Source organism: Pseudomonas sp. NBRC 111132, from assembly GCF_001320565.1.
GTDB lineage: Bacteria > Pseudomonadota > Gammaproteobacteria > Pseudomonadales > Pseudomonadaceae > Aquipseudomonas > Aquipseudomonas putida_P.
Genome location: NZ_BCBI01000039.1, coordinates 1 through 56,392, shown reverse-complemented (window position 1 = coordinate 56,392; position 56,392 = coordinate 1). Strand labels below are relative to the sequence as shown.

Here is a 56,392-nt window from a genome sequence, read left to right as displayed (position 1 = left end):
CGCCATGACGCCGCCCGAGTACGCCAGCATGGTGCGCAGCGAAGTCAACAAGCTGATGGCCGCGGCCAGCGCCAACCGCTGAGCACACCCCACCGGGCGTTTACCAGTAAGCGCCCTTGGGCAGGTCCAGCTTGCCCTCGTCGGTAAAGCGCACGGTGCCCAGCGGCCCGCCGGCCAGCTTGCCGCGCAGCGTGTAGGGCAAACCCTGCAGCGACTCTACCTTGCCCAGCCCATAGGCCTGGCGCAGGAAGGAAAACGCCGTGATGCTGACGGGCACCACGATTACCGCTTCGTCATATCGGCCAATATGGCCCTGCTGGTCGCTGACCCCGGCCGCTAGCGGCTGGCCGTTGACTTCCAGGTTGATGGCGACACCGTTGTAATCGATCGGCGCCTCGTTGGGGTTCTGTACCCGCATTTTCACCGCCATGCGCAGCTCCAGCTCCTGGCCGGGCAGTGGCTCGATGCCGATCACGCTGATGTTGACCGGGTCGCGTGGCTGGAACAGGGCGCAGGCTCCTAGGCCATACGCCATCAGCAGGACGAGAAACAGGCGGATACAGTGGTGCAGGCGGGCAGTCATTGAGGGCGACCTTGCCAAAGTGAGCGAACGGTTAGTGTGGCAAATGCGCGTCGGCGTTGAAAGTATCCTCGCAGATGAAAGATACTGTTTCTCATTAACGTCCGATAACTCATCTTACTGGCAGTTTCCAAACCCATGCTGACGTCACCCGTGTCGGGCCTGCTGGCGACTTTCCAGGAGCACTACGACGACCTGTTGCAGTTCTTGACCCGGCGCATGAGCGACCGCCAGCGCGCCGCCGACGTGGCGCAGGAAACCTATCTGAAACTGGTGAACATCGACGAGCAGGCGGTGCCGGTGTTGCATGCGCGCAGTTTCATCTTTCGCGTGGCCGGCAACCTGGCAATCGATGCCTTGCGCCGCGAGAAGCGCATCGCCGCCAGCCACGACGACAGTGACGGCGCCTGTGAGGTGGCCTGCCCGGCACCGGCGCCCGAGGCGGCATTGCTGGCCCGCGAGCGCCTGCGGATTCTTGACCAGGCGCTGTTGCAACTGCCCGACAACGCCCGCCGGGCGCTGTTGCTCAACCGCGTCGAAGGCCTGACCCAGAAGCAGATCGCTCAACGCCTGGGCGTTTCCGAGAGCATGGTGGCGAAGTACATCGGCCAGGCGCTGCGCCATTGCCGCGGTTGGCTTAAGCAGGCGGGTGTGGCGGCGTCCGTGGTGGTGCTGGTCGCCGCCGTGGCGGGTTGGCGGCAGGCGCCGATGCTGCTGGCGGATTACCACACTGCTGTCGGCGAGCGGCAGATCATTACGTTGGCTGATGGCACGCGGGTGACGCTGAACAGCGCCAGTGCCATGAGCGTCGTTTTCAGTGAGCATGAGCGGCGTGTGGTGCTTGATGCCGGTGAAGCATTGTTCGAGACCGCTGCTGATTCACGGCCGTTTGTGGTCGATACCGCCGGTGAGCGGGTGCAGGGCACTGCCGCGACCTTCAGCGTGCGCCGCGATGGCCACGTGGTGTTGGCGCACGGTGAGGCCAAGGTAGGTCAACGCGAACTGGCGGTAGCGGCCGATGCCGGCATGCAAATGGCCTGGCAGCGCGGCAAGCTGATCTTCAACGGCAAGCCGCTGGGGCAGGTACTGGAGGAGCTTGAGCGATACCGCCATGGGCGCATTGTGCTGTCCGACAGCAAGCTGGCGGCGATGGAGGTGAGCGGGGTATTTGATCTGGATGAGCCTGAGGCCCTGTTGCGGACGCTGGAGCAGCGATATGGCCTGAAGGTTACCTACCTGCCGTGGTTGGCCGTGGTGTATTGATCGGCCTGCAGCGACCTCGTCGCAGTACAGAAATAAAAATATTTTCCATTTGGCACTGCAAGTTCGTGCAAGCCAGATCGTCGTAGTGGGACTGATCAGCAACCCATTCTCATTTACGACTTGTCAGGAAGCTCATACGTGCCTCTGATGCTCAAGCCCTTGCACCGCCGTCGCGGTTCTCTTCACCACGCCCTGATGTCCTGCAGTGCCCTGGCCATGCTGGTCGGTCCGCTGCATGTGTGGGCCGCGACGACCACCGAACAGACCCAGATGCAGGCTCGCCAGGTTCAGCTCGACGTGCCAGCCCAACCGTTGGGCCAGGCCCTGACCACTTTCGCCGATCAGGCTGGCCTGCACCTGTTGTTCACCACGGGTGATGTCGCAGATCAGGCCAGCCCGGCGTTGCAGGGCAGCTACAGTGTCGAGCAGGCCCTGCAGCAGCTGCTGGCCGGCAGCGGCATGAGTTGGCAGTTCAGCGATGCCCGTACGGTCACCCTGCGTAAAACCGAGGCCGCGCCGCAGGCGGTCAACCTCAAGCCGATCGAAGTCAGCGTGGCCTCGCGCACCAGCACCGCAATCAGCGAAATCCCCGGCACCGTCTGGGTGGTCGAGCAGCAGCAGTTGCGCGAGCAGATCGACAGCGGTGTCAGCCTGAAGGAAGCCATCGGCAAGCTGGTGCCGGGCCTCGACCTGGCGCCGGAAGGGCGCACCAACTACGGCCAGAACATGCGCGGGCGCAACGTGCTGGTGATGATCGACGGGGTCAGCCAGAACAGCTCGCGCGGCCTGTCGCGCCAGTTCGACAGCATTTCGCCGTTCAACGTCGAGCGCGTCGAAGTGTTGTCGGGTGCCAGCGCCATCTACGGCGGTGGCGCCACCGGCGGCATCATCAACATCGTGACCAAGAAGGGCGAGCCCGGCCCGGCGCGGTTCGAGACCCAGCTGGGCGCCAGCAGCGGCTTCAACAACAGCGACGACCTGGCCACTCGCTTCGCCCAGTCGATCAGCGGCGGCAACGAGCGGGTCAATGCCCGGCTGGGTATCTCCGGTGAGCAGAACGAAGCCTTTTACGATGGTGCAGGCGACCAGATCTTCATCGACAACACCCAGACCGACCTGCAGTACAACCGCACCATCGATGTGCTCGGTACCTTGGGCCTGCAGTTGAACGACCAGCAGAGCCTCGACCTGTTGGCCCAGTACTACGACTCGGGCAACCACGGCAGCACGGGTATCTACTTCCCCAACCTCAACTACAACGCGCCGTCAGACCTGGAAGACGCCGAGCTGCGCAGCGGTTATTCGTCGGACCTGGAGCCGCGTACCCGACGCTTGTTGCTGAACGCCAATTACCACCACAACGACGTGCTGGGCCAGGATTTCTACCTGCAAGCCTCGTACCGCAAGGAAGACGACAACTTCTACCCGTTCCCGTACTACAACCGTGCCACGCCCACCGGTTCGCGCGGGGTGTACTTTGCTGCCTCGCAGCAGAACTTCGAGGTCACCAGCCTCAAGGGGCTGTTCGCCAAGCAATGGGACACGCTGAAGCTGACCTACGGCGTCGACCTGGACCGCGAGCGGTTCAACGCCGAGCAGACCACCTTCAATGCCCTGACTTCGTCCGAGTCGGGCGGCCTGGAGATGGAAAAGGACAGCAAGGCGGCGCGTTACCCCAGCTATCGGGTCGATGGTGTGTCGGTGTATGCCCAGCTGGACTGGCACGCCACCGACAACCTGACGTTCTCGGGCGGCGCTCGTCGCCAGCAGATGGACGTGGATGTCAGCGACTTCAAGGGCGTACCGGGCGGCAGCAACGACTACCAGGTGAACCTGTTCAACGTCGGTGCCATCTACGATTTCAAGAACGGCCACCAGGTGTGGACCAACTACGGCGAAGGCTTCGACCTGCCGGACCCAGCCAAGTACTACGGCAAGCCGGGCCTGAGCGTGGCCGACAACCCGCTGGCTGGCATCAAGAGCCGCCAGGTGGAGCTGGGCTGGCGCTATGCCGACCTGGACTGGGATGCCCAGGCAGCGCTGTACTACATCTGGTCGGACAAGATCATCAACGTCGATTCGCAAACGCTGACCATCAACGTGGAAGAGCAGAAGAGCCGCGACTTTGGCTTTGAAGGTGCGCTGACCCGGCACTTCCAGGCCGGTTGGGAAACCGGCGGCACCTTGCACCTGACCCGCTCCGAAGAAGAGGCTGCAGACGGTGGCTGGATCAAGCGTGATGCCCGCTATGCTTCGCTGTCCAAGGCCACCGCGTTCGTCGGCTGGAAGGGCGATGGCCGCAGCGCGCGGTTGCAGGCCAACCATGCTTTCAGCCTGAAGGACGATGCCGACCATGAGATCGACGGCTACACCACCTTCGACTTGCTTGGCAGCCAGGACACCGGTTTCGGTACCTTCAGTGCCGGCATCCAGAACCTGCTGGACAAGCAGTACAGCACGGTCTGGGGGCAGCGTGCGACGCTGTTCTATTCACCGACCTACGGGCCAGCGTACCTGTATGACTACCAAGGGCGTGGGCGCACCTACACGCTGACCTGGAGCATGGCTTACTGAGTGTTGCAGCCTGAACTGGCCTCTGTGGGCGCGGGCCGGTTCAGGCAAATGCTGCCAGCAAGTCCTGCGCAAACGCCTGCTGTGCTTCACCAACCCCCTGTGCCCGGTGCCGGGCCAGGGTAAACGGCACCACGAAATCCAGCCCCGGGTCCAGCGCCCACAACAACCCCTCGGCCTCCCAGTCCTGCGCGCAGTGGCATGGCAGGTAGCCGATATGCCGCCCCGACAGAATGAACGTCAGCACGCTCTCGATCTGCTCCGCCACCGCCATGCTGCGCTGGCTCTGGAACGGCTCACCGCCTTTGAGAAAACGGTACGGATGGCGCACCTGGTCCATGTCCAGCAGCCGCTCAAGCCCAACCCCCGACTCGCCGAACAGCACATGCCCTTTGCCGCAATACAGCCGTTGCCGCTCCTCGAACAATGGCTGGTAATCAAAGGCCGCCTGGTTGCCGGAAAAGTAGCTGATGGCACAGTCCAGCCGCTGCTCCAGCAACAACCGCTCAAGCTCCGCTGGCGGTGCACTGATCAGCTCCAATTGCACCGATTCCTCTCGCTTGCGAAACGCCGCAATGGCCGCCGCCAGCTTCAGGCTGACTGCCTTGTCCTGGTTTTCCGCCAGACCGATGCGCACGTTGCCCAGCAACCGCCCAGCAACGCCGTTGGCCTGCTGGCGGAACTGCTCGATGTTCAGCAGCAGGCCACGCGCCGCCTCCAATAACAATTCACCTTTGTCCGTCAGGCGAAAACCACCCTTGCCACGGCTGCACAGGCGGTAACCCAGGCGAGCCTCCAGCTGTGCCATGCGCTGGCTGATGGTGGGCTGGCTCAGGCCCAGCACGCCTTGCGCGGCGCTGAAGCCACCGGCCTGGACTACAGTGACGAACAGCCGCAGCAGGTGCAGATCGGGGTCGTGCAATTGTCCGAGCATTACATTGGTCCTGGTGAATGTCAGCTTTGCAAACTTGCCATTTCTGCAATGTAACCCGGCTGGCATGCTCGCGGCATCCACCCATTAGCCGAGGTGTCCGCCATGCGTCGATCGTTGTGCTTGTTGTCCCTGGTCCTGGCCTTGCCGTTACAGGCGCAAGAAAAGGTCGTGAACCTCTATAGCTGGGCCGACTACGTTGCCCCGCAAACCCTTCAGCGCTTCGAGCGAGAAACCGGCTACAAGGTGCGCTACGACACCTTCGACACCACTGAAGTGCTGGAAACCAAGCTGCTGACCGGTGGTAGCGGTTACGACGTGGTGGTGCCGTCAGCTACCGTGCTGGCCAGGGCGCTCAAGGCCAATGCCCTGCAACCGCTCGATCCCCAGGCCATGCCCGGCTACAGCAATCTCGACAAGGACCTGCTGGCCAAGCTCGCCGAGGCCGACCCCGGCAACCGCCATGCCGTGCCGTACACCTGGGGAACGCTGGGCCTTGGGGTGAATGTGGAGGCCGTGCGCCAGCGCCTGGGCGATGTGCCGCTCGACAGCCTCGACCTGCTGTTCAAGCCCGAGTACGCCAGCCGTCTGAAGGACTGCGGCATTGCCATGCCCGATTCGCCACAGGAAGTGATAGGGGTTGCCCTGAACTACCTGGGCAAAGACCCTTACAGCCAGAACAAGGATGACCTGGCTGCCGCGCAGGACCTGCTCAGCCAGTTGCAGCCGTCGATCAGCTATGTCGCCAATGGCCGGCAGATCAGCGACCTGGCCAATGGCAGCGTGTGCCTGGCGCTGACCTATAACGGTGATGCGGCAATGGCCGCCGACCAGGCCCGCCGTGCCGGCAAGCCGTTCGAGCTGATCTACCGCATCCCCCGCGAAGGCACGCTGGTGTGGCAGGACAACCTGGTCATTCCAAAAGACGCCCCGCACCCCGAGGCCGCGCGAGCGTTCATTGCCTTCATGCTCAAGCCCGAGTCGGTGGCGGCGCTGACCAACACGCTGTTCTTCGCCAATGCCAACCAAGCCGCCACACCACTGGTGGACGAAGTGGTGCGCAACGACCCGGACATCTACCCACCCGCCGAGGTACGCCAGCGCCTGTTCGCCGACCGCAGCATGGCCTTGGCCGATTTGCGCCAGCGTAACCGCCTTTGGACGGCTTTCCGCAGCCGCCAATGAGACATGACAACCAAGGAGCCCGACCGTGGAGCAAGCCGCAAGCAACGACCAGGCGATGACCCGCGACAGCCTGTATGGCACTGCCGCCGAAAGTACCTACGCCGGTATTACCAGTTTCTCTCGCCGCCGCTACAGCCGCGATTTGCGGGGTGTGGATGTGGTGGTCAGCGGTGTGCCGTTCGATACTGCCACCAGCAACCGCCCCGGCGCGCGTTTCGGCCCACGGGCGATCCGCGCCGCTTCGGTGCAGCAGGCCTGGGCCCGGCACTGGCCGTGGGCGTTCGACCCCTTCGACCACCTGGCGGTAATCGACTTTGGCGACTGCCCCTTCGACAGCGGCACGCCGCAGTCGGTGCCGGACAGCATCGAGGCCCATGCAGAGCATATCCTGCAGGCGGGTTGCGCCATGCTCACCCTCGGTGGCGACCACTTCATCAGCTACCCGCTGCTAAAGGCTCACGCCCGCCGCCATGGCCCGCTGGCGCTGATCCACTTCGATGCCCACAGTGATACCTGGCCGGACGAGGAGGGCAAGCGCATCGACCACGGCACCATGTTCTGGCATGCCGCCCGCGAAGGCCTGGTGGACCCGGCTCACTCGGTGCAGATCGGCCTGCGCACCACTAATGACGACAGCCAGGGCTTTGCCATTCTCGACGCCCGACAGGTGCACCGCCAAGGCACCGAGGCGGTGATTGCAGCGATTCGTCAGCGGGTGGGCGAGCGCCCGGTGTACCTGACCTTCGACATCGACTGCCTCGACCCGGCCTATGCGCCTGGCACCGGTACGCCGGTGTGTGGCGGGCTGAGCACGGTGCAGGCGCTGGAGATCCTGGGTGGGCTGCGCGGTATCAACCTGGTGGGCATGGACCTGGTGGAAGTGGCGCCGGCTTATGACCATGCCGATATCACGGCGCTGGCGGGGGCGACGCTGGCGATGGAGATGCTGTGTCTGTATGCCGCCCGGCATAAAGTGGATAAGGGCCAGTAACTTGGAGCCGCGTTGCGGCCCATCGCGATGCTAGGCCGCTGCTAGAAGCGAGCGCGTGCCCCCTGTAGGAGCGTCCTTGCGTCGCGATGGGCTGCAATGCAGCCCCATGGGCGCATACTGAAACATCAGGAATCATCTCCATCCATATTCACACTTTTGCCGCGAACCCTTCGCGCCTTAGGCTATCAAACCGACCAGGCGCGGCATTTTCGTACAGGAGGTGAAGCATGACCCCGACATTGCCCATCCTGGCCCTCGGCCTGGCTTTGTGCCTGCCCGCGCACGCAGCCCTGCAGCAGCCTTTGCAGCTCGCCGCCGGCAACAACAACCCCTACAACAGCCCGATCCAGCGCGCCAACCCCAACAGCCGCCAGGGCAGCATGCCGGCCACGCCACCGGTGCGCGGCCCGTCCACCGACCCGTACCAGCGTACCCCCACGCTGGACAACCGCGGCATCGGCAACGGCGACAACCTGCGCCGCCAGCAGCAAACCCCGAACCTGGAACCCACCCGGCCACCGCGCGACAATCCGCGTGCGCCATAAGCCCGATTGAAAGGAATCCTGCATGCTTCGAGCACCCTGGCTTGCCACCCTGACTGCCGCCGCGTTGCTGCCCTTGTTGGCGCAGGCAGCGGCGGAACAGCAGTTTCGCAGTGAAGAAGGCACCTTGACCGTCAGCACCGTTGCCGATGGCCTGCGCAACCCTTGGGCACTGGCGTTTCTGCCGGGCGGCAAGGACATGCTGGTGACCGAACGCACCGGCAACCTGCGGCTGGTCAATGCCGAGGGCAAGGTTGGCCCGCCGATCAGTGGCGTACCCAAGGTCTGGGCCGAAGGCCAGGGCGGCTTGCTGGACGTAGTGCTGTCGCCGGAGTTCGGCAAGGACCGCACCGTGTACCTGTCGTACGCCGAGGAGGGCAGTGATGGCAAGGCCGGTACCGCCGTGGGCCGTGGCCAGCTGTCTGAAGACCGTGCCCGGTTGGAGAACTTCACGGTGGTTTTCCGCCAGCAGCCCAAGCTGTCGGTGGGTAACCACTTCGGCTCGCGCCTGGTATTCGACCGCAACGGCTACCTGTTCATTGCCTTGGGCGAGAACAACCAGCGCCCCACTGCCCAAGACCTGGACAAGCTGCAAGGCAAGATCGTGCGCATCTTGCCGGACGGCGAAGTGCCCAAGGACAACCCCTTTGTCGGCAAGAGCAATGTGCGGCCGGAGATCTGGTCGTACGGCCACCGCAACCAGCAAGGCGCCGCGCTCAACCCTTGGACCGGCAAGCTGTGGACCCACGAGCACGGCCCGCGTGGCGGCGACGAAATCAACATACCCGAACCCGGCAAGAACTACGGCTGGCCGATTGCGACCCATGGCATCAACTACTCGCTGCTGCCGATCCCCGAGGCCAAGGGCAAGCACGTCGACGGCATGGTCGACCCGCACCATGTGTGGGAAAAGTCACCCGGTATCAGCGGCATGGCGTTCTACGACAGCCCGACGTTCAAGGCCTGGGACCACAACCTGTTCATTGGTGCGTTGGCCACTCAGGAACTCATCCGCTTGCAGCTGAAGGGGGACAAGGTGGTGCATGAGGAGCGTTTGCTGGGTGACTTGAAGGCGCGTATTCGCGATGTGCGGGTGGGGCCGGATGGGTACCTGTATGTACTGACCGATGACAAGGATGGGGCGTTGCTGAAGGTGGGCTTGGACGGCGACGCCTGACGCGCTCTCTTTGTGGGGGCGGTCAGTGCCAGCTCTGGAGTTTCATACACAACAGTTGCACCCACAATGTGTGCTCTGCACCCGCAGTGTAGAATGCGGCATGGCTACCGACCCCCAATCCTGCTACCAGCAAGCCCTGAACACCCAGGGCTTTGTCGCCGACCCCGCCCAGGCCCGCGCCGTCGAGGCCCTGCAAGCTTGCTTCCAGGCCGTCGAGCAAGGCCGCCCCACCCAGGGTATCTACCTCTGGGGGCCGGTGGGCCGGGGCAAGACCTGGCTGATGGATCAGTTCCACCGCTGTCTGCGCCTACCCAGCCGGCGCCAGCACTTCCACCACTTCATGGCCTGGGTCCATCAGCGCCTGTTTCAGCTTAACGGCACTGCCGACCCGCTTCTGGCCCTGGCTCGGGACTTGGCCGGGCAGATCCGTGTGCTGTGCTTCGATGAACTGTTCGTCAACGACATTGGTGATGCGATCATCCTCGGCCGCCTGTTTCAGGTTCTGTTCGACCAGGGTGTGGTGATTGTCGCCACTTCCAACCAGCCACCCGAGCAGCTCTACCGCGATGGCTTCAACCGCGAGCGGTTCCTGCCGGCTATTGCCGCCATCCAGCGGCACATGCAGGTACTGCCGGTGACGGGCGAGCAGGACCACCGTCTGCACCCCGGTGCAGAGCGGCAGCGCTACTGGGTAGCGGAGGCGGGGCAGGCCAGCCAGTTGGGCGGGGTGTTCTGCCAGCTTAGCCCGGAAGACAGCGGCACTGATCGGCCATTGGTGATCGGCTCCAGGCAGGTTCAAGTGGTGCGGCGCAGTGAGCAGGCTATTTGGTGCCGCTTCGCCGATCTGTGCGAACAACCTTTGGCGGCCATGGAGTTCATGGCCTTGTGCGATCAATTTCCCGCGATTTTGCTATCCGGCATACCGGCGCTGGGTGGTGAGCAGCGGGCGGGGCGTATTGCCCGCGGCACCGAGGATGGCGCGGCGCGGGTGGTGGCAGGCGACCGTGAACTGCCGGCACTGTCACCCAAGGATGACGCGGTACGCCGCTTCATTGCCCTGGTCGACGAATGCTACGACCGCCGTGTGGCCTTGTACCTGGAAGCACAGGTGCCGCTCGATGCCCTCTACACCCAAGGGTACTTGGCCTTTCCGTACCAACGAACCCTGAGCCGGCTTCGGGAGATGCAACTGCAACGCTTTGCCTGAAAAGGCGCCCAAGCATGCACCCGACTACGGGCTTACTTGTTCAGCCACTCGACCAAGGTACGGTTGAACCGCACCGGCTCCTCGATCTGCGGTGCATGCCCCATGCCTTCGAAGGTGATCAGTTCACCTTTGGGGATCAGCTTGGCCACCTGTGGCCCCAGCTCTGCATACTTGCCCAGCTTCGCCTTTACTTCCGGCGGCGCGATATCGCTGCCGATGGCCGTGGTGTCCTTGTCGCCTATCAGTAGCAAGGTCGGCATCTGCAGGTCGCTGAACTCGTGGTACACCGGCTGGGTGAAGATCATGTCGTAGATCAGCGCCGAATTCCACGCCACGGCTTCATGCCCCGGCCCTTTGTTCAGGCCCACCAGCATTTGTACCCAACGCTCGTATTCCGGCTTCCAGCGGCCGGCGTAGTAGGTCTTGCGCTCATATTCGCGCACCCCCTCGGCATCCAGCTTGAGCTCGCGGGCATACCACTGGTCCACGGTGCGGTAGGGCACGCCCAGGGCTTTCCAGTCTTCCAGGCCGATCGGGTTGACCATGGCAAGGCGTTCAACTTGCTGTGGGTACATCAGCGCGTAGCGGGTGGCGAGCATCCCGCCGGTGGAGTGGCCGAGCACGGTGGTTCGCTTCACGCCGAGCTGCTTGAGCAGGGCATGGGTATTGTCCGCCAGTTGCTGGAAGCTGTACTGGTAATGCGCCGGTTTGCTCGATGTACAGAAGCCGACCTGATCGGGGGCGATGACCCGGTAGCCGGCCTTGCTCAGGGCGTCGATGGTGGTTTCCCAGGTGGCGGCGCAAAAGTTCTTGCCGTGCATCAGCACCACGCTGTGGCCGTTGGCCTGGCCCTGGGCGGGCACGTCCATGTAGCCCATCTGCAGGGCCTGGCCCTGAGACTTGAAGTCGAAATGCTTGAGGGGGTGTGGGTAGTTGAACCCTTGCAGTTGTGGGCCGTAGGTGGGCGACTCGGCGGCGATGGCCGAACTGCCGGCCAGGCAGGCCAGAGCCAGGGCGGTTGCGCGCAGCATGTGGGCACTCCGTGTAGGGCCATGTAGGAATGGGCGACTTTAGCAGCCAGGCGCGGGCCGGAAACGTGAAAGGTGTTACCAGCCGTGAAACCAGCCCAGGGTAATCATGGCCAGCACCGCATAGCGGCCGGCCTTGGCCAGGGTCACCAGCAACAAAAAGCGCCAGAACGGCTCACGCATGATCCCGGCGATCAGCGTCAGCGGGTCGCCGATCACCGGCATCCAGCTGAGCAGCAATGACCATTGCCCCCAGCGCTGGTAGCGCTGCTGAGCACGCTCCAACTGGGTAGCACTGAACGGGAACCAACGCTTGTCACGCAGGTGCTCAATGGCCCGCCCCAGCAGCCAGTTGACTACCGAACCCAACACATTGCCCAGGGTGGCGACCAGCAGCAGCGTCGCCCAGGCCTCGGGCTGGCGCAGCAACAGGCCGACCAGTACGGCCTCCGATTGCAGCGGTAGCAGGGTGGCGGCGCCAAAGGCGCTGAGGAACAGCGCCCACAGGCTGAGCATCAGTAGTTGGCTACAACGGTGTCCTGGCCCTCCTGGGTCACACCGATAACCTGGTAGGCATCCTTGTGGTCACCCATTTCCATGCCCGGCGAGCCCATGGGCATGCCCGGCACGGCCAGGCCCTTGAGGTCGCTGCGCTTGGTCAGCAGGCGTACCTGCTCGGCCGGTACGTGGCCTTCGACGAACTTGCCGTCGATCACCCCGGTATGGCACGACGCCAGCCGTGGCGCCACGCCCAGACGTTGCTTGACCGCGCTCATGTTCGGCTCGACGTGGTCGTTGACGGTGAAGCCGTTGTCCCGCAGGTGGCTGATCCAGGCCTTGCAGCAGCCGCAGTTGGGGTCGCGGTAGACGTCGATGGTCTCGGCGGCCTGGGCCAGGCCGGTGACGGCCAGCAGGCCCAGGGTCAGCAGGTGTTTGCGCAGCATGGTGAAGCACTCCTTTAGAAACGCAGGCGGATACCGGCGACCAGGCGGGTCTGGCCTTGGTCTTCGCCGTCTTCGCGGGCCTGGTCGGCACGCGTGCCGTGCAGGCGGTTGAAACTGACCCCGACGTAGGGGGCGAAGCCGCGCGTGATTTCGTAGCGCAGGCGCAGGCCCACTTCGCTGTCGGCCAGCCCCGCGCCTTGCTCGCGCCCGGCGTCATTGCGGCCGTAGAGGTTGGCTTCCAGGGTCGGTTCCAGTATCCAGCGGTTGGTCAGCAGCATAGCGTAAGCGGCTTCCAGGCGCAGCGCGGTCTGTTGCCGCTCGCCGGCATAAGCGGTGGCTTGCAGCTCCAGGCCGTACAATGGCGTGCCCTGGATACCGAAGGCGGCCCAAGCCTGGCCGCTGGCTGGCTTGAAGTCCTGGCGCACGCCGGCCACCAGCTCCCACCACGGGCTCACCGCATGGCCCCACAGTGCCTGCAGCTCGGCCTTGTGGGTCTTGCCCTGTTCGCGCTCGCCTTCACTGCGTAGCCACAGGCGGTCGATATCGCCGCCGACCCAGGCGGTGGCATTCCAGTTCAGGGCACTGCTGCTCTCGAAGTTCTGGTATTCGAGTTTGTCCACGACCACCGCCCAGTTCAGCGCCCTGTCATGCACCTGGTGCCCGGGCAAAGGTGGGAAGGCGGCGCGGCGGTCGGCGTCGGTGATGGCTGGCAGCGGCGTGCGAGGCTGGCTGGGGGTTGCCTGGCCATGGCCCATGCTTTCATGGTTCATGGTGCCGTGCTCCATGCTGGCGTGGTTCATGTGTGCCATGCCAGCGGCCATCGCCCGTTCGCTGGCGAGCAAGGTCAGCAGCGTCACGCCAGCCATGATGCTTTTGCGGGTGTCATTCATCGACGCGTACCTCGCGGAACATGCCGGTCTCCATGTGGTAGAGCAGGTGGCAGTGATAGGCCCAGCGGCCCAACGCATCGGCGGTCACCCGGTAGGAACGGCGGCTGCCGGGCGGGATGTCGAGGGTGTGCTTGCGCACCAGGAACTGGCCGTGCTCGTCTTCCAGGTCGCTCCACATGCCGTGCAAGTGGATGGGGTGGGTCATCATGGTGTCGTTGACCAGGGTGATGCGGACCCGCTCGCCGTAGGTCAGGCGCAACGGCTCGGCATCACTGAACTTGATGCCGTCGAACGACCAGGCGAAGCGCTCCATGTGGCCGGTCAGGTGCAGCTCGATGTCTCTTGATGGCGTGCGGCCGTCGGGGTCGGGGTAGGGGCTGCGCAGGTCGGCATAGGTGAGTACGCGGCGGCCATTGTTGCGCAGGCCGATACCAGGGTCGGCCAGGTTGGCGCGTGGGGCCATGGTCTGCATGTCCACGAGCGGGTTGTCGGTTTCGCTGGCCGGGTGTTGCTGCATGGCCGACATGGCGGCGTGGTCCATGCCGGCCATGTTGCTGTGGTCCATGCTGGCCATGGCGCCCATGCCACCGTGGCCCATGTCATCCATGCTCAAGACCGGGCGCGGGTCGGGTGCAGGCATTGGCGCCTGTAGCCCGGCGGCGCGAGCCAGGGTGCCGCGGGCGAAGCCGGTGCGGTCCATGCTCTGGGCGAACAGGGTGTAGGCAGGTTGGTCGCCCACGGTCACCAGCACGTCGTAGGTCTCGGCCACGGCAATGCGCAGTTCGTCCACGCTCACCGGCGTCACCGGCAAGCCGTCGGCGGCGATCACCGTCAGCTTAAGCCCAGGGATGCGGAAGTCGAAATAGGTCATGGCCGAAGCGTTGATCAGCCGTAGACGCACGGTCTCGCCCGGCTGGAACAGGCAGGTGAAGTTGCCCTCCGGCGGCTGGCCGTTGAGCAGGTAGGTGTAGGTGGCGGCGCTGATATCCGCCAGGTCGGTGGGGCTCATGCGCATGCGTGCCCAGGCCGTGCGCTCGGCGACGGTCGGGCTCCAGCCCTTATCGGCAACGTCGTCGATGAAGTCGCCGACGGTGCGCTTGTGGTAGTTGTACGCGTCGGACTGTTTCTTCAGCGTGGCCATCAATTGCTCCGGCGCCTGGTCGGACCAGTCGCTGAACAGCAGCACATGGTCGCGCTGGTAGCGATGCGCTTCGGGCTCGCGTGGTTCGATCACGATCGCCCCGTATACCCCGGCCTGTTCCTGCAGCCCCGAATGGCTGTGGTACCAGTAGGTGCCGCTTTGGCGCAGGGTGAACTGGTACCGGTAGTCGCCGCCGGGCTCGATGCCGGCGAAGCTCAGGCCAGGTACGCCGTCCATGTTGGCCGGCAGGATGATGCCGTGCCAATGGATCGAGGTGTCCTGTGCCAGGCGGTTGCGCACGCGCAGGGTCACGGTGTCGCCTTCGCGCCAGCGCAGCAGAGGGCCGGGCAGGCTGTTGTTGATGGTCAATGCGGTGCGCGGGCGGCCAGTGATGTTCACCGGCGTCTGGCCGATGAACAGCTCGAAGTGCTGGCCGGCCAGGTCACGGCCTTCGGCGGCCTGGGCCAGCGGGCGCCACAGCCCCAGGCCCGCCAGTGTGCTGGCGGCGCCCAGGCCTTTGACGAAGGTACGGCGGGAGGGGTTGCGCAACATGGCGTGGCCTCATGCGGGAGAGCCACGATGTTCGCTGCCGCCGCCTGTCAGGCAGCTGAGGTGCACATTACAGCGCTGTCAGCTTGCGGCCTCGTCAGCGCCGAGGTCGCGCATCAGCAGGCCGTAGTCGAGGGTTACCTGCTCCGGGATCGGCAGATACACCACATGGCCATCGCCCGGCGCCACCTCGATGGCCTGCTGCTGGCGGTCGCACAGGCGGTGCAGGTCGAAGTGGTAATTGCCGCGCGGGGTCATCAACTCCAGGTGGTCGCCCACGGCGAAGCGGTTTTTCACCTTGACCTCGGCCAGGCCGTCGACGCGCACGCCGGTCAACTCGCCAACGAACTGCTGACGCTCGGACACGGAATTGCCGCGCTGGTAGTTTTGGTACTCGTCGTGCACGTGGCGGCGCAGGAAGCCTTCGGTGTAGCCGCGTTGTGCGAGCGATTCGAGGTTGCCCATCAGGGCGCGGTCGAATGGCCGCCCGGCCACCGCGTCGTCGATCGCCTGGCGATACGACTGCACTGCGCGGGCACAGTAGAAGTGCGATTTGGTGCGGCCCTCGATTTTCAACGAATGCACGCCCATCCCGGCCAGGCGCTCGACGTGCTGGATGGCGCGCAGGTCCTTGGCATTCATGATGTAGGTGCCGTGTTCATCTTCGAACGCCGGCATTTCAGTGCCAGGGCGGTTGCTTTCCTGCAGCAGGAATACCTGCTCGGTAGGGGCGCCCAGGCCCAGGGTGGGCTGCACTTCGCGCACGATATCGCCGGTGGCGTTCTCGGTGGCGGGCGTGGCGTCGTACTTCCAGCGGCAGGCGTTGGTGCAGGTGCCCTGGTTGGCGTCACGCTTGTTGAGGTAGCCCGACAGCAGGCAGCGGCCGGAGTAGGCCATGCACAGGGCGCCGTGGACGAACACCTCCAGCTCCATGTCCGGCACCTGCTGGCGAATTTCTTCGATCTCTTCCAGCGACAGCTCCCGCGACAGGATCACCCGGCTCAGGCCCAGCTGCTGCCAGAATTGCACACTGGCCCAGTTGACTGTGTTGGCCTGCACCGACAGGTGTACCGGCATCTGCGGGAAGTGCTGGCGCACCAGCATGATCAGGCCGGGGTCGGACATGATCAGCGCGTCTGGCGCCATCTCGATCACGGGCGCCAGGTCCTTGAGGAATGTCTTGAGCTTGGCATTGTGCGGGGCGATGTTGACCACCACGTAGAAGCGCTTGCCCAGGGCGTGTGCCTCCTGGATGCCCAGCGCCAGGTTGGCGTGGTCGAATTCGTTGTTACGCACTCGCAAGCTGTAGCGCGGCTGGCCGGCGTAGACCGCGTCGGCGCCGTAGGCAAAGGCGTAGCGCATGGTCTTGAGGGTGCCGGCGGGGGCCAGCAATTCGGGCTTGGCGGTAGGGTTCATGTGCGCACCGGGGCAAAAGGCGCGGATGCTAGGGCCAGTGGCAAACACGCGTATTGATTTGCATCAAGGGAGTAACGGCACTTTTAGCCAGCCGGTGAGCACTAATATCCCAGAAGCCACGCGAGAACCTGCGATGAACGAAACCGCGCTACAGAACAAAGCCCTGGCCGTACTCCTGGCGCTGGTGACCATCGCCTTCTTCTGGATCCTGCTGCCGTACTACGGCGCCATCTTCTGGGCGGTGATCCTTGGCATCCTGTTCGCCCCGCTGCAGCGCCACCTGCTGATACGTTTCGGACGGCGGCGCAACCTGGCCGCCGCCGCGACCACACTGGTGTGCCTGCTGGTGGCGATCCTGCCGGTGATCATCACCAGTGCGCTGCTGGTACAAGAGGGCGCCACGCTGTACCAGCGCATCGAAAGCGGGCAACTGGACATCGCCGGATACGTCGAGCACGGCAAGGACATGCTCCCGGCATTCGCCCAGCATGGCCTGGACAACATGGGCATGGGCAACCTCGACGGGTTGCGCGACAAGATCACCAAGTGGGCAACCCAGGGTAGCCAGGCACTGGCTAGCCAGGCGTTCAGTTTTGGCCAGGGCACATTCGAGTTCGTGATCAGTTTTGGCATCATGATGTACCTGCTGTTCTTCTTCCTGCGTGAAGGGCCCGAGGTGGCCCGTCGGGTGCGGCTGGCCGTGCCACTGCCTGAGCACCAGAAGCGCCGTTTGCAGCTGAAGTTCAACCGTGTGGTGCGGGCGACCGTGAAAGGCAACGTGCTGGTGGCCATTACCCAGGGCGCGCTGGGCGGTTTAATCTTCTGGGTGCTGGATATTCCGAGTGCATTGGTGTGGGCGGTGCTGATGGCGTTCTTGTCGCTGCTGCCGGCGGTAGGCGCTGGGATCGTCTGGGCGCCGGTGGCCGCGTATTTCCTGCTGACTGGGGCGATACTGCCTGGGGTGATCCTGACCGCGTTCGGTGTGCTGGTGATCGGCCTGGTGGACAACCTGCTGCGGCCGATCCTGGTGGGCAAGGACACACGCATGCCAGACTATCTGATCCTGGTGTCGACCCTGGGCGGGCTGGCGGTGTTCGGCCTCAACGGCTTCGTGATCGGGCCATTGATCGCGGCGCTGTTCATGTCCAGCTGGGGGATCTTCGCGGCAACCAAACCCCAGGTGCAATTACCCCAGTAGGGGTTTACCGACGTGCCCAAGGTTGGGTTCAATGCCGTCCCTGGCGCCGTTATGGAAAACAGCCAAATCGACAAGCCCAACTTTACCTACCAGGCGGTCTACCGCTACTTGCTCGACAGGATCGAGGCCGCACCTGCCGATGTGGAGCAGCGTCTGCCGTCGCTGCGCCAGCTTGCGCGGCAATTGCATGTTTCGGTATCGAGTACCCAGTACGCCTATGCGCTGCTCGAAGACGAAGGGCGGGTGTATGCTCGGCCAAAGCAGGGCTACTTCAGCCGAGCCCGTCCCACCGCCATCTGTGTGCTGCATTCGGAAAACCTGCTCGACACCGTATTCGCCAGCGCCCGACAGCCGGGTATGTTGGCCTTGGGCAGCGATGCGCCGGCCATGTTGCTGTCGCTGCAGCAGCCGCTGCTGATGATCGAGCGCGAACTGGCGCGTCAATACCCGCATTCTTTGGCGCCGCTGTATCAGCCCTTCGGTGAGCCCGAGTTGCGCACGGTACTGGCCGACCACTACACCCGCTCGGCACAGCAGTACTGGAGCGCCGATCACGTGTTCATCGGCGCGGACCTGCGCAGTGTGCTGGAAGTGTCCTTACGCGCCCTGGGCCTCGAAGGCCAGCTGGCATTGGTGGAGTCGCCCTGCAACTGGGCAGTGCTGAGGCAATTGCAGGCTGCGCGCATGACCATCATCGAAGTGCCCTTGGGTGATGACGGGCGTTTCGATTTGCAGCAGGTTCACCGGCTGTTGCGCGATCAGCCGATACGCCTGGCCGTGCTGTCGTCGGCGGCCAACGTACCCCAGGGTGGTCTGATGCCTGCGTCAGACAAGCAGCTGGTCTGCCGCTGGCTTGCCAAGCACGCTGTGTGGCTGTTTGAAAACGATGGCTACGGCGAGTTGTGCTTCCACGCCGGAGCACCGCGCTACCGGGACTTCGCCGACCCTGACCGGCTGCTGGTGTTTTCGACCTTCGACAAACTGATTGGCGCAGAGGCGCCCTTTGGCTACCTGCTTTGTCGCAAGCAGACCGAACGCTTTCAGCAGCTGTTCCTGGAACGAGCCTTTCGCTTGTCGCCGATCCGCCAAAGGGCCATCGCCCGGCTTTTCACCTCGCGTCGGGTCGAGTTGCATGTGCAGCGTTTGCTGCCGAAGTTGCGCGAGCGTTTACAGCAGATGAGGCGGCTACTGGAAGCGCACGGCCAGGGCTGCCTGCGCATCGCCGAGTCGCAGGGCGGGGCCAGCCTGTGGCTGCAGGCGACCCGGCCGGTGGATATGCGCCGGGTCTTCGAGCGGTTGCTGGCGCAGCGTATCGTCATTGCGCCCGGTGAAATTTTCAGCCAGTGCGGCCTTTGGCGCAGTCATCTGCGGCTGTGCTGCACGGTGGACTGGAGCAAGGATATCGCCCAGGCGCTGCAATGCCTGGTCAAGGCCATCGAGGATGAACTTCACACTCCGTAACAATGGTGCATGGCAGGGAAGGTGCCGTCGCGCACCTCATCAGCGTAGCGGGCGCAGGCTTCACGGATTGCCAGGCCGAGGTCGGCATACTGCTTGACGAAGCGTGGCACGTGCGCGCCACCGAGCCCTAGCAGGTCTTCGGTGACCAGCACCTGGCCATCGCAGGCGGGGGAAGCGCCAATGCCGACAGTGGGTTTGTCGGTGGCCTGGGTGATGGCGCGGGCCACGGGTTCGGCTACGCCTTCCAGCAAAAGGCTGAAAGCGCCAGCGTGCAGGTTGGCTTGCGCGTCGGCCCGTAACGCTGCAGCGCTGTCCGGGCTCAACCCCTGGGCTTTGTAGCCGCCCATGGCATTGACGAACTGCGGCATCAGGCCGATGTGCGCCATGATCGGTATCCCTCTTGCGACCAGGAACTCGACGGTGCTGGCCAACGCCTGGTTCGCTTCCAGCTTGAGTGCGTCGCAGCCGGTGCTGGCCAATACTTGGGCACAATTGCGAAACGCCTGCTCGTGGGATTCCTGATAACTGCCGAACGGCATGTCGGCGATCACGCAGGCCAGGCGGGTGCTGTCGACCACGGCGCGGGTATGGGCGATGGTTTCGTCCAGGCGCATACCCAGTGTGGACGGGCGGCCATAGCCGACCATGGCGGTGGAGTCGCCGACCAGGATGAAGTCGACCAGCGGATCGATCACCCGTGCGATCGAGCTTGAGTAAGCGGTGAGCGAAACGATCTTCTGTCGGCCTTTCATGGCCACCAGTTGCGGCACGGTGAGACGGCTGTTGCGGGTGTGTGTGCTCATCGGGGGTTGGGCATCTCAGAACAGGGATGGCCCATTTTTGGCAACTTGCGGCGGCAACTCAATGTACAGATTCAGGCTGAAAAGCAACCCAGATCAGTCGCGAGATGGTTGACTGAAAAGGGCCGCGAAGCGGCCCCATGGACGGGTCAGAAGGTTTGCGGCATCTCGCCTTTGGCCAGGCGCCGGTTGATGTCGGCAATCACTTCGGGCAGTTCATTGATGGTGTCGATCAGGTAGTGCGGGCGGGAACCGGCGAACAGCGCATGGATGCGTTGGCGCTCGCTTTCCAGTTTCTCGGCACTCAGTGCCCGGAAACCTTCCCAGGTCAGCCCCAGCGCGTTGCCCGAGCACACCAGCGCCACGGTCCACATGCCGGCACGGCGGCCTTCGAGAATGCCTGGCACGGTGTCGTCGACCTTCACGCAGGCCGCTACATCGTCGATGCCCAGCGCGATCACGTTGGCCAGGGCCTGGGCCGGCCACGGCCGGCCGTTCGGGGTTTCGTCGGTGGCCACCACGTGGTCCGCCACGTAGCCGTTCTGTGCTGCCAGTTCCACCACCTTGTCCATGACCACTTTCGGGTAGCCCGAGCATGAGCCGATCTTCAGCCCGTCCTGGCGCAGACCGGTCAAGGTCTCAAGGGCACCAGGGATCAGTGCCGAATGTACGGCGATCTTCTCGATTTGCAGCGGCATGAAGCGGTTGTAGATGGCCGTGACGTCATCGTCGGTCGGGGTACGGCCAAACACCTTGCGGTAGCGCTCGGCAATTTCCGGCACGTCGCACAGGGTGCGGATATGGTCCCATTTGCCCATGCCCATCGGGCCACGGGCTTCTTCGATGGACACCTGCACATCGAATTCGGCGAAGGCTTCGACGAAGATCTGGGTTGGAGCGAAGGAGCCGAAATCGACCACGGTGCCGGCCCAGTCGAGGATGGCGGCTTGCAGCTGGGTTGGGTTGCTGTAGTTCATGTGCGCTAATTCCTGAATTCGGGTGGGCAAAGGGTCAGATGTCCAGCACTTCCATTTCCCGCAGCACTTGGGCTACGGCATTCACGGCGGCCTGCATGCCGTCCGCCCCGACCACACCGATGCAGCCGACGCGGAAGGTTTCGACTTGGGTCAGCTTGCCTGGGTAGAGGATGAAACCCTTGGCCTTGACCCGCTCATAGAAGTCCTTGAACTGATAGCGGGCATCGTTCGGTGCGTGGAAGGTGACGATGATCGGCGCCTGGATCTCGGCCGGCAGGAAGCTGCGCAGGCCAATGGCAGCCATGCCGTCGAGCAGCGTCTTGCAGTTGTCGGCGTAGCGCTGGTGGCGAGCCGGCAGGCCACCTTCCTCGTTGTATTGCTGCAGCGCTTCATGCAGGGCCGCGACCACGTGGGTGGGCGGGGTGAAGCGCCACTGGCCGGTCTTGGCCATGTAGGCGTGCTGGTCGTGCAGGTCCATGGCCAGCGAGTGGGCATTGCCTTCGGCAGCGGCCAGAGCGGTTTTTTCGGCGAAGACGAAGCCCATGCCTGGGACGCCTTCCAAGCACTTGCCGGAAGCGGCGATCAGCGCCTCGAAGGGAATTTCGCGGGCGTCGATCGGCAGCGCGCCGAACGAACTCATGGCATCGATGATCAGGCGTTTTCCGTGGCGTTTGATCACCTGAGCGATTTCGGGCAACGGGTTGAGAATGCCGGTGCTGGTTTCGCAGTGGATCAGCGCAACGTGGGTCACGGCGGGGTCGGCGGCCAGCAGGCGGTCGACGTCGGCGGCGGTGGTCGGCTGGTCTTCGGCGGTTTCGAAGGTGCTGTAGGGACGGCCCAGCACTTTGCAGATCTTCGCCAGGCGCTGGCCATAGGCGCCATTGATCAGCACCAGCACCTTGCCATCGCGTGGCACCAGGGTGCCGATGGCCGCTTCCACGGCGAAGGTGCCGCTGCCTTGCAGCGGCACGCAGTGGTGGCTGGCGCTGCCGTCGATGATCGCCAGCAGTTGCTCGCACACACTGGCGGTCAGTTGATTGAAGTCGCGGTCCCAGGAGCCCCAGTCCACCAGCATGGCTTGGCGGGTGCGGATTGATGTGGTCAGGGGACCTGGGGTCAGCAGAATCGGGGCGTTGCTCATTCCGTTATTCCTCACAAGCGGTGGGCTGAAACTATGGGGCCTAGGTTGCAATTCACGCTGCCATCAATCAAATTGTTTGTTGTTATCCCAGCTATAAGTCAGGCCGATAATTATGAACCTGTTCCAGTTGCGCGCTTTCGATGCCGTGGCCCGTGAGGGCAGCTTTACCCGTGCTGCCGAGCGTCTGTTCATCAGCCAGCCGGCGGTGACCGGGCATGTGAAGGCACTGGAGGAGCATTACCAGATCACCTTGCTGCGGCGTACTGCACGGCGAGTGGAACTGACCGAAGAGGGTACCCGCCTGGCGGCCATTACCCGCGCCATGTTCGGTCTGGCTGAAGAAGCGCAAGCCATGCTCGAGGCCAACCGCCAGTTGCTGACCGGGCGCCTGGAGGTCGCCGCCGACGGTCCGCACCGGGTCATGCCCATGCTGGCGCAGTTGCGCGAACGCTACCCTGGCATCACCGTCAACTTGCGCCTGGGCAACGCACAGGAGACGCTGGCTGCGCTGTTGTCCGAACATGCCGATGTGGCGGTGCTGACCGAGATCGAACCGCGTAAGGGCCTGTATCTGCAGAACCTGTGTGAATCGCGACTATGCGCGCTGTTGCCAGCGGGGCATGCGTGGGCCGATGGCGAAGGTGACTTACCCCTGGCCGAGCTGCACCAGCAGATCATGGTGCTGCGCGAGCCCAGTTCGACTACCCGGCGCACCTTCGACAAGGCCTGCGGCACTGCCGGTGTGCAGCCACGTGTGCAGCTGGAGCTGGACAGCCGTGAGGCGGTTACCGAGGCGGTGGCATCGCAGCTTGGCATTGGTGTGGTGTCGTCCACGGAAGTGGCCAACGACCCCCGAGTGGTGGCGCGGCCGCTGGCTGGGCAGGGCCTGGTCAACCAGCACATGGTCGGCTGCCTTGAACGGCGTCGTGAGTTACGCTTGATCCAGGCATTCCTGGGCCTGGCGGCCAGCCTCTGAGCCGGCCTAAGATGCCGACATAACCTGATGGACTGCTGATGAGCGAGAAAGACACCATTTCCATGCAACTGGTGCGCGAGGCCCTGTTGCAGACCTGCCCGGCAGGCGAGCCGGATGCTGCGTTGCTGGCGCGCGCCGGTATCGATGCCGGGCAGTTGCAAGCCCCGGATGCTCGCGTCAGTGCCGAGGCCTATGCCCGGCTCTGGCGCTTGCTGGCGCGGCGTTGCAATGACGAATTCTTCGCCATGGACCCGCGCGGCCTGCGCAGCGGCAGCCTGGCGTTCCTGTGCCGGGCGAGCATGGCACAGCCAACTTTGGGCGAGGGCCTGGAAACCGCGCTGGCGTTTCTTTCGCTGATGCTCGAAGACCTGCAGCCAAGCCTGGTGCGTCAGCAGGGCCTGGCGGAAATTGTCATCAATGAGCCGCGCGACCTGCCACGGCGTGCGTTCACCTATTTCACATTCTGGATGATCGTGCATGGAGTGGCCTGCTGGCTGGCCGGGCGACGCATTGCCATTCTGGCCATTGAGCTGCGCTGTGCCGAACCACCGTATTGTGACGATTACCGGGTGATGTTTTCCGAGAACCTGCAGTTCGAGCGGCCACGTACTCGCATGATCATCAGTGCCGACTGCCTCGACGTGCCGCTGCGCCGCAGCTCTGAGGACCTGCAGCGCTTTCTGGCCGAGGCGCCCGGCAACATCCTGGTCAAGTACCGTGACCCGGCCAGCCTGGGGCGGCGTATCCGCGCCGACTTGCTGCAATTGGACCCGTCCTGCTGGCCGGATGCCGATGCCCTGGCACGACAATTGTGCCTGTCCCCGTCCACCTTGCGCCGTCGGCTGGCGGAGGAGGGGCAGAGTTACCAGGTGCTCAAGGACAGTGTCCGGCGTGAGCTGGCCATCGCCTGGTTAAGCCAGGTCGAAGCGCCCATGGGGGAAATTGCCGAGCGCCTTGGGTTTGCCGATGGCAGTTCGTTCTACAAGGCATTTCGCAAGTGGTTCGGTTGCAACCCTGGGCACTACCGTGCACTGATTCAGGCCCAAGGGGCGGCGGGTTGAAGGGTGGTGGTTCCCACTGCCGCTGACACTGGCGTGCAGGCAGGTTGTCGGTTTTTCCATCGTAAGGAGACCGACATGCCGCAGACTCAAGTCAATCCCAAAGAACAGAATGCCGATAGGGAGTTCATTGCCGAGCAACTGCCCGCTTGGCTGAGCAATGCCACGCCACGGCAACTCAATACACTGCGCAGCAAGGTGGCAGCGCACCATGCGAGCCAGCGCCGCGTGGCTGCCGTGACGCGGCAACTCCAGCCTTTGCACACGTTCGCCAAGCAGCAGCTCGAACAGGCCATGCAGGCCCGGATGGGGTTGACGCTCGACCTTGACCAGGCGACTTGGCGAGAAGAGCGCAGGCGCTTGAAAATCGTGCAAGGGACGGTGCGGGAGTTCACCTCTTACTTCGTCAGGGTACCTGCGCTGCAAAAAATGATGCAGAACTTCAAGGAGGCTGAATCGTTCTTCTCCGACACTGCGCTGGTGCAGGCCGCCCACCAGGGGGCTAGCGGCGAAGCGACCCTGAGCAGTGACATTGAAGGCCTTGTCAGCCTGTGCCGGCAAACGGATGTAGGCGCAGCCTACCAGCGACATTTGGCGCAGGTGTTGACCAGTGACTTCGAGCGCGATCTGGTCGCGGACAAACGCTGCGAATTGGCGTTGGCGCTCGAGATAGCGGCCATGAAGCGCCAGCTGGGTGACGATGAATTGCGCCTGCTGCGCCAAGCGCTAGCGGGTACACCCATCACGCACCCCCGTAGCACGCGCGTAGTGGTCGGTGGCCTGAAGGTGCTGGGGTGCCGGGTGGATGGCGCGCTTGCATTTGAACTGCTCTTTTCGTGGGGTAAACCCAGCAGCCCGTTTCCGTCGCCGGAACAGACTGTTGGGGTATTGTTGTACCTGCCTGATGATGTTGAGCAGCCACTGCGTTATTTCGATGGGTGGCAGGCGGCCAATCAGGCATTGGTCGCGGCTTTTGCAAATGACGGTTACCGGCAGGGCATCGAGCGCCGTATCACCCTTGAAGATCGGGTGAAGTACATGACATTGCTCGGGACGCGTCTGCTCGATAGCAGCCCCGATCTGGACCCCGCCGTTGAACGAGGTTCGGCTGCGGGAATCAGTGACATGGCTGCCTGGCACGTGCGGCGAATCAAGAGCGACGCACGCTTTATGGCCGTACCCACGGCACAGGCCGATGCCGCCGCGGCTGCCCAGCGTCTGAAGGACCTTGAAAGCGCAGGCCTTGCGCTGCTCGGCCTGGCGAGTTTTTTTGTGCCAGGAATAGGCGAACTCTTGCTGCTTGACTGGGGGCGGCAGCTGCTTGGCCACGTCTATGAGGGCGTCAAGGACTGGAGCCAAGGGCATCAGCACGAAGCCGTTGACCACCTGCTGCAACTGGCCAGCGACCTTGCCGCCACGGGGCTGGTGGCGGGAGGCGTCGCCCTTGCCCGCAGCCCGTTTTTCGATGTGCTGGAGCCGGTCACCACCGAAGCGGGCGGGCAACGTTTGTGGCGATGCGATCTGCAACCCTACCGCCAGGTCAAGCCCAGCGAGCCGCTGATCGAGCAGGATAACGGGTTGTACAGCGATGGTAGCGGCCACTGGTGGCGTGACGAGCAGGGTTATTACCGCGTGCGGCAGGACGCCAGGGGGAACTGGCGTCTTTTGCATCGGGACGGCCATGATACCTATGGGCCGGCCTTGCGAGGCAATGGCGAACGTGCTTGGCGCCTGACCTTCGAACGCCCATTGGAATGGCAGGGTGAGACGAAGCTGCTGAGCCGTCTATGGCCATCGGCAAGGGATTTGGGTAGCGAGCGTGTTACGCAGATTCTCAAGGTTGCCGATGTCGATGAGGCGCACCTGCGTGGCCTGTTGGTGGAGGGGCGACGTCTGCCAGTCTGCTTGCGCGATACGCTGGAACGATTTTCGGTGGATGCGCGAGCACAACGTTTCTTCCAGGCGATGACGCCGAACGAAAGCGATACTGAGCTCTGGCAGTGGTGTGTCGATAGGCTGCAATTGGCAGGCTTGCCACTGGATGAGCAGGTGGCTTCGCTCCACGCGCGTGAAGTTAGCCTGCGAGGGCCGCTGCTGGAGCACTTCTCCACCCAGTACCTCGGCGATGACGAGGCGCTGAGCCTGGTGAAAAGAGACTTTCCGACACTCCCTGATGCCTATGCGCTCGAGGTGCTGCAACAGGCCGATGAAACGATGCGCACACGCATGCGCACCGAAGCGCGGCTGCCACTGGCCTTGATGGAGCGAGCGCGTAGCCTGCTACAGGAAGCCCGTCTGGTCCGACTGCGCGAGGCGCTGCACCTGAGGGGCAGTTACCACGCCGATGCAGTTGAACTGCTGTTTGTGTTGCTACGACGACATGGCCTGACGCAGCTCCCGTTCAATCTGATACAGCGTGACCAGTCCGAGAACGGTCGAGTGCTGGCGATGCTGTTTCCCGAAACGCGGGGTCAGCGCAGCCTGGTACTGGTATGGCGAGAAGGCGCCTTCGATCTATACGACGAAAACGGGCTGCGCAGTGGGCTGGAAGCCGCCGAGCCACGAGGCATCTTCGAAGTGTTGGCCGCTTGCCTTCCTGAAGCCTATCGGCAGCGTCAGGGCTGGGTGGGTGATGATGTCCCGGCACGTATCCGGGCGTCGATGCAAGGCTGGGTGCCAGCGCAACGGCAGGCGTTGCTGCGTCTGCTTGGCTGGCGCGAAGCACGCCCGCTCGCGTCGTCCTTGCAGCGCCTTGCTGACGGCCGGGTCGGTTACCTGCTCAGTGGGCGGGCCACATCGTCAGTGCCGTCAGGGCAGGTCATGCGCCAGCGGATTCGCAGCCTTTACCCAGCTTTCGACGAGCAAGAGGTCGAGCGCTTCCTGCGGACGCTCATGCGCTCTGCTGGCTCGGCCTATTCGAGCCTGCTGCGCATGGAGCAGGAATATCAGCGCCTGGATGAGCATTTGCAAACCTGGACGGAGGCCGTCTCGGCCCGTGCGAGAAACACCCGGCAGGAGGTTGCCGATGCTTTCCGGCGTGTCTGGCGGCTGGAGGGTGAGGAGGTAGTCGATGGCAATGGTGAGACGGCCGGCTTGCGCCTGAGTATCGTCGCGTGGTCGGTGGGGGAGCTGCCAAGCATACCCGCCGGTACCGACTTCGCTCATGTGATCGACCTGCTGCTGGTGGGGTTGCGTCTGGAGGCGCTGCCGCCAGGTTTTCTACGCAGCTTCCCTGCCGTGCGGCGTCTGGACCTGAGCAACAATGCCTTGAGTGCGTTGCCTGAACATCTAACCCAGCTGCGTGGCTTACGGCACTTGCATCTGCGGCGCAACAGGATCCGTGTGGCGGCAAACCAGTCCAGTGCCTTGGCTGCTCTGCCTGATTTGCGAACGCTTGATTTGAGCGAGAATCCGTTGGGTGCAATCAGCCTTGATTTCAATCAGTTGTCCCGTCTACGTGATTTGCGGCTGTTTCGTTGCGGCTTGCGGCGGGTGCCGGCAGGGTTGGAGTGGTTGGGGATGCTGGAGCATGCCGATCTGCGCAACAACCAGCTCAACGACCTGCCAGAGGCCCTGCTCAATGCCCCGGAACCTCTGCGTCGAGTAATAGCTGTGCAAGGGAACGCGTTGTCGGCGCAGGTCACCGAGCGCTTGTATGCTCAACCTGCACACGTGGGCGTAAGCGGCAACAGGGTGGAGGTGAGGGAGGGTGAGGCTGGCTGGCTACCCTGGAGGGGGAGGATATTGAAAATCGACGCCGCCAATGGCAAGCACTGCAGCGTGAGCCGGGAAGCAATGCGTTCTTTCAACTGCTCGATGAGCTGACCAGGAGCTCGGACTACCGTCTGGTGCGCTCCGATCTAAGCCGACGTGTCTGGGCGATGGTCGAGGCGCTCAACCAGGACACACGCATGCGCGAGGAGCTGTTCGAACTGGCGGCCGATCCGCGTACTTGCGTAGACAGTGTTGCCAGTTGCTTCGGTCATTTGGAGGTGCGCCAACAGGTGCTCCAGGCCACTGACGGGGGTGATCCGTTGACCACACGTGATGCGCGGCTGCTGTTGGCCCGGCGCCTCTTCCGGCTCGACCGGGTGGAAGCGTTTGCGCGGCAGGACTTCCAGTCCCGATCGCAACTGGCGAATGCTGAAGACGTGGACGAGGTGGAAGTCAGCCTTGCCTATCGCGTCGGGCTCTCGGTGCGGCTCGATCTGATCGGGCAGCCACGGACCATGCAGTTTCGCGCGATTGCCGGGGTGAGCCGCAGTGACCTGGACAGGGTCTACCAAGCTGTGCAGGAGGCGGAAGCGAGTGACGAACTTGCGCTGTTCATCAGCCAACGTGACTTCTGGTTGCCAGTACTGCGCGCGCAGCGGGCCGAAGATTTCGCGGCGTTGGAGGAACAGTTCGACACGCAACTGCAGGCACTGGATGAGCGAAAGGAGACGCTTGGCAGTGCCGCGTACGTGCAACAGGCCAACCAGATAGGCAAGGACCGTGAAGTGGCGCTGAATGCATTGGCCCTGCGCTTGACTCGCGAAGCGCTGCTGGCGCGGCCGTGAATGTAACCGGGGGCGAATCACGGGCATGGCTGCATTTCCTTGTGCCTTGCCCAGAGCAGGTTGGCGAGCATGCCAGCCTCATTCTTCGCTCCCGGGATTGCCATGATTTCCAGCACCTCCAACCTTGAAACCAGCCATCAGAAAGCAACTGATGATTTCATTGCCGCCAGGCTACCTGACTGGTTGAAACGGGCCAGCCAGGCCCAGATCATCGCCCTGCGCACCAGCCTCAACACACATCAGGCCAGCCAGGCCCGTTTGCGTGGGCTCACGCAGACCCTGCAACCCCTGCAGGTGTTCGCCCAACAGCATCTGCAGGGTGTGCTGGTGAAGCCACTGCCAGTAGGCATGACCCTCGCAGGGCTGGAATGGCTGCAGGTTTCACCGCGCATCGGTACCTTCCCCGGTACGCTTCAGCAGACCTATCACTACTCGGCCACCCGCCGGGATGGTTTGCTGAGGCTGATGGGTAATTTCGGCCCTGACGAATCGTTTTTCCTGGGCACCGGGCTGGTTCTCCCGGGGCGAGATGACTTGCTGACCGGCACGCCCGAGCAATTGGTTGCAGCATGCCGTGCGCTGGATGTGGGCCGGCTTTACCAGGACGAGCTGGCGCGGACGTTCAATGCCACCACCGAGGGCATCCTTGCCCAGGACAAACGTTCGGGCCTGGCATTGGCTGCGCAAGTCGCGATGCTCAAGGGTGACATCGACGAGCAGGTACAGCATGCCTTGCTGCAGGTGGTGGAGGGCGGTGGCCCCCATTCTGACACAGGCCTGCATGGTTACCCTGGCCTGCTGGAGGTGTTGGGCCAACGTGTGGCTGACGGGCTGTTCATTCGCCTGCGAGACTCTGTTGGCCAGGACCGAGGGGTGGTGCTCTACCTGCCCAGTGATCCCGTGCAGGCGCTGCGCCGTTTCGATTCCACAGAGGCCATGAACGCTGCAATGGCTGCAACGTTGCAAGAGAAGGGCTACCGAGACTACTTCACCCAGCTCATCAGCTTGCGACAGCGGGCGAGCTTCGCTGGTCTGCTGAGTGCGCGCCTCTCGGATCCACAGCCCGACCTGGCGTTGAGGGGCCCTACAGCCTTCGGGGACCTGTTCGCTGCGCTGGCTGCGCAACAGGTGCAGCGAGTCAAGGACGATGCTCGCCTGTTGCTGGTACCCACCGCGGACGCCGATGCTGCAGCGGCCCGTGCGCGTCGGGCTGCCTGGCGTGCCGCGGGCCTCGATCTGCTCAACCTGGCGGGGCTTTTCATCCCTGTCGTAGGGGCAATATTGCTTGGTCAGCTGGTGGTGCAGACGCTTGGCGAGGTTTTCGAGGGCGTCAGGGATTGGGCCCGTGGGCACCAGCACGAAGCCCTGGAGCATATGCTGGGTGTAGCTGAAACGGTGGCTGCGACGGCGTTGACCGTGGCGGGTGTGAGCGTTCTGCGCAGCGCCTTCGTCGATGGCCTGCAGCCTGTGAGCGTGGGCGGGCGGCGTGGCCTGTTGGGTTCCGATGACATTACGGCCTATGAGTCGACCCCAGGCACCATCGCCCTACGTGACGATGGGCTCTACGGCGACGAGAGCAGGCGCTGGATGCGCAGGGGCCAGCGTTACTATGAGGTACAGCGCAGCGAGCCTGAAGCCCCTTACCGCTTGTGTCACCCCAGTGGCGAAAAGGCGTACGGGCCGGCCGTGCTGCACAACGGCGAGCGTAGTTGGCGCCTGATGCAGGACCAGCCGCAGCGCTGGAGCGACGTGGCCATGATGCTCGATACCCTGTGGCCGCAGCATCCTTCCATTGACGCACAGCGGGCTGCGCAGGTGCTGCGGGTAGCCGGTGTGGATGCCGAGGAGTTGCGGGGCGTGCTGGTGGAAAACCGACCGGCGCCTGTCAACTTGCGAGAGACCTTGCGGCGCTTCGAAGCCCATGCCCGTATCGAGGCGTTTTTCACTCGTCTGGCCAGCTACTCGCTTGTCACCCAAGACAGTGCATTGCTCGCCTGGTGTGAGGCTCGTGCTGGCAGCACCAACAGCGACGTCCTGCTGCGCCAGCAAGCTGCCCTGTGGGGGCCTCTTCTCGACCACCTGAGCAGTTCGCCAGCTGGCGATGACGCTCTGCTGACGTTGATAAGGCGGGACTTTGCCGGTTTGCCGGAAGCTTATGCGCAGTCGCTGGCGGCGCAGTTCAGCGAAGGCGAGCGGTTCCTGGCAATGTCAGGTGGGCGTGTGACGCTGAATTTAGCAAGCAAGGCCCGCGCGCTGCTGCGTCTGGCCAGATTGAACCGTGCACTCGAAGGGCTTTACCTGCCCGGCAGCTACTGCAACGAAACCGGCGAACTGGCTTTCGCGCTGCTTCAGAAGGAAGTGGAAAGCAGCAACGGTGTGTCTGCCAATGCCCTTGACCTGCAATTGCGTGAAAGCGCACCGGACGGGCATTTGCTCAAGGCCGTGGGCCCCGCTGGCGTCCCCCGGATGCGTCGGGTAGTGGTGCGCAAAGACGGGCGCTTCCATCTCTATGATGGCTTGGGCCGTGCGTTGCCGTTCGGCGCTGGTGATTCGGCAAACCTGTACGACATGCTTGCCGCGGCCTTGGCACCTGAGCACCGCACGGCGCTTGGCATGGCTGAAAACGATATGGGAACGCAGCTACGTCAGCGACTGCTGGCACGACTTCCCGCTACGCACCAGGAGGTTGTCGAACTGTTGCAATGGCCAACCCAGGTGCAGTGGTTCAACCCTGGGCGACGCTTGGCTGATGGCCGGGTTGGCTATCTGCTCAGTGGCCGTGGTACGGGCGACAGCCACTCACTGCCGGCACGTGTTCGTGAGCGCTTGCGCCAGCTTTATCCAGGGCTGGATGAGGCACAGCTGGATCAGGAACAGGCACTGCTGATGAATAGGCAGCAATCCGCCTATGAGCGCATTGTAGAGCTTGAGGACGACCAAGATCAGTTGATCCGCCACCTCAACCGCTGGGTCAGCGCAGAGCTGAGCGAAAGGCGCCAGCGGCTTCGCCAGCGATCAGCCGACGCTATTCTGCGTGCCTGGCGCTTGCAGGGCGACTGTATTTACGACCATGCAGGCATGGTGACCGGCCAGCGCCTGTCGCTGAGTGGCGTGCAGCTCAGCAGTTTGCCGGAGTTACCGGCGGCCATCGATTTCCACCGTATTACCAGCCTGCGCCTGCAGGAGTCTGCGGTTGATACGGTGCCAGTGAGTTTCTTGTGCCCGTTTACCGCGCTGACCGAGTTGGACATGAGCTTCAACCAACTGCGCAACATTCCGCTCGGGATTGCTTATCTGCCGCAATTGCAGCGTTTGCGCCTGGCACATAACCAGATCCGCCTCAATGCCCAAGCAGTCGGTATTCTGCAGGCTATGCCTGGCTTGTTGCATCTAGACTTGAGCTACAACCGTCTGGAAGACCTCGACCTACGCTTCAACCATCTCTCGGCCCTGACTCACCTGAACCTGCGCCACTGCCGGCTGGGGGCCTGGCCCAGCCGCATCGAACTGTGCGGCCTGCTGGTGCACTGTGATCTGCGCGACAACCAATTGCCGACGCCACCGGAAGCGGTGATTGCAATGCCCTATGCCTGGCGCCGGGGGCTTATCGTTGATCGCAACCCACTGAGGGGGGGTCAACTGCAACGCTTGTACGCGCTGGATCCCATTGAGGAGCATGGGCATCTGCCAGAGTCGATGGGCAAGGTCGACTTGCCTCATGCGCGCAGCCTGTGGCTGCAGCATATTGCCGAAAACGACCGCGCTGCGCGCGCAGTGCTATGGGACGGTCTGCTGGCCGAACCAGACAGTGCGGGTTTTTTTCGTATCCTGGCGTGGTTGGAGCATACCGCTGATTATGCTTCAGCAGTTGCCGGGGGCGGTCGGGAAGTACTTGTGCGTGATGTGTGGGCCATGCTGCAGGCGATGGACGTCAGTCCAGCGCTGCGGTTGCGCGTTTTTGAAGCGGCCAATCAACCGGTTTCCTGCTCGGACATGGTCAGCGATCGGTTCAGCCACATGAATGTACAGGTCTTGTTGGCCAAGGCTGAAGCGGACGCACAAGACCTGACGCAACGGGCGCAGCTCATGGCGTTCGGTCGGCAGCTGTACCGTCTTGACCAGGTGCAGCAGCAGGCCCGCCAGGCGATCCTGCGCCAGGGTGTCGAAGGTGAGCAGGTGGGGCGCTCGGCCTGGTCACTGGCATACCGTGTGCGCTTGCGCGAGCGTCTTGATTTGCCTGGTCAGCCATGGGCGATGCGTTACCCGAACGCTGTCGCGCTGAGCGATCAACACATCAACGATGTGGCTGCGGCTGTCCTCGCCAACGAGACGATCGAGGCGCGCACTCAAAGCCTGGTGAGTCAAGCGTTCTGGGAGACTTTTCTTGGTGAGCAGCACCGGAACTTGTTCGAGTCGCTCAGAACCGACTATCTCCAGCGCAGGGCGAACCTGCGCGCTATCCAGCCACCGCTCTCGGCTGAGCAGCTTCGTTCGCAGGTCGCGGATCTGGAGGATCAGGAGCAATGCGATAGAGAACGATTGCAGGCAGGCCTGACCGAGTCCTACTTGCGTGGCGAGAGTCGGGGCGACGGCTGACCTGCAAGGCGGCCAAACCGGTCATCGAGATTGACAGCTTTGGCCATTGCCGCCGTGCTTGAGCGGCGCGAACATCGTCGGACCGATGGTTCAACTCCAAAAACAAGAAACCAGGAGTCCGACGATGCGTGATTACGCCGAGGCCGCTCGAGCGTTCGACCTTGCGCAGGCCGCTACTGCGGCACTGCATGGCAACCTCGAAGCCCTCAATGCCTGTGTCGAATGCTGCGACCGCCATGCCGGTGGCGGCAAGCTGGCGCTGATCCACGAAGACCGGGACGGCCACACTGAGCGGTACAGTTTCGAGCAACTCAAGGTGCAGGCTGCCCGTTTTGCCAATGTACTCAAGGCGCAAGGCGTGAGTGCCGGGGACCGGGTGGCGGGTCTAATGCCCCGTACACCTGAGTTGCTTGTCACCATCCTCGCCACCTGGCGCCTGGGGGCGGTGTATCAGCCGTTGTTCACTGCGTTCGGCCCCAAGGCCATCGAGCATCGCCTTGAGCAGTCGCACGCCCGTGTCGTCGTCACCGACAGCCAAAACCGTGCCAAGCTGGACGACGTGCATGCCTGCCCGACGATCATTACGGTCAAGGCTCGCGTTGGCGAGCTGGATTTCCAACAGTGCCTTGAGCGTGCGGCAGACGACTGTGAACCGGTCATGCGCGCGGGTAACGACCCGTTCTTGCTCATGTTCACTTCAGGCACGACTGGCCCGGCCAAGCCACTGGAAGTGCCTCTGCGTGCCATCGTCGCGTTTCAAGGCTACATGCGCGACGCCATCGACCTGCGCCCCGAAGACAACTTCTGGAACCTGGCCGACCCGGGGTGGGCCTATGGCCTGTACTACGCGGTCACCGGCCCGTTGTCGCTGGGCCATGCCACCACGTTCTACGATGGCCCGTTCAGCGTCGAAAGCTGCGCGCGAGTCATCGACAAGCTTGGCATCACCAACCTGGCAGGCTCGCCCACCGCGTACCGCCTGTTGATCGCCGCCGGCAGTGCTTTTTCGGCGCCCGTCAAAGGCCGCCTGCGGGTAGTCAGCAGTGCCGGTGAGCCGCTTAACCCGGAAGTGATCCGCTGGTTTGCCGACGAGCTTGGGGTCACCATCCACGACCATTACGGCCAGACCGAACTGGGCATGGTGCTGTGCAACCACCATGGCCTGCAGCACCCGGTGCATCTGGGCTCGGCCGGCTTCGCCATCCCCGGTCATCGCATTGTCGTGCTGGACGAGCAGGGTAGCGAACTACCTGCCGGCCAGCCGGGCATCCTTGCGGTCGATCGCGAGCAGTCGCCGCTGTGCTGGTTCGGTGGTTACCACGGCTTGCCGACCAAATCGTTCGTCGGCAAGTACTACCTCAGTGGCGACACCGTCGAGCTGAACCAGGATGGCAGCATCAGTTTCGTCGGCCGTAGCGACGATGTGATCACTACCTCCGGCTACCGGGTCGGCCCATTCGATGTGGAGAGTGCGTTGATCGAGCACCCGGCGGTGATCGAGGCGGCCGTGATCGGCAAACCGGACCCGGAGCGCACCGAGCTGATCAAGGCCTTCGTGGTCTTGGCCAGCGGCGTCGCCGGCAACGCCGAGCTGGAAGAAACCTTGCGCCAGCACGTGCGCCAGCGCCTATACGCGCATGCCTACCCCAGAGAAATCGAATTCGTCAGCGAGCTGCCCAAGACCCCGAGCGGCAAGCTGCAACGCTTCATCCTGCGTAATCAGGAAGTCGCCAAACAACACGCGCAACAGGCCACCCCTGTCAGCGCCTGAAAGGAACCGATCATGCACATAGCCAACAAACACTTCATCGTCAGCGGCGCCGCTTCCGGGCTGGGTGCCGCTACTGCTCAGATGCTGGTCGAGGCCGGCGCCAAGGTCATGCTGGTCGACCTCAATGCCCAGGCCGTCGAGGCCAAGGCTCGCGAGCTGGGCGACAACGCCCGCTTCGCGGTGGCCGACATCAGCGACGAGCAGGCTGCCCAGGCGGCGGTCGATGCAGCCGTCAACGCCTTTGGCAGCTTGCATGGGCTGGTCAATTGCGCCGGCATCGTCGGTGCCGAGAAGGTGTTGGGCAAGCAGGGCCCGCATGGCCTGGGCAGCTTCGCCAAGGTCATCAACGTCAACCTGATCGGCAGCTTCAACCTGCTGCGTCTGGCTGCTGCGGCCATGGCCGAAGGGGCTGCCGACGAGGGGGGCGAACGCGGGGTGATCATCAACACTGCGTCCATTGCCGCCTATGACGGGCAGATCGGCCAGGCCGCCTACGCTGCCTCCAAGGGCGCTATCGCCAGCCTGACCTTGCCGGCCGCCCGCGAACTGGCGCGCTTCGGTATCCGTGTGATGACCATCGCCCCAGGCATCTTCGAAACACCGATGATGGCCGGGATGACCGAGGACGTGCGTGCTTCGCTGGCTGCCGGCGTGCCGTTCCCGCCGCGTCTGGGCCGCCCCCAGGAATACGCCGCACTGGCCCGTCACATCATCGAGAACAGCATGCTCAACGGCGAGGTGATCCGCCTCGACGGTGCACTGCGCATGGCTGCCAAGTAAGGAGAACGAACATGACCCTCGCCAATGACCCGATCGTTATCGTCAGCGCCGTGCGCACGCCCATGGGTGGGCTGCAGGGCGACCTCAAAAGCCTGACAGCGCCGCAACTGGGCAGCGCGGCCATTCGCGGCGCCGTGGAGCGCGCCGGTATCGGCGCCGCCAGTGTCGAGCAAGTGTTGTTCGGCTGCGTGCTGCCGGCCGGGCAAGGCCAGGCCCCGGCGCGCCAGGCCGCGCTGGGCGCCGGGCTGGACAAGCACACCACCTGCACCACCCTGAACAAGATGTGTGGCTCGGGCATGCAAGCCGCGATCATGGCCCATGACTTGCTGCTGGCCGGCACTGCAGACGTGGTGGTAGCGGGGGGCATGGAAAGCATGACCAATGCCCCGTACCTGCTGGACAAAGCCCGTGGTGGTTACCGCATGGGCCACGGCAAGATCATCGACCATATGTTCATGGACGGCCTGGAAGACGCCTACGACAAAGGCCGCCTGATGGGTACCTTCGCTGAAGACTGCGCTCAGGCCAACGCCTTCAGCCGCGAAGCCCAGGACCAGTTCGCCATCGCCTCGCTGACCCGTGCCCAGGACGCGATCAGCAGCGGCCGCTTTGCCGCCGAGATCGTGCCGGTGGAAGTCACCGAGGGCAAGGAAAAACGCGTGATCAAGGATGACGAGCAGCCGCCCAAGGCGCGCTTGGACAAGATCCCGCAGCTCAAGCCGGCGTTCCGTGAAGGTGGCACCGTGACGGCGGCCAACTCCAGTTCGATTTCCGACGGCGCTGCCGCGCTGGTGCTGATGCGCCGCTCCGAAGCTGACAAGCGCGGCCTCAAGCCCCTGGCAGTCATCCATGGCCATGCTGCCTTCGCCGACGCCCCGGCGTTGTTCCCGACCGCGCCGATCGGGGCCATCGACAAACTGCTGAAACGCACCGGTTGGAACCTGGCAGAAGTCGACTTGTTCGAGATCAACGAGGCCTTTGCGGTGGTCACGCTGGCGGCCATGAAGCACCTCGACCTGCCCCACGAAAAGGTCAACATCCACGGCGGCGCCTGCGCACTCGGGCACCCGATTGGCGCTTCTGGCGCTCGCATCCTGGTAACCCTGTTGTCGGCCTTGCGCCAGAACAACCTGCGCCGAGGTGTGGCCGCCATCTGCATCGGCGGTGGCGAGGCCACGGCCATGGCTGTCGAATGCCTGTACTGAGGTGAACCATGCTGGTAACTGACGAGCAACAACAGATAGCCGATGCGGTACGTACCTTCGCCCAGGAGCGCCTGAGACCGTTCGCCGAACAATGGGACAAGGAACATCGGTTCCCGAAAGAGGCCATTGACGAAATGGCCGAGCTGGGCCTGTTCGGCATGCTGGTGCCGGAGCAGTGGGGCGGCAGCGACACCGGTTATGTGGCCTATGCCATGGCCCTGGAAGAGATCGCCGCCGGTGATGGGGCCTGCTCGACCATCATGAGCGTGCACAACTCGGTCGGTTGCGTGCCGATCCTGCGTTTCGGCACCGAGCAGCAGAAAGCACGGTTTCTCACCCCGCTGGCCAGCGGTGCGATGCTCGGCGCCTTTGCCCTGACCGAACCGCAGGCGGGCTCCGATGCCAGCAGCCTGAAGGCCCGTGCGCGTCTGGACGGTGACCACTATGTGCTCACTGGCAGCAAGCAGTTCATCACCTCCGGGCAGAACGCCGGGGTGGTGATCGTGTTTGCCGTGACCGACCCGGACGCCGGCAAGCGCGGGATCAGCGCCTTCATCGTGCCCACCGATTCGCCGGGCTACCAGGTGGCGCGGGTGGAGGACAAGCTCGGCCAGCATGCATCCGACACCTGCCAGATCGTCTTCGACAACGTGCGTGTGCCGGTGGTCAACCGCCTGGGTGCAGAAGGCGAGGGCTACAAGATAGCCTTGGCCAACCTTGAAGGTGGCCGCATCGGTATCGCCTCGCAGGCGGTTGGCATGGCCCGGGCCGCGTTCGAAGTGGCGCGCGACTACGCCAACGAGCGGCAAAGCTTCGGCAAGGCGTTGATCGAGCACCAGGCTGTGGCCTTCCGCCTGGCCGACATGGCGACGAAAATCGCCGTTGCCCGGCAGATGGTGCTGCACGCCGCCGCGCTGCGTGACGCCGGGCGCCCGGCGTTGGTGGAGGCGTCGATGGCCAAGCTTTTTGCCTCGGAAATGGCCGAAAAGGTCTGCTCGGATGCCTTGCAGACCCTGGGCGGTTATGGCTATCTGAGCGACTTCCCGCTGGAGCGGATCTACCGTGACGTTCGGGTTTGCCAGATCTACGAAGGCACCAGCGACATTCAGCGCATGGTCATTGCGCGCAATCTTTGAAGGAGCAGACTGCATGGCATTCGAAACCATCCTGTTGGACATCCACGGCAAGGTCGGCCTGATCACCCTCAACCGCCCGCAAGCCCTCAATGCGCTGAACGCGCAGATTGTCGGCGAGATCAACCAGGCCCTTGACCAGCTCGAGCGTGACCCGAATATCGGTTGCGTGGTGCTGACAGGTTCGGCCAAGGCCTTTGCCGCTGGCGCCGACATCAAGGAAATGGCCGAACTGCAATACCCGCAGATCTACGTCGACGACCTGTTCAGCGATGCTGACCGCATTGCCAACCGGCGCAAGCCGATCATCGCTGCGGTCTCCGGCTTCGCGCTGGGCGGCGGCTGCGAGTTGGCGATGATGTGTGACTTTATCCTCGCCGCCGACAACGCCAAGTTCGGTCAACCGGAAATCAACCTTGGCGTGTTGCCGGGCATGGGCGGTACCCAGCGTCTGACCCGTGCCGTGGGTAAGGCCAAGGCCATGGAACTGTGCCTGACTGGCCGCCTGATGGGGGCTGAAGAGGCTGAGAGGGCTGGCCTGGTGGCGCGAATCGTGCCGCAGGCGGAGTTGCTGGAAGAGGCGCTTAAGGTGGCTGCGACCATTGCCAGCAAATCGATCCCGGTGAGCATGATGGTCAAGGAGAGCGTTAACCGAGCGTTTGAAGTTACCCTCAGCGAGGGCGTGCGCTTTGAACGCCGGGTCTTCCATGCGGCTTTCTCCACTGAAGACCAGAAAGAAGGCATGGCCGCCTTCATCGCCAAGCGCGAGGCGCAGTTCAAGGATCGTTGATGCCAGCTGGGAATTTGGGCTGGGCCTCCAGGTGCATGCCTTGAGAGGTCTGGTCGCTGTGAGATCGAGCGCCGGGCGGGTGGCGCTCGATCTCATGGGCGCTGAAAAGGTTGTGGCGAGCCTCCCAAGACCAGCCATCCCTGCACCGACCGGCGGATTGTAAGCACTGGAAGCAAATTCGCACCCATTTGCAGTTGCTCCACGCGACGTGGCGCCTTAGACTGCCGCCCCCTGTAAAAGAGTGCCGGTTGGCGCTTGAAGAATTCCGCTGCCGATGCCAAGGCGTCGGCGGCACATGAATCGCCCAAATGCACATTTTTTCATAGAGAAATCGATGACCAAGGAACAGTTGCTGGCCATGTCGGCCGATGACTACATGAACGCCGACCAGCTGGCCTTCTTCACTGAGCTGCTGCAGGCGATGAAAGTCGAAACCCATGAACGCATCGAGCTCAGCCGCACCACCATCGAAGGCCTTGACACCCCGTCGGACCCTGCCGACGTGGCTTCGGTCGAAGAAGAACGTAGCTGGCTGGTAAATGCCATCGACCGCGACCAACGCCTGCTGCCACAGCTGGAAATGGCCCTGGACCGCATTACCGACGAAAGCTTCGGCTGGTGCGATGACAGTGGTGAGCCAATCGGCCTGAAGCGCCTGCTGATCAGCCCGACCACCAAGTACTGCATCGAAGCCCAGGAGCGCCACGAGCAGCTCGACCGCCACCAGCGCCAGGTATAACCCGCGCCAGGTGCAAAGCCCCACGGAGCGATCCCTGGGGCTTTTTGCGCTTGTCGTCGCCGCCGTTTTTGTTGCGCCATAAGAAACACTGCTGTACTGGCATGCGCTGTTTTCTCTTCGCAGGCAGGCGTATCATGGCCTTATCGTTAGGGTGCTAATTAAATTCCGGAGGGAATGATGAATAGCCGAGTCGATGTAGCCGTGATGATTGGTTCGGGTGTGCCGGCCACCCTGCAGGCACTGGGTAAGCGCATTTGCTGGGTGGTGCTGGTCAATGGCGAGCGCCGTGGCACCGCGTTTGCCACGCGTGAAGAAGCGCTGGAGTGCCAGGCTGCCTGGCAGCAGCAGCTGAAGAAGGGGTTGGCAGCCTGAAAATGTTTATTGCCTCTCGACGTGTTTCAGTGTTTTCGGGCATATTTGTCCTACAGTAATGCGCACATGGATGCCAGGGCTTGTTTTCTTGCAGGCTCACTCCCATGGTTGCGTTTTCTGGCGAGTGATCTCAGGCATCACACTTCCCTAACCGGGGATGAGCCAAACGCCTTCGGTTGAAGGCGAATCTGGCAGACCAGAGTAAAGATTCCTGCACGCTGCATCGTCAGCGAGCACAGACATTTCGCATATCGCTTTATTACTCTTTTCGCCTATCGATAAGAAGTGGCCGTGCCTCCCCGAGCTTGGGAGAGGGCGGGTTGTAACCGGTTGAGGATTACTTCATTGGCAGTCAGCACACTTGATACTCATGCGTTGTTCGCCTTGGGCGACTTGCGCGGTAAATTGGCCCAACTGTTCCAGGGTCGCTTCATCTATGTCACCGAACAGAATCCCGAAGGCCTGTACATGGCCGAAATCGACACCGAAAGTGCACTGGTGGTCGATGACAAACAGCGCCTTGAGCTGAAAGTCGGCGACCACTTCCGCGCTGCCGTATTGCCCAGCCGCGAAGGCGGCAAGCTGGAAATGCGCTTTCGCGAAATAAAGTTGAATGTGTATGGCGTGGGCGATTACGCCTTCGTTTCGGTGCCGGAAGGCGATGGGATCGTGTTTCGGGAAGGGCATGGCGTGATGCTGGTGTTCGCCGCGCAGCAACAAGTGCAGGAAGGCCTGGGCAAGTTGCTCAAAGCGGTGACCGGCAAAGTTGCCAAGTGGCGCAAGGGTGAACTGACCACGTTCAAGGCCAGTGAATGACCGACGCTGACGACGGTCCTGCCTCGCGGTCCGAGTTTCATCGGCAGCACCAAGCACATGCCGTGGCCGAGGCCGAACGCATGCTGGCCAAGCGCGAGGAGCTGAAAGGCACCTGGTTGAACTGGGTGGCTGCTGAGCTCTATGGCCTCAGCCCGCCGCCATATGCCGCCATGGTTCGGCGCGAGTTGCAGCGCCTCAGCCAAGGCTGAGGCGGCAACCCTTCAGTTACCTCGGTCGCTGCCGCTGCTGACCTCTTCAGGAACCGGCTCTTTCGACATGCGCTTGCGGAACAGCGCCGCCCGCGCCAGCAGTAGCGTGGTGACCGGCACGGTGATCGACAGCAGTATCGGGATCAGCCAGGCATGCAGCACCGGGGCGTCCTTGAGCCACGAGAAATAGATGATCGAGGCCAGTGCCACGCACCAGGCGCCAATGGTCGAGGCCAGTGCGGGCGGGTGCATGCGTTGGAAGTAGTCTTTCAGGCGCACCAGGCCTATCGCACCGATCAGGGCGAACAGGCTGCCGGTCAGCAGCAGCGCGGCGGTGACCAGTTCCAGCCAAAACGGCAGTACCAGGGTTTCAGTCATTCGATCACCTCACCGCGCAGCAGGAACTTGGCCAGGGCAAACGAGCCGACGAAGCCGAACAGCGCAATCAGCAGGGCACCCTCGAAATAGGTGTCACTGGCATAGCGGATACCCAGCACCAGCATGGTCAGCATGGCCAGGATGTACAGGTAGTCCAGCGCCAGCACACGGTCCTGGGCGGATGGGCCACGGAACAGCCGGATCAGCGCCAGGCCCATGGCCAGGGCGAAGATGAACAGGCTGGCGAGAACAGCATTGGCGAGCAGGCCTGTCATTGGAAAATCTCCATCAGCGGGCGTTCGTAGGTGTCCTTGAAGTGTTGGATGAAGGCCGCTTCATCCTCCAGGTCGAACACGTGCAGCAGCAAGACACTGCGGTCCAGCGCCAGTTCGGACCAGACGGTGCCCGGTACCACCGTGGTAATCATCGACAGCGCTGCCAGGCCGTGCGCGTCGCGCAGTGCCAGCGGTATGTGGACGAACGCGGAGCGTGGAGGCTGCTTGCCGGCACGCAGCACGCCACGAGCAACCAGCAGGTTGGAGATGATTACATCCAGGCCGACCCGGGCGATCAGCCTGGCGATGACCAGTGGCCGGCGTACGTGGGCATGCTGCGGACGCAGGGGCGCCATCAGCAGCGGCGCCAGCACGCCGAGTGCGGCGCCTAGCAGCAGGTTGCCAGGGCTTACCGAGAGGTTCAGCAACAGCCACAGGCCGAACAGCGAGACCGACAGCAGTGGGGCGGGGAACAGTCGGTTCATGGCTGCACCTGTACGTCGAGCGTGGTGGGGCCAGGAATCGGCCGGGCGGCCATCACGGCTTCGATATAGGCGTCCGGGGCCTGCAGGCTGGCAGCTGTGTCCTGGGTGTAGCGCAGCAACGGCTCGGCCTTGAGGCTGAGTATGATGCACAGGCCGAGCAGGATGACGATTGGCAGGCACTCATAGCGGCGCAGTACCGGCGAGGGCCGTTCTTCGGGTTTCCAGAAACGCTGGATGCCAACGCGGCCGAAGGCGATCAGCGAGGCCAAACCGGAGAGGATCAGCAAGGCCACGAGACCCCAGCCGGCCACACTCAGCGGCTGTTCGGCGGGCACGCCGAGGCCCAGTGGGTTGAATAGCGCGCTGATAAGGTTGAGCTTGGCGACAAAACCCGACAGCGGCGGCATGCCGATGATCAGCAGCGCACAAGCGATGAAGCTGAGGCCGAGGAAGGCCATGGTCCACGGGATGATCTGGCCGATCACCGCCTTCTGCTCATCGTCGAGGTTGATGCCTTTGGGCGGGTGCAGCGATTCCAGCGGTGGGGGCATGGCGTCTTCTTCTTCGTCCAGCGGTGCTTCATTGGCCGAGCGCGAACGCTCGACCAGTTCAGCGAGCAGGAACAGTGCGCACAGCGCGAGGGTCGAGTTGACCAGATAGAACAACGCCGCGCCGGTCAGCGCCGACTGGGCAAAGCCGACGGCGCCGAGCAGGGTGCCGGCCGAGACCAGTATGCTCAGGGCCGCCATGCGCTCCAGGCGCTGTGCGGCAAGGATCGATACTGCTGCCACCGCCAGAGTGACCAGGCCGCCGTACACCAGCCACTCGCCGCCGAAATGCGCCGAGGCTCCGGCCTGCCCGGAGAACAGCAGCGTCCACAGGCGCAGCACGGCGTACAGGCCGACTTTGGTCATGATGGCGAACAGCGCAGCCACCGGCGCACTGGCCGAGGCGTAGGCTGGCACCAGCCAGAAGTTCAGCGGCCAGATACCGGCCTTGACCAGGAAGGCCATGGCCAGGATTGCCGCGCCGGCATGCAGCAGGCCACGGTCGGCCTCCGGTACCAGTGGAATCTTCAGTGCCAGATCGGCCATGTTCAAGGTACCGGTCACGCCATACAGCATTGCTGCGCCGATCAGGAACAACGATGAGGCGAACAGGTTGATGGCGATGTAGTGCAGGCCGGCGCGCACCCGAGCGCGACCCGAGCCATGCAGCAGCAGACCATAGGAGGCGGCCAGCAGCACTTCGAAGAACACGAACAGGTTGAACAGGTCGGCGGTGAGGAAGGCCCCGTACAGGCCCATCAGCTGGATCTGGAACAGCGCATGGAAGCTGGCCCCGGCGCCGTCCCAGCGGGCACGGGCAAACAGTAGCGCACTGAAACCGATGACCCCGGTCAGGGTCAGCAAGAGCGCAGACAAGTGGTCCACCACCAGCACGATGCCGAATGGCGCCGGCCAGTTACCCGGCAGGTACACGCCTATCGACTCTGCCTGGCCCTGGGTCCGCACCCACAGCAGCAGAGAGACCGCGATGACCAGGCCGGCGAAGGTTGACAGCAGGTTCAGCCTGGCCTTGATATGCCTGTGCTTTTCACCCAGCAGCAACATCACCGATGCAGTAATCAGCGGCAGCAGAATGGGGGCGACGATCAGTTGACTCATGCCACTCATTCGTCACGCTCCCGGCCATCCACGTGGTCGGTACCAGTCAGGCCACGCGAGGCCAGCAGCACCACCAGAAACAGCGCAGTCATGGCGAAACTGATGACGATGGCGGTTAACACCAGCGCCTGCGGCAGTGGGTCGGTGTAATGCAGCAGGTCCTGAGTGACGCCGTCCTTGATGATCGGCTCCTTGCCAATGAACAGGCTGCCCATGCTGAAAATGAACAGGTTGACCCCGTAAGACAGCAGGCACAGGCCCATGATTACCTGGTAGGTACGCGGGCGCAGGATCAGCCACACCCCCGAGGCGGCCAGCACGCCGATGGCGACTGCAATCACTTCTTCCATCAGGCGGCTCCTGCTTGGCTGGTTTTCGCCGGGTTGCCCGGGCGGTAGGCGCGCACCGACTGGTGCGCCAGGGCCGTGAGGATCAACAGCGTCGAGCCGACCACCACGGTGTACACGCCGACATCGAAGAACAGCGCGCTGGCCACGTGCACGTCACCGAGCAACGGCAGGTGCAGGTGGGCGGTATGAGTGGTGAGGAACGGATAGCCAAGCAACATGGCACCGACTCCAGTCAGGGTCGCGCACAGCAGCCCGGTGCCCATCCAGCGCAGCGGCCGCAGGCTCATCTGTGCTTCGACCCACTGGGTGCCGGCCACCATGTACTGCAGGATGAACGCCACCGACATCACCAGGCCGGCAACAAAGCCACCGCCCGGCTGGTTGTGCCCGCGCATGAACAAGTACATCGACACCAGCAGGGCGATCGGCAGCAGCAGGCGCACCAGTACCGCCGGCACCATCATGAAACCGAGTGCGGTGTCGGTGGCGTGCCGCGGGTTGATCAGGTCGGTGACCACGTCGGGCGCCAGCTGGCGCTGCTGCGCCGGCAGTTGCATGCTCTCCTTCGGTGGGCGGAAGCGCCGCAGCAGGGCGAACACGGTCAGCGCCACGGCCACCAGCACGGTAATTTCACCGAGGGTATCGAAGCCGCGGAAGTCGACCAGCATGACATTGACCACATTGGTACCACCGCCCTGAGGCAGCGCCCGACTCAGGTAGAACGAGGAAATATCGTTGGGCGTCGGCCGGGTCAGCATCGCGTAGGACAGCACGGCCATGCCGCCCCCTACCAGCACCGCCAGCAGCAGGTCGCGCAGGCGGCGCATGCGCGCGCGCTCCAGGCTGCCGGGCAGCGGCGACACACCTTCGATCCGCCGCGGCAACCAGCGCAAGCCGAGCAGGATCAGCACAGTAGTCACCACTTCCACCACCAACTGGGTCAGGGCCAGATCGGGCGCGGAGAACCAGACGAAGGTGATGCAGGTCATCAAGCCGCAGACGCTGACCATGATCAGTGCTGCCAGACGGTGGTATTTGGCCTGGTAGGCGGCGCCGATGGCGCAGGCAATGGCGATCAGCCACAGGGCGACGAACACACCCGAGCCCGGAATCTTCGGCCGGTCGCCCCAGCTCAGGCCGCTGTAGAGCATGGGCGTGAGGCCAGCAAGAAACGCGGCGACGACCAGCATGAACAGCTGCGACTGCAGGCGACGGGTGGTGAACAGGCGCTCGATGCGACGTGCCAGCAGCATCAGGTGCACTTGGCCGTGCTCGAACAGGCGCTTGCCGTTGAAGCGCTCGATCAGCGGTGGGTAGGGGAAGCGGCCCAGGCGCAGCTGCTTGCGCAGCAGCAGGTACAGGACGATGCCGCCGCTCATGGCCACCAGGCTCATGATCAGCGGTGCGTTCCAGCCATGCCAGATGGCCAGGCTGTATTCCGGCAGTGTGCCGCCTACTACCGGCAGGGCCGCAGCGGCCAGCAGCGGGCCGACCGACTGAGCAGGGAAGATGCCCACTACCAGGCAGGTGAGCACCAGCAGCTCGACCGGCGCACGCATCCAGCGTGGCGGCTCGTGCGGGGTATGGGGCAGGTCCTGGGCTGGCGGCCCGAAGAACACATCGACCGTGAAGCGCAGGGCATAAGCCACGCTGAAGGTACCGGCCAGGGTGGCGATCACCGGCAACGTCGTTTCGACCCAGGCGGTGGAGCTGATGAATACGGTTTCGGCGAAGAACATTTCTTTCGACAGGAAGCCGTTCATCAACGGGACGCCGGCCATCGAGGCACTGGCCACCATGGCCAGGGTGGCGGTGTATGGCACCAGGCGGATCAGGCCACTGAGGCGGCGGATGTCACGCGTACCGCTTTCGTGGTCGATGATACCGGCGGCCATGAACAGGGAGGCTTTGAAGGTGGCATGGTTGAGAATGTGGAACACGGCGGCAACGGCCGCCAGCGGGCTGTTCAGGCCTAGCAGCAGGGTAATGAGGCCCAGGTGGCTGATGGTCGAATAGGCCAGCAGGCCCTTGAGGTCGTTCTGGAACATGGCGGCGAAAGCGCCGAGCAGCAGAGTGAGGGCGCCGGCGCCGCCGACGATCCAGAACCACTCATCGCTGCCCGACAGCACCGGCCAGAAGCGCGCCAGCAGGAACACGCCCGCCTTGACCATGGTGGCGGAGTGCAGATAGGCCGATACCGGGGTGGGCGCTGCCATGGCGTGGGGCAGCCAGAAATGGAAGGGGAACTGTGCGCTCTTGCTCAGGGCACCGATGAGGATCAGGGGCAGCAGCACCGGGTACAGCGCATGCTGGCGGATGGTGTCGCCGGCAGCCAGGACCTTGTCCAGGTCGTAGCTGCCGACCACATGGCCTAGCAGCAGGGCCCCTACCAACAGGCACAAACCGCCCGCGCCGGTGACCATCAGCGCCATGTAGGCGCCGCGGCGGGCGTCGGCGCGGTGGTGCCAGTAGCCGATGAGCAGGAAGGAGAACAGGCTGGTGAGTTCCCAGAAGAACACCAGCTGGATCAGGTTGCCGGAGATCACCAGGCCGAGCATGGCGCCCATGAAGGCCAGGAAGAAGGCGAAGAAACGCGGTACCGGGTCTTGCGGCGACATGTAGTAGCGGGCATACAGCGACACCAGCGTACCAATGCCCAGCACCAGCAACGAGAACAGCCAGGCAAAGCCGTCCATGCGCAGCACCAGGTTCAACCCCAGGCTGGGCAGCCACAGGAATTCTTCGCGAATTACGCCACCGTGGGCAATCTGAGGGTACAGAAGTGCTACCTGGACGGTACCGACCAGGGCTACGAGCCCGGCAAGAATGGACTCGGCGTTACGTGCGTTGTGCGGCAGCACGGCTGCCAGGCAACTGCCCACGAACGGCAGAAGCAGTAGCACTATCAAAGACATAGCGGCCTATTCTGGAGAAGTTTGCAAAGATCATACGTGCCGAGTGGATGATCACCAACACGCAAGCTGTCGCAGAATCCTACAAACAGGCTGTGACAAGCTGTTTTTTTATAACAGTTTTTTACAAAGCATAGTCGTAGTTGGCGGCTTTACAGCCCTGCCTGGCGCTCGCCTGAATTTTGCACGTCCCGTGCGGCATCGACTTCGCGCGGGCGGCGCACCTTGAGTTCGCTGACCACCACCGCGATCACGATCAGCAAGCCGCCAAGCAGCGCCACGCCCGGCAGGCGCTCGCCGGCTAGGCGCCCGACGATACCGGCCCACACCGGTTCACCGGCATAGATGAGGGTCGCGCGGGTGGGGGAGACCGACTTTTGCGCCCAGTTCATTGCCACCTGAATGACTGCGCTCATGGCGCCCAGGCCCACTGCGCTGGTCAGCAGCAGCCAGGAGAAGTCGGGGATGCGCTCCTGGGTCGGCACGATCATCAGGAACGCTAGCAGTGAAGCAGTCGCCAGCTGCACGACGGTGACCCGTCGCACATCGACCTGGCCTGCATAGCGGCTGATCAGGATGATTTCGCCTGCAATGGCCACCGCGCTGACCAAGGTGACCAGTTCGCCTTCGCTGAAGTGCAGGCTGCCGCCTTCGGGCCCGGCCAGCAGCATCAGGCCGATGAACGCCAGGCAAATGCCGATGCTGGGCATCAGGCCAGGCCGCCGGCCCAGCACCAGCCACTGCAGCAGCGGCACGAACGGCACGTAAAGTGCGGTGATGAACGCCGACTGGCTGCTGCTGATGGTTTGCAGGCCCATGGTCTGCAAGCCGTAGCCGAGCATGATCGACACACCGATCAGCATGCCGGCCTTCAGTTCGGTAAAGGTCAGCCCAGGCAGCGCTCGTGCCGACACCACGGCTACGAACAGCGCGGCTGCCGCAAAGCGCAGGCCGACGAAGAACATCGGGCCGCTGACGGTCATCACGTTGTGCACCAGCAGGAAGGTGCCGCCCCACAACATGGTGATGAACACCAGCACCAGTTCGGCCTTGCTCAGGCGAAAGGTAACGGTGGAGGTCGACTTGCTGCTGGGCTGGCTCATGGTCTTGCACACTCGGCGGGGGGCGGCGCACAATCGCCGCAAAAGTGGGCAGTATACTGCGCAATCTTGACCAGTGAGCAATATAGTGCACAAAGATTCTTTGCACCGGGCATCGGTGCTGCAACATGTCAGCCTCAATGTGCGCAGCCTGCGCAACGCTGCCGGAATGAGCCAGACGGCGCTTGCCGAGCGCTCCGGGGTCAGCCGCCGCATGCTGGTAGCGATCGAGGCGGGCGAGAAGAATGTCAGCTTGACCACCCTGGACTTGATCGCTGAAGCCTTGGGCGTGGCCTTCAGTACCCTGATCCAGGCGCCAGACCTGCGCGACCCCGGGCGCATCGAAGAGCTGGCCTGGGCTGGCGAACATCCGCAGAGCAGGGCGGTGTTGCTTGGCACCAGTGCGGCACGGCGCGAGGTGGAGCTGTGGGAGTGGACCCTCGCACCGGGCGAGTGCTATTCCAGCGAGGCTGATGCCGAAGGCTGGAGCGAGCAGATTTATGTGGCCGAAGGGCAATTGACGCTGATCATCGAAGATGTCGAGCATCGCTTGCAGGTGGGGCAGTTCCACGTGTTCCCCAGCAATTGCCGGTATGCCTACCGTAACGATGGCGCGGTGGCGGTGCGGTTTGTGCGCAATGTGGTGATTTGAGCTTGCAGCTTTAGGGGCTGCACAGCAGCCCCCAAAGCTCTCGAGCTGATCAATCTTTCAGCAGTTCTTCGGTCTTCACCACCTTGGCGTAGGCAAACGCCAACGCCGCCATCGCCGAATCATGCACCTGCGCCGCCGGCACCTGCTTGCCGTCGAATTCCAGTGGTAGGGTCGCGCAGGCATCGTGCGCCACGGTCACCGTATAGCCCAGATCTGCCGCGGCGCGGGTAGCGGCGTCGATGCACATGTGGCTCATGCTGCCGGCAATGGTCAGGGCCTCGACACCATGCCGGTCCAGCGTGTGCTCAAGCTCGGTGCCTAGGAAGGCATTGACCTTGTGCTTGAGCACCACCGGCTCGCCTTTTACCGGCGCGACCTTGGAGTGGATGGCCGCACCCTGCGAGCCTGGGGCGAAGAATGGCGCATCGGCGCTGTCGAACTCATGCCGCACGTGCACCACCAGGTCGCCACGCTGGCGCGCTGCTGCCAATAAGCGTGCAGCGTTGTCGGCCGCCTGGTCGGCGCCATCAAGTGTCCACTTGCCGCCCGGGAAGTAGTCGTTCTGGATGTCGATGATGATCAGTGCCTGCTTGCTCATGCTGCCTCCTGTGGCAGTAGTCGTGGATAGACGTTAGTTATAGGCTGTGTGCACTGACATGAGGATTGGCGCGAACGACACTATGCGGGCAAAAACTGACACCCCAGCCAGCCTGGACATCGGTCTGCTGCTGTACCCCGGCGTGCAGCGCGCCGCCGTGCATGGGCTGGCCGACCTGTTCCTGGTGGCCAACCGGGTTGCGGCCGAGCTGGGTGGCGTTGGGTTGCCGACTATTCGCGTCAGCTTCTGGCAGGCAGATGAATTGGGACGATTGCTGCCTGCCCCGGATAGCCCGGCTGATGCCGGGCTGGGCTTGCGCGTTTTGATCATTCCGCCGAGCCTGGAGTCGGCTCCGCAAGCCGAGCTGCTCGAACGTCACCGCGCGTTGCTGTGCCAACTGCACGTGCAGGGTACGGTGCTGGCGTCAGTATGTATCGGGGTGTTTTTCATTGCCGCCAGCGGCCTGCTGGACGGGCGCCCGGCCTGCACCCACTGGAACTATGTACAGGCGCTTGCACAGCGCTTCCCCAAGGTGCGGGTAGAGGCCCAGCAGCCGTTGCTGGATGACGGGGACATCGTGACCTCGGCCGGGCTCATGGCCTGGACCGACTTGGGCTTGCGCCTGCTGGAGCGCTTTCTGGGGGCTACGGTGGCACGGGAGACCGCCCGCTATCTGGCCGTCGATCCGGTCACGGCGACGCTGCCCGGGGCTGTATTCAGCCCGCGCCTGGATCACGGTGACGAGGCCGTGCTGAAAGTACAACACTGGTTGCAGGGCAATGGTGGGCAGGATGCCGACCTGGCCGCGATGGCTGCCTGCGCGGGGCTGGAGGCGCGGACCTTCTTGCGGCGATTTCGTGCTGCTACCGGGCTACGCCCGACCGAGTACTGCCAGCAGGTCAGGGTAGGGCGGGCGTGCCGTTTGCTGGAGTTTACCCGGCGCAACGTCGAACAGATCGCCTGGGGTGTGGGCTACCAGGATCCGGGCGCCTTTCGCAAGGTGTTCCAACGCGTCACCGGCTTTACCCCGAGCGACTATCGGCGGCGGTTTGCGGTGTCCGATCAGGGTATGTAGAAACCACTTGACCTTGACTTTGCTTGAGGTTTTACCCTGCTCGGCATCGCGCTGCATGCGTCCTTATCCAGGAGACCGTCGATGTCGGCAAACGCTCATGCCTTGTGGTTCACCCAGATGATCGAATATGAAGTGCCCAGCGTGTGCCAGCACGCACTGGCCCAGGCCCTGGTGGCGCGTAGCGAAGTGTTGGCCACGCGTTGCGAAGGCTTGCAGGGTGTGAGCATCCAGGCCAGTGACGATGGCAGCCGGGTGTTGCAGTACCTGCAATGGCAGTCACGCCAGGCCTGGGCGGAGGCGGCAGTGCACTTCGTCGAAGAATCGTTCCTTGACCTGCTGGGGCAGCATCAGGCCCGGGGCGTCAACTTCGCCGCCTACCAGGCCCTGCGCAGTCTGGTGCGCGGCACGGATGGCGGCCTGCATTGCCAGGTGGGCGAGCCTCATGCATACCAGGGTGCATAGTGCGGGTAGCGGTCCAGACGGGCACCGATGACCATTTCGCCGATCCATGCCGCCAGGATCGAGCTGTAGGCTTTCTGGCTTTCTTCGCTGGACAGTGCGTGGTCGGCGCCGTCGACAATGCGATGGGTGAGCGAGTGGGCACTGATGAACGCGGAGCGGTAGCTCATCAGTGTACTGTGCGGTACGTAGTCGTCCTGCTCGGACTCCACCAGCAGTACATCCCCGCTGAATTCGGCGCAGGCGGCCAGCGCGCGGTTGTCCGCCGGGCCGAGCGGGCGTCGGCGGTAGTCGTTCAGGCGTTGACGGTCGAGCGTTTGCTTGGGGCTGCCCCATTCATCGTCCCAATACATGGCAGGTACCCGCAGGGCCAGCCATCTGACTGACCGTTCGCGGGTCAGCAGGGTGGCCAGGTAACCGCCATAGCTGCTGCCGATGATGGCGATGGCGCTGCTATCGACGGCCGGGTGACTGACCAGTCGATCGTAGGCCGCCAGCAAGTCCTGCAAGTTTTGCTCACGCGTGACCGTGAGGCGCTGGCTCTCGGTTTTTTCGTGGCCGCGCAGGTCGAACGTCATGCACACGCAACCCAGCCCGGTAATATGCCGGGCGCGGGCGAGGTCGCGTTGCTGGCTGCCGCCCCAGCCGTGGACGAAGAGAATACCTGGCATCTTGCTGCCCGGGCTGACCAGGGTGCCGACGATACGATCATTTTCGACCTGCAGTTCAACGGTTTCACTCTGAATGGTCATGTTCGCGAATCCGCGCAAATTTGCTGAGTTGTCCGAGTTCACTGTCGTTTCCTTGGTAGAAGAGGGTGGCGTCAGTGGGCAGGTCGGGGGTGCCGAACACTTCATGGGTGGAGGCTCGCACCCGCTGTAATGCCGGGTCATCGGCAAAAGCCTGCAGGGCCAACAGCTCGGCGCTGCTGGCACCGCCCAGGCGCCAGGATTGTTCGAGTACGCCGCTGCGCAGGTGGCCCTGCGAATCGAGGCCGCGGGCGATGTCGTAGTTGCGCCGGGAGGCAATGAAACCAGGGAAGTGCTGCTCGGCAGCCTGCTCGTAGGTGATGGCCTGGTTGATGGCCAGTCGCAGGTGTTCTTCCATGGGGAGCTGGAGGAGTGCCTGGTAGTCGCCGCGTACCACCACCAGATCGGAACCTCCGTACACCTCGGTGCCTTGATGGTCGCGGGTCAGTTGTTGAGTGCCGTGATAGCTGCAGGTCAGGCCGGCGACGCGCACCTGGCCGACGCTGAAGGTTTGCACGTCGCTCAAGTCCTCTTCGAGTACTAGCCCCCACCGTGCCAACTGCTGGTCGTCCATGGCGGCCAGCAGGGGCTCCAGCGCGTCTGCCAGGGTGATGACTTGCTGCCCGCGCCCTGCGCAGGCCAACACGGGCTTGACCCGCACGGGGCCGTCGAGCAGCAGTAGCTGTGCAGCAGTGCGCGCATCGGCTTTGCTGAATACGGTATAGCCGCGCAGCAAGGCGTCACTGGCCTGCCGGGCGAAGTCATCGGTCCAGCCCGGCGGAAAACTGGCCCCGGCCGGTAGCGGGTGAGAGATCGCCTTGGTTGCCATGTAGGGCTGGTCGACCAGCCCGCCAAACAGATCCTGCTCGCTGCGGATACCTCTAGCGGCCTGACGTCTGGCGTCGATCAGGGTTTCGGTGGGCAGGTAGTAGTAGCCATCGACGGCGGTTGCTGAGGGGGTGGGTTTCACGTGCGGGCAGCCCAGCAGGCCGGCCAGGCCATCGGCAAGCTTGAGGTGCACGGCATGCTCATGTTCGGGGGTGTGATCGCGGGTATCGAGCAGCACCACGCCGGCTTTCGGTTCGCTGGCACTGGGCATGGTCATTTGCCTGTGTGCAATGAATGTACTGTGTGTGAAGCCGGTGCCTTGGGTAAGTTCAGCAAAACTGGATCGGTGGTCCAGGCCCAGCTGTAGGAAGTGTCCTGTTTGTGCAGCGGCGATTGCAGGGCTCTGGCGGCTGTTCCATTATCGGTGTATTGGATCAATTCTGATGTAACCGCAGGAGAGCGCATGAACGTCCAGACCACCCTTGAGCAAAGCGTGCCACAGCGACTGGCGCACGTGCGCGAGGCCATGGCGGCAGGGGGCATCGATGCCTTGCTGGTACCCTCGGCCGACCCTCATCTTTCCGAATACCTGCCCGGTCACTGGCAGGGGCGCCAGTGGCTGTCGGGGTTCCATGGCTCGGTCGGTACGCTGGTGGTCACCTCTGGGTTCGCCGGGCTGTGGGTCGATAGCCGCTACTGGGAGCAGGCGGATCACGAGCTGGCGGGCAGCGGCATCGAACTGATGAAACTGTTGCCAGGCAAGCCAGGGGCGCTGGAGTGGCTGGGTGATAACGTCAAGCCCAACGGTAGCGTCGCGGTAGATGGTGCGGTCATGGCCCTGGCTTCGGCGCGCCAGCTAGGTGAGCGGCTGAAGGCACGTGGGGCGCGGCTGGTGACCGACAAGGACCTGCTGGCCCAGGTCTGGGACGGGCGCCCGGCGCTCCCAGCCAACCCTGTGTACCAGCACTTGCCGCCACATGCCACGGTGAGCCGGGCGGAAAAGCTCGCGCAACTGCGCCAGGGCATCCAGGACAAGGGGGCCGACTGGCACTTTATCGCAACCCTCGATGACATTGCCTGGTTGTTCAACCTGCGCGGTAGCGATGTCTCCTACAACCCGGTTTTCCTGGCCTTTGCCTTGATCAACCAGCAGCAGGCCATTTTGTTCGTAGGCCAGGACAAGGTGGATGCGCACCTTCTCCAGGTGCTGGCGGTCGACGGCATCGAGGTGCGCGACTATAGCGAGGCAGGCAAGGCCCTTGCCGCTGTTGCGGCGGGTGGGCGGTTGCTGGTGGATCCTGCCCGTGTCACCTGCGGCCTGTTGGCCAACCTGGCGGCAGAGGTGGTGCTGGTCGAGGGGCTAAACCCCACCACGCTGAGCAAGTCCTGCAAAGGCGGCGATGACTTGGTGCATATCCGCCAGGTCATGGAGCAAGACGGCGCAGCCTTGTGCGAGTTCTTTGCCTGGTTCGAGGCGAACCTTGGGCGAGAGGTTGTCACTGAGCTTACAGTTGACGAGCAATTGAGTGCCGCACGTGCCCGGCGCCCGAATTTCGTGTCGCTGAGCTTCTCGACCATTGCCGCCTTCAATGGCAATGGCGCCATGCCGCATTACCGTGCCACCGAGCAGTCGCATGCGGTCATCGAAGGTGATGGCTTGCTGCTGATCGACTCGGGTGGGCAATACCTGGGCGGCACCACCGACATCACCCGCATGGTGCCAGTCGGTAACCCCAGCCATGCACAGAAGCAGGACTGCACGCGGGTACTGAAGGGCATGATTGCCCTATCGCGTGCCACGTTCCCGCGGGGGGTACTGTCGCCGTTGCTCGACGCTATCGCCCGGGCGCCGATCTGGGCTGACCAGGTCGACTATGGCCATGGCACCGGGCACGGGGTGGGCTACTTCATGAACGTACACGAAGGGCCGCAAGTAATTGCCTATCAGGCAGTGGCTGCACCGCAGACGGCGATGCAAGCGGGCATGATCAGCTCGATCGAGCCGGGTACGTACCGGCCGGGGCAGTGGGGGGTACGTATCGAGAACCTGGTGGTAAACCGCGAAGCGGGCAGGAGTGCGTTCGGCGATTTCCTGTGCTTCGAGACCTTGACCCTGTGCCCGATCGATACCCGCTGTCTGCTGCCCGCGCTGCTGGTAAAGGAAGAGGTGGAGTGGCTGAACGGCTATCATGCCAATGTGCGAGAGCGCCTTGCGCCTCTACTCAAGGGTGATGCACTGGCCTGGCTGGAGGCACGTACTGCGCCGCTGTAAGGCAAATGAAAAAGGGCAGCTTACGAGCTGCCCTTTTCACTACTTGCACATGACGATCATGCTGCGGCTGGTGTACCCCGCCGGGTTGATGCCGAACAAGTAGTCACCGGCCTCTTCATCGCTATCGCCCGAGCGTGCAATGACCCGGTAGCCCCGCGTGCTGCAGGAGCTTGCGGCCTTGCTGTAGCAATTATCCCACGAGGAGGAAAGGCCGGAGCAATTGATATGCAGGCCCTTTTTGCCCCTTTTGACCTCGGTCTTGGCTGTGGCGGCACATCCAGCAATAGCCAAGATGGCCAGGATGAGAAAAATACGTTTCATTCCTGTCCTTAAATGCAGGGCAAATCAGTTGTCACGCCCTGTCGTTATCGCTTCGGTTCTTCCTGAAACTTCCCCAGCTTCCGTGTTCGGTCCAGTAGATAGCGTAAAGATGATGATTCTGTGACAGCTTAATCAGCGAGGCGGGCCGCTACAATCATTAATCCTGTCTCAAATGAAAATATTTCTCATATCAGTCTGCCGCGATGGCCGGTTTGGACGTGTTGCGCATGGACAGGGTGGTGCCGACCGATGCGGTAATGATCGCCAGGATCGCCAGCCACTGTGTAACCGTCAGCACCTCGCCGAGGAACAGCAGGCCGGACAATGCGCCAAATGCCGGTTCGATGCTCATCAGAGTCCCGAAGGTGCGCGCCGGGATGCGCGTGAGGGCAACCATTTCCAAGCTGTAGGGCAGGGCGGTGGACAGCACTGCAACGGCCAGGGCCATCGGGATCACGGCAGGTGTGAGCAGTGCGCTACCAGCGTGGGCGATACCAATGGGGGCGACGAACAGGGCGGCGACTACCACCCCCAAGGCCGCACTCTGGATGCCGTGCTCTGCTCCCGCACGTTGCCCGAACAGGATATATAGGGCCCAGCACACACCCGCGCCCAGTGCATAGGCAGCGCCCAGTGAGTCGAGTGTCTGGCCGCTTTGGCCTGCCGGCAGCAATAGCAGCAAGCCGGCGATGGCCAGGGCAATCCATAGGAAGTCGATCGGTCGGCGCGAGGAGAAAATCGCCACGGCCAGTGGGCCGGTGAACTCCAGGGCCACGGCAATACCGATAGGCAGCGTTTGCAAGGCCATATAGAAGAGGAAGTTCATGCCACCCAGCGCCATGCCGTAGATGACCACGTTACGCAATGTGTTGGCGGTCATGCGTACCCGCCACGGGCGCAGTATAAGGAGCATGATGATGCTGGCGAAGATCAGGCGCAGGGTGGTGGTGCCTTGGGCGCCAATGATGGGAAACATGCTTTTGGCCAGGGAGGCCCCGGACTGAATCGATGCCATGGCGATTAGCAGCAGGCCGATCGGGAAAAGGGTAGCGGCCAGGCTGCGGGGTTGGGTGTTCATTTAGGTGCGGCGATCCTTGGGCGGGTGGGAGGTGAGCAATATAGTGCGCAATTGCAGGGGCGCGTGGTAGCCCTGAGGTGTTTGCAGCAGATATATTTCAAATCATTGAAATTAAAGGTTGACCTCCGTGAAGGCCGCCCTATAATGCGCACCACTCCAACGCGGTAGCGAAGTAAAGCTAGCCACCCTGTTGAGTC

General features: G+C 63.3%; 51 protein-coding genes (1 of these 51 cut by a window edge). 28 read left to right on the top strand and 23 right to left on the bottom strand.

What is annotated here, in order from left to right:
* Window positions 1-82: the 3' end of a hypothetical protein gene (locus tag APH35_RS18665; protein ID WP_012271476.1), read on the top strand. It extends 182 nt beyond the left edge of the window; 82 of the gene's 264 nt are visible here — the last part of the coding sequence; its start codon lies off the left edge, out of view; it ends in the stop codon at window positions 80-82.
* Window positions 83-100: 18 nt separating this feature from the next.
* On the opposite strand, the gene APH35_RS18660 is transcribed toward APH35_RS18665, so the two are convergent.
* Window positions 101-583: an LEA type 2 family protein gene (locus APH35_RS18660; RefSeq protein ID WP_012271477.1), complete on the bottom strand. Its 483-nt coding sequence runs from the start codon at window positions 581-583 to the stop codon at window positions 101-103.
* A gap of 135 nt (window positions 584-718) precedes the next feature.
* On the opposite strand from APH35_RS18660, the gene APH35_RS18655 reads away from it, so the two are divergent.
* Both APH35_RS18655 and APH35_RS18650 read left to right on the top strand, forming a co-directional pair.
* A complete protein-coding gene (locus APH35_RS18655; RefSeq protein WP_012271478.1) occupies window positions 719-1,843 on the top strand; it encodes a sigma-70 family RNA polymerase sigma factor in 1,125 nt (374 codons plus the stop codon).
* Between the two features lie 147 nt (window positions 1,844-1,990).
* Entirely contained in the window at window positions 1,991-4,417 is a 2,427-nt protein-coding gene (locus APH35_RS18650) for a TonB-dependent receptor (protein WP_060492977.1), read from the top strand.
* Window positions 4,418-4,457: 40 nt separating this feature from the next.
* On the opposite strand, the gene APH35_RS18645 is transcribed toward APH35_RS18650, so the two are convergent.
* Window positions 4,458-5,348, bottom strand: a complete 891-nt coding sequence (locus APH35_RS18645; RefSeq protein ID WP_060492976.1) for a LysR family transcriptional regulator — start codon at window positions 5,346-5,348, stop codon at window positions 4,458-4,460.
* Window positions 5,349-5,450: 102 nt separating this feature from the next.
* On the opposite strand from APH35_RS18645, the gene APH35_RS18640 reads away from it, so the two are divergent.
* The 5 genes from APH35_RS18640 to zapE all read left to right on the top strand — a co-directional run bounded on the left by APH35_RS18640 (window position 5,451) and on the right by zapE (window position 10,447).
* Window positions 5,451-6,530 (top strand): polyamine ABC transporter substrate-binding protein, encoded by a 1,080-nt coding sequence (locus tag APH35_RS18640; protein WP_060515245.1) that lies wholly within the window; start codon window positions 5,451-5,453, stop codon window positions 6,528-6,530.
* Between the two features lie 25 nt (window positions 6,531-6,555).
* On the top strand, window positions 6,556-7,521 hold the full coding sequence (gene speB / locus APH35_RS18635) for an agmatinase (RefSeq protein WP_060515244.1): 966 nt from the start codon (window positions 6,556-6,558) through the stop codon (window positions 7,519-7,521).
* Window positions 7,522-7,748: 227 nt separating this feature from the next.
* Entirely contained in the window at window positions 7,749-8,066 is a 318-nt protein-coding gene (locus APH35_RS18630; RefSeq protein WP_060515243.1) for a hypothetical protein, read from the top strand.
* A gap of 22 nt (window positions 8,067-8,088) precedes the next feature.
* Entirely contained in the window at window positions 8,089-9,240 is a 1,152-nt protein-coding gene (locus APH35_RS18625; protein ID WP_012271484.1) for a PQQ-dependent sugar dehydrogenase, read from the top strand.
* A gap of 100 nt (window positions 9,241-9,340) precedes the next feature.
* A complete protein-coding gene (gene zapE / locus APH35_RS18620; protein ID WP_060492973.1) occupies window positions 9,341-10,447 on the top strand; it encodes a cell division protein ZapE in 1,107 nt (368 codons plus the stop codon).
* Window positions 10,448-10,479: 32 nt separating this feature from the next.
* Here the strand turns inward: zapE and APH35_RS18615 are convergent, their stop codons facing one another.
* The 6 genes from APH35_RS18615 to trhP all read right to left on the bottom strand — a co-directional run bounded on the left by APH35_RS18615 (window position 10,480) and on the right by trhP (window position 16,415).
* The gene (locus tag APH35_RS18615; protein ID WP_060515242.1) at window positions 10,480-11,478 is read right to left on the bottom strand and encodes an alpha/beta fold hydrolase; all 999 of its coding nucleotides are present in this window, start codon (window positions 11,476-11,478) and stop codon (window positions 10,480-10,482) included.
* A 75-nt stretch (window positions 11,479-11,553) separates the two neighbouring features.
* Window positions 11,554-11,991: a YqaA family protein gene (locus APH35_RS18610; RefSeq protein ID WP_012271487.1), complete on the bottom strand. Its 438-nt coding sequence runs from the start codon at window positions 11,989-11,991 to the stop codon at window positions 11,554-11,556.
* Entirely contained in the window at window positions 11,991-12,419 is a 429-nt protein-coding gene (locus tag APH35_RS18605) for a DUF411 domain-containing protein (protein WP_012271488.1), read from the bottom strand. The genes APH35_RS18610 and APH35_RS18605 overlap by 1 nt, the downstream gene beginning before the upstream one ends.
* A gap of 14 nt (window positions 12,420-12,433) precedes the next feature.
* Entirely contained in the window at window positions 12,434-13,309 is an 876-nt protein-coding gene (locus APH35_RS18600; protein ID WP_060515241.1) for a copper resistance protein B, read from the bottom strand.
* Window positions 13,302-14,999 carry a copper resistance system multicopper oxidase gene (locus APH35_RS18595; protein WP_374701344.1) on the bottom strand — a complete coding sequence of 566 codons (1,698 nt, stop codon included), beginning with the start codon at window positions 14,997-14,999 and terminating at the stop codon, window positions 13,302-13,304. The genes APH35_RS18600 and APH35_RS18595 overlap by 8 nt, the downstream gene beginning before the upstream one ends.
* Before the next feature lie 81 nt (window positions 15,000-15,080).
* Window positions 15,081-16,415 (bottom strand): prephenate-dependent tRNA uridine(34) hydroxylase TrhP, encoded by a 1,335-nt coding sequence (gene trhP / locus APH35_RS18590; protein ID WP_060492971.1) that lies wholly within the window; start codon window positions 16,413-16,415, stop codon window positions 15,081-15,083.
* A 133-nt stretch (window positions 16,416-16,548) separates the two neighbouring features.
* On the opposite strand from trhP, the gene APH35_RS18585 reads away from it, so the two are divergent.
* Together APH35_RS18585 and APH35_RS18580 are read left to right on the top strand one after the other, a co-directional pair.
* Window positions 16,549-17,613 carry an AI-2E family transporter gene (locus tag APH35_RS18585; RefSeq protein ID WP_012271492.1) on the top strand — a complete coding sequence of 355 codons (1,065 nt, stop codon included), beginning with the start codon at window positions 16,549-16,551 and terminating at the stop codon, window positions 17,611-17,613.
* Between the two features lie 51 nt (window positions 17,614-17,664).
* Complete coding sequence (locus APH35_RS18580; protein ID WP_060515239.1) at window positions 17,665-19,074, top strand: aminotransferase-like domain-containing protein; 1,410 nt, start codon at window positions 17,665-17,667, stop codon at window positions 19,072-19,074.
* Here the strand turns inward: APH35_RS18580 and panB are convergent.
* The 3 genes from panB to APH35_RS18565 all read right to left on the bottom strand — a co-directional run bounded on the left by panB (window position 19,062) and on the right by APH35_RS18565 (window position 21,992).
* A complete protein-coding gene (gene panB, locus APH35_RS18575; protein ID WP_060515238.1) occupies window positions 19,062-19,877 on the bottom strand; it encodes a 3-methyl-2-oxobutanoate hydroxymethyltransferase in 816 nt (271 codons plus the stop codon). The genes APH35_RS18580 and panB overlap by 13 nt on opposite strands.
* 146 nt (window positions 19,878-20,023) lie before the next feature.
* On the bottom strand, window positions 20,024-20,851 hold the full coding sequence (gene phnX, locus APH35_RS18570) for a phosphonoacetaldehyde hydrolase (protein WP_060492969.1): 828 nt from the start codon (window positions 20,849-20,851) through the stop codon (window positions 20,024-20,026).
* A gap of 34 nt (window positions 20,852-20,885) precedes the next feature.
* Window positions 20,886-21,992, bottom strand: a complete 1,107-nt coding sequence (locus APH35_RS18565; protein ID WP_012271496.1) for a 2-aminoethylphosphonate--pyruvate transaminase — start codon at window positions 21,990-21,992, stop codon at window positions 20,886-20,888.
* A gap of 112 nt (window positions 21,993-22,104) precedes the next feature.
* On the opposite strand from APH35_RS18565, the gene APH35_RS18560 reads away from it, so the two are divergent.
* The 14 genes from APH35_RS18560 to APH35_RS18500 all read left to right on the top strand — a co-directional run bounded on the left by APH35_RS18560 (window position 22,105) and on the right by APH35_RS18500 (window position 40,996).
* Window positions 22,105-22,968 carry a LysR substrate-binding domain-containing protein gene (locus APH35_RS18560; protein ID WP_060492968.1) on the top strand — a complete coding sequence of 288 codons (864 nt, stop codon included), beginning with the start codon at window positions 22,105-22,107 and terminating at the stop codon, window positions 22,966-22,968.
* Window positions 22,969-23,006: 38 nt separating this feature from the next.
* Entirely contained in the window at window positions 23,007-24,029 is a 1,023-nt protein-coding gene (locus APH35_RS18555; protein ID WP_012271498.1) for an AraC family transcriptional regulator, read from the top strand.
* 75 nt (window positions 24,030-24,104) lie between these two features.
* The gene (locus APH35_RS18550) at window positions 24,105-27,851 is read left to right on the top strand and encodes a leucine-rich repeat domain-containing protein (RefSeq protein ID WP_256213794.1); all 3,747 of its coding nucleotides are present in this window, start codon (window positions 24,105-24,107) and stop codon (window positions 27,849-27,851) included.
* Complete coding sequence (locus APH35_RS29440) at window positions 27,746-28,585, top strand: NEL-type E3 ubiquitin ligase domain-containing protein (RefSeq protein WP_306303416.1); 840 nt, start codon at window positions 27,746-27,748, stop codon at window positions 28,583-28,585. Before APH35_RS18550 ends, APH35_RS29440 begins: the two co-directional genes overlap by 106 nt.
* A gap of 69 nt (window positions 28,586-28,654) precedes the next feature.
* Window positions 28,655-33,181 carry an NEL-type E3 ubiquitin ligase domain-containing protein gene (locus tag APH35_RS18545; RefSeq protein WP_082425828.1) on the top strand — a complete coding sequence of 1,509 codons (4,527 nt, stop codon included), beginning with the start codon at window positions 28,655-28,657 and terminating at the stop codon, window positions 33,179-33,181.
* A gap of 124 nt (window positions 33,182-33,305) precedes the next feature.
* Window positions 33,306-34,952 (top strand): acyl-CoA synthetase, encoded by a 1,647-nt coding sequence (locus APH35_RS18540; RefSeq protein ID WP_012271501.1) that lies wholly within the window; start codon window positions 33,306-33,308, stop codon window positions 34,950-34,952.
* Between the two features lie 12 nt (window positions 34,953-34,964).
* The gene (locus tag APH35_RS18535; RefSeq protein WP_060492965.1) at window positions 34,965-35,732 is read left to right on the top strand and encodes an SDR family NAD(P)-dependent oxidoreductase; all 768 of its coding nucleotides are present in this window, start codon (window positions 34,965-34,967) and stop codon (window positions 35,730-35,732) included.
* A gap of 11 nt (window positions 35,733-35,743) precedes the next feature.
* On the top strand, window positions 35,744-36,937 hold the full coding sequence (locus APH35_RS18530; RefSeq protein WP_060515237.1) for an acetyl-CoA C-acyltransferase: 1,194 nt from the start codon (window positions 35,744-35,746) through the stop codon (window positions 36,935-36,937).
* Between the two features lie 8 nt (window positions 36,938-36,945).
* On the top strand, window positions 36,946-38,073 hold the full coding sequence (locus APH35_RS18525; protein WP_060492964.1) for an acyl-CoA dehydrogenase: 1,128 nt from the start codon (window positions 36,946-36,948) through the stop codon (window positions 38,071-38,073).
* Between the two features lie 13 nt (window positions 38,074-38,086).
* Window positions 38,087-38,860, top strand: coding sequence for an enoyl-CoA hydratase (locus APH35_RS18520; RefSeq protein WP_012271505.1), 774 nt, complete (start codon window positions 38,087-38,089; stop codon window positions 38,858-38,860).
* 334 nt (window positions 38,861-39,194) lie between these two features.
* Entirely contained in the window at window positions 39,195-39,599 is a 405-nt protein-coding gene (locus APH35_RS18515) for a TraR/DksA family transcriptional regulator (protein WP_012271506.1), read from the top strand.
* A 177-nt stretch (window positions 39,600-39,776) separates the two neighbouring features.
* Entirely contained in the window at window positions 39,777-39,971 is a 195-nt protein-coding gene (locus APH35_RS18510) for a hypothetical protein (RefSeq protein WP_012271507.1), read from the top strand.
* A gap of 345 nt (window positions 39,972-40,316) precedes the next feature.
* Window positions 40,317-40,787: a hypothetical protein gene (locus APH35_RS18505; RefSeq protein WP_041166445.1), complete on the top strand. Its 471-nt coding sequence runs from the start codon at window positions 40,317-40,319 to the stop codon at window positions 40,785-40,787.
* Complete coding sequence (locus APH35_RS18500) at window positions 40,784-40,996, top strand: hypothetical protein (RefSeq protein WP_060515236.1); 213 nt, start codon at window positions 40,784-40,786, stop codon at window positions 40,994-40,996. The genes APH35_RS18505 and APH35_RS18500 overlap by 4 nt, the downstream gene beginning before the upstream one ends.
* Window positions 40,997-41,008: 12 nt before the next feature.
* Here the strand turns inward: APH35_RS18500 and APH35_RS18495 are convergent, their stop codons facing one another.
* From APH35_RS18495 to APH35_RS18465, 7 genes are all read right to left on the bottom strand, one after another.
* Window positions 41,009-41,374, bottom strand: coding sequence for a Na+/H+ antiporter subunit G (locus tag APH35_RS18495; protein ID WP_012271510.1), 366 nt, complete (start codon window positions 41,372-41,374; stop codon window positions 41,009-41,011).
* On the bottom strand, window positions 41,371-41,649 hold the full coding sequence (locus tag APH35_RS18490; RefSeq protein ID WP_003250109.1) for a K+/H+ antiporter subunit F: 279 nt from the start codon (window positions 41,647-41,649) through the stop codon (window positions 41,371-41,373). Before APH35_RS18490 ends, APH35_RS18495 begins: the two co-directional genes overlap by 4 nt.
* Window positions 41,646-42,134, bottom strand: coding sequence for a Na+/H+ antiporter subunit E (locus APH35_RS18485; RefSeq protein ID WP_012271511.1), 489 nt, complete (start codon window positions 42,132-42,134; stop codon window positions 41,646-41,648). Before APH35_RS18485 ends, APH35_RS18490 begins: the two co-directional genes overlap by 4 nt.
* Window positions 42,131-43,810, bottom strand: coding sequence for a monovalent cation/H+ antiporter subunit D (locus APH35_RS18480; RefSeq protein WP_012271512.1), 1,680 nt, complete (start codon window positions 43,808-43,810; stop codon window positions 42,131-42,133). Before APH35_RS18480 ends, APH35_RS18485 begins: the two co-directional genes overlap by 4 nt.
* Window positions 43,807-44,151: a Na+/H+ antiporter subunit C gene (locus APH35_RS18475; RefSeq protein ID WP_003250128.1), complete on the bottom strand. Its 345-nt coding sequence runs from the start codon at window positions 44,149-44,151 to the stop codon at window positions 43,807-43,809. The genes APH35_RS18480 and APH35_RS18475 overlap by 4 nt, the downstream gene beginning before the upstream one ends.
* Window positions 44,151-47,066, bottom strand: a complete 2,916-nt coding sequence (locus tag APH35_RS18470) for a monovalent cation/H+ antiporter subunit A (RefSeq protein WP_012271513.1) — start codon at window positions 47,064-47,066, stop codon at window positions 44,151-44,153. Before APH35_RS18470 ends, APH35_RS18475 begins: the two co-directional genes overlap by 1 nt.
* Window positions 47,067-47,215: 149 nt before the next feature.
* Window positions 47,216-48,166, bottom strand: coding sequence for a DMT family transporter (locus APH35_RS18465; protein WP_060492963.1), 951 nt, complete (start codon window positions 48,164-48,166; stop codon window positions 47,216-47,218).
* An 85-nt stretch (window positions 48,167-48,251) separates the two neighbouring features.
* Between APH35_RS18465 and APH35_RS18460 the strand changes: the two genes are divergently transcribed.
* Window positions 48,252-48,815 (top strand): helix-turn-helix domain-containing protein, encoded by a 564-nt coding sequence (locus APH35_RS18460; protein ID WP_041166446.1) that lies wholly within the window; start codon window positions 48,252-48,254, stop codon window positions 48,813-48,815.
* Window positions 48,816-48,864: 49 nt separating this feature from the next.
* Here the strand turns inward: APH35_RS18460 and APH35_RS18455 are convergent, their stop codons facing one another.
* Entirely contained in the window at window positions 48,865-49,413 is a 549-nt protein-coding gene (locus APH35_RS18455; protein ID WP_012271516.1) for a cysteine hydrolase family protein, read from the bottom strand.
* 82 nt (window positions 49,414-49,495) lie between these two features.
* Between APH35_RS18455 and APH35_RS18450 the strand changes: the two genes are divergently transcribed.
* Together APH35_RS18450 and APH35_RS18445 are read left to right on the top strand one after the other, a co-directional pair.
* Entirely contained in the window at window positions 49,496-50,488 is a 993-nt protein-coding gene (locus APH35_RS18450) for a GlxA family transcriptional regulator (RefSeq protein ID WP_041166447.1), read from the top strand.
* Between the two features lie 81 nt (window positions 50,489-50,569).
* Window positions 50,570-50,950, top strand: coding sequence for an antibiotic biosynthesis monooxygenase (locus APH35_RS18445; RefSeq protein ID WP_060492961.1), 381 nt, complete (start codon window positions 50,570-50,572; stop codon window positions 50,948-50,950).
* On the opposite strand, the gene APH35_RS18440 is transcribed toward APH35_RS18445, so the two are convergent.
* Together APH35_RS18440 and APH35_RS18435 are read right to left on the bottom strand one after the other, a co-directional pair.
* Window positions 50,929-51,699: an alpha/beta hydrolase family protein gene (locus APH35_RS18440; protein ID WP_060515235.1), complete on the bottom strand. Its 771-nt coding sequence runs from the start codon at window positions 51,697-51,699 to the stop codon at window positions 50,929-50,931. The two genes, APH35_RS18445 and APH35_RS18440, sit on opposite strands and share 22 nt — an antisense overlap.
* Window positions 51,683-52,801 carry a DUF3182 family protein gene (locus tag APH35_RS18435; protein ID WP_012271520.1) on the bottom strand — a complete coding sequence of 373 codons (1,119 nt, stop codon included), beginning with the start codon at window positions 52,799-52,801 and terminating at the stop codon, window positions 51,683-51,685. The genes APH35_RS18440 and APH35_RS18435 overlap by 17 nt, the downstream gene beginning before the upstream one ends.
* 186 nt (window positions 52,802-52,987) lie before the next feature.
* Here APH35_RS18435 and APH35_RS18430 point away from each other — a divergent pair, with 186 nt between their 5' ends.
* A complete protein-coding gene (locus APH35_RS18430) occupies window positions 52,988-54,796 on the top strand; it encodes an aminopeptidase P family protein (RefSeq protein WP_060515234.1) in 1,809 nt (602 codons plus the stop codon).
* Window positions 54,797-54,835: 39 nt separating this feature from the next.
* Here the strand turns inward: APH35_RS18430 and APH35_RS18425 are convergent, their stop codons facing one another.
* Window positions 54,836-55,117, bottom strand: coding sequence for a hypothetical protein (locus APH35_RS18425; RefSeq protein WP_012271522.1), 282 nt, complete (start codon window positions 55,115-55,117; stop codon window positions 54,836-54,838).
* Between the two features lie 190 nt (window positions 55,118-55,307).
* On the bottom strand, window positions 55,308-56,195 hold the full coding sequence (rhtA, locus tag APH35_RS18420) for a threonine/homoserine exporter RhtA (protein WP_060515233.1): 888 nt from the start codon (window positions 56,193-56,195) through the stop codon (window positions 55,308-55,310).
* Window positions 56,196-56,392: the final 197 nt, after the last annotated feature.

What these genes read in the sequence shown, in the direction of transcription:
- APH35_RS18425 (WP_012271522.1), bottom strand. Translation starts at nt 55,117, where the DNA reads ATGAAACGTATTTTTCTCATCCTGGCCATCTTGGCTATTGCTGGATGT.
- APH35_RS18480 (WP_012271512.1), bottom strand. Translation starts at nt 43,810, where the DNA reads ATGAGTGGCATGAGTCAACTGATCGTCGCCCCCATTCTGCTGCCGCTG.
- APH35_RS18465 (WP_060492963.1), bottom strand. Translation starts at nt 48,166, where the DNA reads ATGAGCCAGCCCAGCAGCAAGTCGACCTCCACCGTTACCTTTCGCCTG.
- APH35_RS18470 (WP_012271513.1), bottom strand. Translation starts at nt 47,066, where the DNA reads ATGTCTTTGATAGTGCTACTGCTTCTGCCGTTCGTGGGCAGTTGCCTG.
- APH35_RS18625 (WP_012271484.1), top strand. Translation starts at nt 8,089, where the DNA reads ATGCTTCGAGCACCCTGGCTTGCCACCCTGACTGCCGCCGCGTTGCTG.
- APH35_RS18540 (WP_012271501.1), top strand. Translation starts at nt 33,306, where the DNA reads ATGCGTGATTACGCCGAGGCCGCTCGAGCGTTCGACCTTGCGCAGGCC.
- APH35_RS18555 (WP_012271498.1), top strand. Translation starts at nt 23,007, where the DNA reads ATGAGCGAGAAAGACACCATTTCCATGCAACTGGTGCGCGAGGCCCTG.
- zapE (WP_060492973.1), top strand. Translation starts at nt 9,341, where the DNA reads ATGGCTACCGACCCCCAATCCTGCTACCAGCAAGCCCTGAACACCCAG.
- APH35_RS18615 (WP_060515242.1), bottom strand. Translation starts at nt 11,478, where the DNA reads ATGCTGCGCGCAACCGCCCTGGCTCTGGCCTGCCTGGCCGGCAGTTCG.
- phnX (WP_060492969.1), bottom strand. Translation starts at nt 20,851, where the DNA reads ATGAACTACAGCAACCCAACCCAGCTGCAAGCCGCCATCCTCGACTGG.
- APH35_RS18650 (WP_060492977.1), top strand. Translation starts at nt 1,991, where the DNA reads ATGCTCAAGCCCTTGCACCGCCGTCGCGGTTCTCTTCACCACGCCCTG.
- APH35_RS18435 (WP_012271520.1), bottom strand. Translation starts at nt 52,801, where the DNA reads ATGACCATGCCCAGTGCCAGCGAACCGAAAGCCGGCGTGGTGCTGCTC.
- APH35_RS18645 (WP_060492976.1), bottom strand. Translation starts at nt 5,348, where the DNA reads ATGCTCGGACAATTGCACGACCCCGATCTGCACCTGCTGCGGCTGTTC.
- APH35_RS18475 (WP_003250128.1), bottom strand. Translation starts at nt 44,151, where the DNA reads ATGGAAGAAGTGATTGCAGTCGCCATCGGCGTGCTGGCCGCCTCGGGG.
- panB (WP_060515238.1), bottom strand. Translation starts at nt 19,877, where the DNA reads ATGAGCACACACACCCGCAACAGCCGTCTCACCGTGCCGCAACTGGTG.
- APH35_RS18585 (WP_012271492.1), top strand. Translation starts at nt 16,549, where the DNA reads ATGAACGAAACCGCGCTACAGAACAAAGCCCTGGCCGTACTCCTGGCG.
- APH35_RS18550 (WP_256213794.1), top strand. Translation starts at nt 24,105, where the DNA reads ATGCCGCAGACTCAAGTCAATCCCAAAGAACAGAATGCCGATAGGGAG.
- APH35_RS18600 (WP_060515241.1), bottom strand. Translation starts at nt 13,309, where the DNA reads ATGAATGACACCCGCAAAAGCATCATGGCTGGCGTGACGCTGCTGACC.
- APH35_RS18610 (WP_012271487.1), bottom strand. Translation starts at nt 11,991, where the DNA reads ATGCTCAGCCTGTGGGCGCTGTTCCTCAGCGCCTTTGGCGCCGCCACC.
- trhP (WP_060492971.1), bottom strand. Translation starts at nt 16,415, where the DNA reads ATGAACCCTACCGCCAAGCCCGAATTGCTGGCCCCCGCCGGCACCCTC.
- APH35_RS18485 (WP_012271511.1), bottom strand. Translation starts at nt 42,134, where the DNA reads ATGAACCGACTGTTCCCCGCCCCACTGCTGTCGGTCTCGCTGTTCGGC.
- APH35_RS18655 (WP_012271478.1), top strand. Translation starts at nt 719, where the DNA reads ATGCTGACGTCACCCGTGTCGGGCCTGCTGGCGACTTTCCAGGAGCAC.
- APH35_RS18530 (WP_060515237.1), top strand. Translation starts at nt 35,744, where the DNA reads ATGACCCTCGCCAATGACCCGATCGTTATCGTCAGCGCCGTGCGCACG.
- APH35_RS18495 (WP_012271510.1), bottom strand. Translation starts at nt 41,374, where the DNA reads ATGACTGAAACCCTGGTACTGCCGTTTTGGCTGGAACTGGTCACCGCC.
- APH35_RS18580 (WP_060515239.1), top strand. Translation starts at nt 17,665, where the DNA reads ATGGAAAACAGCCAAATCGACAAGCCCAACTTTACCTACCAGGCGGTC.
- APH35_RS18545 (WP_082425828.1), top strand. Translation starts at nt 28,655, where the DNA reads ATGCCAGCCTCATTCTTCGCTCCCGGGATTGCCATGATTTCCAGCACC.
- APH35_RS18525 (WP_060492964.1), top strand. Translation starts at nt 36,946, where the DNA reads ATGCTGGTAACTGACGAGCAACAACAGATAGCCGATGCGGTACGTACC.
- rhtA (WP_060515233.1), bottom strand. Translation starts at nt 56,195, where the DNA reads ATGAACACCCAACCCCGCAGCCTGGCCGCTACCCTTTTCCCGATCGGC.
- APH35_RS18565 (WP_012271496.1), bottom strand. Translation starts at nt 21,992, where the DNA reads ATGAGCAACGCCCCGATTCTGCTGACCCCAGGTCCCCTGACCACATCA.
- APH35_RS18640 (WP_060515245.1), top strand. Translation starts at nt 5,451, where the DNA reads ATGCGTCGATCGTTGTGCTTGTTGTCCCTGGTCCTGGCCTTGCCGTTA.
- APH35_RS18660 (WP_012271477.1), bottom strand. Translation starts at nt 583, where the DNA reads ATGACTGCCCGCCTGCACCACTGTATCCGCCTGTTTCTCGTCCTGCTG.
- APH35_RS18450 (WP_041166447.1), top strand. Translation starts at nt 49,496, where the DNA reads ATGCGGGCAAAAACTGACACCCCAGCCAGCCTGGACATCGGTCTGCTG.
- APH35_RS18510 (WP_012271507.1), top strand. Translation starts at nt 39,777, where the DNA reads ATGAATAGCCGAGTCGATGTAGCCGTGATGATTGGTTCGGGTGTGCCG.
- APH35_RS18560 (WP_060492968.1), top strand. Translation starts at nt 22,105, where the DNA reads ATGAACCTGTTCCAGTTGCGCGCTTTCGATGCCGTGGCCCGTGAGGGC.
- APH35_RS18440 (WP_060515235.1), bottom strand. Translation starts at nt 51,699, where the DNA reads ATGACCATTCAGAGTGAAACCGTTGAACTGCAGGTCGAAAATGATCGT.
- APH35_RS18500 (WP_060515236.1), top strand. Translation starts at nt 40,784, where the DNA reads ATGACCGACGCTGACGACGGTCCTGCCTCGCGGTCCGAGTTTCATCGG.
- APH35_RS18445 (WP_060492961.1), top strand. Translation starts at nt 50,570, where the DNA reads ATGTCGGCAAACGCTCATGCCTTGTGGTTCACCCAGATGATCGAATAT.
- APH35_RS18515 (WP_012271506.1), top strand. Translation starts at nt 39,195, where the DNA reads ATGACCAAGGAACAGTTGCTGGCCATGTCGGCCGATGACTACATGAAC.
- APH35_RS18490 (WP_003250109.1), bottom strand. Translation starts at nt 41,649, where the DNA reads ATGACAGGCCTGCTCGCCAATGCTGTTCTCGCCAGCCTGTTCATCTTC.
- APH35_RS18605 (WP_012271488.1), bottom strand. Translation starts at nt 12,419, where the DNA reads ATGCTGCGCAAACACCTGCTGACCCTGGGCCTGCTGGCCGTCACCGGC.
- APH35_RS18535 (WP_060492965.1), top strand. Translation starts at nt 34,965, where the DNA reads ATGCACATAGCCAACAAACACTTCATCGTCAGCGGCGCCGCTTCCGGG.
- APH35_RS18630 (WP_060515243.1), top strand. Translation starts at nt 7,749, where the DNA reads ATGACCCCGACATTGCCCATCCTGGCCCTCGGCCTGGCTTTGTGCCTG.
- APH35_RS18430 (WP_060515234.1), top strand. Translation starts at nt 52,988, where the DNA reads ATGAACGTCCAGACCACCCTTGAGCAAAGCGTGCCACAGCGACTGGCG.
- APH35_RS18520 (WP_012271505.1), top strand. Translation starts at nt 38,087, where the DNA reads ATGGCATTCGAAACCATCCTGTTGGACATCCACGGCAAGGTCGGCCTG.
- APH35_RS18455 (WP_012271516.1), bottom strand. Translation starts at nt 49,413, where the DNA reads ATGAGCAAGCAGGCACTGATCATCATCGACATCCAGAACGACTACTTC.